We start from the raw sequence: 57671 nt of genomic DNA on the forward strand, positions 1-57671 counted from the left end.
CAGAGCACGGGGGCGGCGGGCTTGACGGCGAGGCTGTAGGTGCCTTCGGCGACGGTGGCGAAGGTGTACTTGCCCTTGGCGCTGGTGGTGGCGGCTCCCAGCGGGGTGCCGTTCAGCTCGACCGTCGCGCCGGCGAGCGGCTTGCCGGTGACGTCCAGGACGGTGCCGGTGACCTTGTGGGAGGGCACCGGGGCCAGGGCGATGTCCTGGGTGCGGGTCTGCTGCTCGGCGAGGGTGACGTCCTCGGCCGAGCCGGCCGCGTAGCCGTAGCCGGTGAAGGCGAAGGTGTAGGTGCCGGCGGGCAGCGGCAGGCGGTAGGTGCCGTCGGTCGTGGTGGTGACGGTGCGCACGGTGCCGGCGGTGTCGGTGGCCTGGACGGTGATGTTGTTCAGGGCCTTGCCGGTCGCCTTGTCGGTGACGGTGCCGGTCACGGTCGCCGCGGTGTGCGGGGCCTTGTCGACGGAGGCGAGGATGTCGAGCTTGCCCTCACCCCAGACGTTGTTCATCCCGGCGGTGCCGCCGCAGTGGGTGTCGTCGACGTCACGCGCGCCCTCGTTGAGGAGCTTGCGGGTCTCCTCGATGTTGCCGATCAGCGAGGGGGCAGCCGACCAGAGGAGCGCGACCGCGCCCGCGACGTGCGGGGTGGCCATCGAGGTGCCGCTGATGGTGTTGTAGGACGAGCCGGGCCAGGCGGACGGGACCAGGACACCGGGGGCGGAGATGTTCGGCTTGGCGCCGCCGTCGATCGGCGAGGGGCCGAAGCCGGAGAAGTCGGCGATCTTGCCCGCGGCGTCGTAGGCACCGACACCGTAGGAGGCGACCTGCGAGCCCGGCGGGTGGGTCGTCGAGCAGGTCACGCCGTCACCGTCGTTGCCGGCCGCGAACGCCTCGAAGATCCCGGCGGAGTTCCACGCCTCGACGATGTCCTTGTAGAAGGTGTTGTCGTCGCCGCCCCAGGAGTTGTTCACGATGTTCGGCGCCAGGTCCGGGCGCGGGTTCTGCCCGTTGTGGTCGGTGGGTGCGAGGATCCACTGGCCGGCCGAGAGCAGGGCGGTGTCGTCGCACTGGTCGGTGCCGCAGCCCTTGGCCGCTATCCACTTCGCGTTCGGCGCGACACCGATCCCGCTCTTCCCGACCATGGTGCCCATGGTGTGGGTGCCGTGACCGTTGTTGTCACAGGGGGCGGTGGTGGTGCACACCCCGGTCGGGTCGTAGAAGTTGTAGTCGTGCGAGAAGGTGCCGTCACCGTTGTTGCCGCGGTAGTTCGCGACGAGGTCCGGGTGGTCGTACTGCACACCGGAGTCGACGTTGGCGATGACGATGCCCTCGCCGCGGTCCTCGTACTGGTCCCAGACCTGGTCGGCCTTGATGTCGGAGACACCCCAGGCCGGGGCGTCGGTGCCGTCCGCGGACGAGTCCGTGCCCGCGCCCAGGGCGGCGGCGCGCGATGTGGTGACCTTCTTGTCGGACGTCTCGATGTCGTCGAGCTTGAAGGTCCGCTCCTTGACGATCGAGGCCACGTCCGAGCGCTTGGCCAGCTCGTCGACGAGGGCCTGACCGCCGGTGACCTTGACCGTGTTGGCGATCCAGTAGTCCTGGTGGCCGACCTTCTTCTTGTCCAGGAAGGTCTTCAGGGACTTCTGGCTCTTGTCGGCCTTGGCGCGCAGCTCCTTGTAGGCGGCGTTCGCCTTCTTGGCGTGGGTCTTCTGCTTCTTGGCCTCGGACAGGTTCGCCTTGTCCTTCAGGACGACGAAGAAGGACGCCTCGCCGCCCTTGTCCACGGCGTTCAGCAGGGTGGAATCGATCTTCGGTGACGGGGCGCTGTCAGCGGCGGCCACAGCGGGCATGGCGCCGGTCAGCAGAACGGCCGAGGTCAGCGCGGCCGTCGCCCACGCCGCAGATCTGCGCCGGGGGGATCGGGGCAGGTGCATCAGGGTGCTCCTCCAGGAACGGTACGGGAGAGCACGAACGCTACGGAGAGGGCGTTACTGAGCCATTACCGGCCACCAGCAGGAGCGGAATTCGGCTCGCCGGGGACGGCGATTCCCGGGCAATTCCATTGATCGCCCCGGCGTTTCCGGGACGAGTCAGGCATCGGCGGGGACCGCCGGAAGACCGACAGGTCGGCGGGTCGGACACACCCAGGACACGCCCGTAAGGCAACCTGTGATGCGGTTTGTCCATTTTCTGATGCTTCACGGAAGGCGGCCGCTCGTGCCCAGCACCCTGAATGCCGACACCGTAGGCCCGGTGGATGTCTCCGTGGTTGCCTTCGAGGGCAACCACTTCAACGGGGAGATCGTCCCGGCGCTCCGAGAACTCCAGCAGAAGGGGACGGTGCGGATCCTCGACCTGGCGTTCGTCTCCAAGGCGGAGGACGGCGCCGTCACCGTCGTCGAGATCACCGACGAGGAGGTCGCGGAGACCCTGCAGCAGGTGACGGACGAGCAGTTCGACCTGCTGAGCGACGAGGACCTGAAGTCGGTGTCCGAGTCCCTCACCCCCCGCTCCTCGGCACTCGTCGTGGCCTGGGAGAACACCTGGGCCCGCCGGCTCGCGGCAGCGGTGCGGGACTCCGAGGGCGAGGTGGTGATGCTCGAACGCATCCCCCGGGAGACCGTCATCGAAGCCATCGCCGCCCTCGACGGCAACTGACCCACCAGACGAAGGAGACGGGCAATCATGATTCAGCGCTTCGGACGGCCTGGCCTGCTGGGCACCATCGCCCGCACCGCGGTGATCTCGGGAACCGCGACCGCGGTCTCCAACCGGGTGCAGCGGCACGACATGCAGCGCCAGATGGAGACCGAGCAGCAGTACGCCGCGCCCCCGCCGGCACCCGCGCCGCCGCAGGCAGCCGCACCGGCGGCCGGTACCGACCGGGTCGCGCAGCTCACCCAGCTCGCCGAGCTGAAGGCGCAAGGGGTGCTCAGCGAGGAGGAGTTCGCCACCGAGAAGGCCCGCATCCTCAACTCCTGAGACGGAGGCCCGGCGCCCGGCGGTCCGTGCCGCCACCCCCGGGCCACCCGGCCCGGACCGCTCCTGACGCGCTCCGGCCGTGGCGCCCCACCTCGTGAAACGCCACTCGCCCTACGCGACCCGTTGACAGGGCGGGCCCGCGCTGGCTTCATGAGCACGTCCGTGGAAGCGCTCCCACGCCCGTCGCGCCGGACGTCGCTGCGGGCTGCCGACGCTTCCGCGCGGGCCGGTGTCACCCCGCACCGGCCCCGCCGCACGGCACCCGCACGAGCCGCACACCCGCACCGTTCAGCACCCGCACGAGCCGCACTTCCGCACGAGCCGCACCACCGCCCCGCCGGTCCGGTCCGTCAGGTCATCCGCCGGTCCGGCACGACCCATGGGCTCCACCCGCCGCCCGCCGCACCGAAGGACGATCCGTTGCGACTGCCCACCCTTCCCCGCGCGTTCCGCAGATCCATATCCCGCCACTCCCCGCCGGTCACCACCGCCCGCTCCCGCTTGGGGGTCACCCTCGCCGGCGTGGCCGCGCTGCTGGGCGCCGGACTCACCCCCCTGGCCGTCTCCCCCGCCCAGGCCGCCCCGGCGTTCGCCTACGGCGAGGCCCTGCAGAAGTCGCTCTTCTTCTACGAGGCGCAGCGCTCGGGCAAGCTGCCCGAGGACAACCGTGTCTCCTGGCGCGGTGACTCCGGCATGGACGACGGCAAGGACGTGGGGCTCGATCTGACCGGCGGCTGGTACGACGCCGGCGACCATGTGAAGTTCGGTCTGCCGATGGCCTACAGCGCCACGGTCCTGGCCTGGGGCGGTATCGAGCAGAAGGCCGCCTACGCCGCGTCCGGTCAGCTGGCGCACCTGAAGGACAACCTGCGCTTCGTCAACGACTACTTCGTCAAGGCCCACCCCTCCGCCAACGTGCTCTACGGGCAGGTCGGCAACGGCGGCGACGACCACAAGTGGTGGGGCCCCGCCGAGGTGATGTCCATGGCCCGGCCCGCGTACAAGATCGACGCCTCCTGCCCCGGCACCGACCTCGCCGGGCAGACGGCCGCCGCGATGGCGTCCTCCTCGATGCTGTTCGCCGACGACGATCCGGCGTACGCGGCGAAACTGCTCAACCATGCGAAGCAGCTGTACTCCTTCGCCGACACCTACCGCGGCAAGTACAGCGACTGCATCACCGACGCCAAGTCGTACTACAACTCCTGGAGCGGCTACCAGGACGAGCTGGTGTGGGGCGCGATCTGGCTCTACAAGGCCACCGGTGACGCCTCCTACCTGGCCAAGGCCGAGACGTACTACGACGGGCTGTCGACCGAGCCGCAGACCTCCACCCGCTCCTACCGGTGGACGCTCTCCTGGGACGACACCTCGTACGGCTCGTACGTGATGCTGGCCAAACTCACCGGGAAGCAGCGGTACATCGACGACTCCAACCGCTGGCTCGACTGGTGGACGACCGGGGTGAACGGCGCCAAGGTGGCGTACTCGCCCGGCGGGCAGGCCGTGCTGGACTCCTGGGGATCGCTGCGTTACGCCGCCAACACCGCCTTCGCCGCGCTCTCCTACAGCGACTGGCTGACGGGCGACGCGACCCGCAAGGCCCGATACCACGACTTCGCGGTGCGCCAGATCAACTACGCCCTCGGGGACAACCCGCGCAAGGCCAGCTACGTCGTCGGCTTCGGCGCCACCCCGCCGACCAAGCCGCACCACCGGACCGCGCACGGTTCGTGGACCGACCAGATGACCAACCCCGTCGAGACCCGCCACGTCCTGTACGGCGCCCTCGTCGGCGGTCCGGGCGCGGCGGACGACTCCTACACCGACGACCGGCAGAACTACACCAACAACGAGGTCGCCACCGACTACAACGCCGCCTTCACCGGCGCCCTCGCCCGGCTGTACGCGGAATACGGCGGCGCCCCGCTCGCCTCGTTCCCCAAGGCCGAGACACCGGACGGTCCGGAGGTGCTGGCCCAGGCGTCGGTGAACGCGACCGGGCCAGGCTTCACCGAGATCAAGGCGTACCTGGTCAACAAGTCGGCCTGGCCGGCCCGGCCGCTGAAGAACGCCTCGCTGCGCTACTACTTCACTCTGGAGCCGGGGGTCTCCCCCGCCGGCATCACGGTGACCACCAACTACAACCAGTGCGGCACCGCCTCCGGGGCGAAGCAGTACGAGGGCGATGTCTACTACGTCAGCGTGGACTGCTCCAACACCGTGATCGCCCCGTCCGGACAGTCGGCGTACCGCAAGGAGGTGCAGTTCCGGATCACCTCCCCGGGCGCGTGGGACCCGTCGAACGACTGGTCCTACGCGGGCCTTCCGACGACTCCGGGCTCCACCCCGGTGGACGCGCCGAAGCTGGTGCTCCTGAACGGAACGTCACAGCAATGGGGTGAGCTGCCGGACGGCGACCCGGTTGAGCCCTCCCCGACCCCGACACCGACACCGACACCCACCCCGACACCCACGCCCACGCCGACCCCGACCCCGACGCCCACGCCGACCGAGACGCCGTCCGCCGGTGCCGCCTGCTCGGTGACCTACAAGGTGGGCTCGTCCTGGGGCAGCGGTTTCACCGCCGACGTGACCGTCAGGAACACCGGCAGCACGCCCGTGGACGGCTGGCGCCTGAACTGGACCTTCGGCGGTGCCGAGAAGGTGACCAGCGCCTGGAACGCCACCGCCACCCAGGCCGGAGCGGTGGTGACCGCCACCAACGCAGGCCACAACGGGAAGGTGGCGCCGGGCGGTTCGGCCTCGTTCGGCTTCCAGGGGACGGGGACACCGGGATCCGCGCCCACCGGATTCGCCCTGAACGGGGTCAGCTGCTCCTGAACCACGGACACAGAGCGGGGCGCTGGCCGTGTCGTCGCGGCCTCCGCCCCGCGCGGTCCCACGGCACGCGGTCACAGAGCACGCGGTCCCACGGCACGCGGTCCCACGGCACGCGGTCTCAGGGCATGCGGTGCACCGAGACCGCGTAGTCCCCGCCCGTGAAGGGGCTCCGCTCCCAGGTCGCGTACCGTGCCTCCGGGAGGAGGCCGGCCGCCCGGCAGTGCTCTTCGTAGGCGTCGAGGGTGTAGCCACGGTCCAGCGAGAACCCGGCGACGAGGTGCCCGCCCGGGCGGACATGACGCGCCACGCCGGCCACCAGATCCGCTTCGGTTCCGGGCGGGGTGAACAGGGGGACGTTCCCGGCCATCACCACCACGTCGAAGGTCTCCCCCAGGTCCAGCCGCACGAGATCGCACCGGTGCCACGGGATCTGCGGCGCGAGACGCCGGGCGGTGGCGAGCATCGAGTCGTCGACGTCCACCCCGGTCACGGCGATCCCGTGCCGTGCCAGCTCGACGGCCACCCGTCCGGTCCCGCATCCCGCGTCGAGGACCGTCGCGGGTCCGAGGGAGCGGACGAGGTCCGCTTCCCCGTGCACGTCCCCTCCCTCGCCCGCGATCCGGTCGAACCGCCGCTGGTACTCCTCACCGTTCCACTTCATGGGGCCACGGTGCCACAGGCGGCTGACGGACAACCCGAGGGTCTCCGCCGGCCCGACCGTTCACCCGGTGCACCGGGACCGCGCCGCACTCCACTCGCTCGCGGCGACGGGCACTACAGGGGGCCGGGCCCGTCCTGGTCCGGCCTCGTCGCGGCCGACGCCGCCGGGAGCGGGCAAGTGCCGGTCGAAAACCAGGTCGACGCGGATCAGTGCGTACCCGATCATGTGCCCATGCCCCTGAGAGAGACCCTTGCCCGAGTCGATGCAGACCTGGCCGCCGGCCGGGTTCCCGTCGCACGCCAGCGTCTGCGCGGTCTCGTCTCCTCCTTCCCGTACGACCTGGCGCTCCGCCGGCGTCTGGCCGAGGTGTACCGGCTCCACGGCGAGGCCGCCGAGGCCGGACGCTGGATGTTCCTCGACGAGAGCCGCGACGCCGACGAGACCGCCGCCTTCGAGGCGCGGTACGGGTCTCCTGCTCGTCGGATGAACGCCCTCGCCTGGCACGGCCCCGAGGCGAGGGCTGCCACCGCCTTCGCGCAGGGGCAGCTGGTCGCCCTGCGGACCGCCTGCGCCGAGGAGCTGGGGCACCCCGTCGACTGGGGCGACCCCGCCTCCTACCGGGACGGCTCGGAGGAGAAGTACGAGATGCCCTCCGGGCCGTGGACGGTGGGCGGTGTTACGGCGGGCGTCGGCTGCCTGGTGGGTGCCGCCGCGTTCCTCGCGATCTGGGTGAACGGAGTCGTTGCCCTCTTCCGCTGACCCGGGTCGCCCGGACGGTGGGGAGCACCGCCCGCACTTCGCCGGGACCGTCCGGCCGGGACGTGTTCCACTTTCACCCGTACACGACGCGGGCAGCTGAAGCGGAGGACGTCCCATGGCCAACTCACCCTCCGGCGAGACCCTCACCGAGCGGATCGTGCGCGTCCTGGAGACGTTCGGCACGGACCGCACCGTGCAGTCGGCGGCGGAGATCGGGCGGCGGGCGCGGCTGCCGTCGTCCACCGCGCACCGGATGGTGGCCGACCTGGTGGAGTGCGGGCTGCTGGAGCGGGACGAGGAGCAGCGGGTGCGGCTGGGCCTGCGGTTGTGGGAGCTGGCCCTGCGGGGCTCGCACGCGCTCCGTCTGCGGCAGGCGGCGCTGCCGTTCATGGAGCGCGTGCAGGCCAGGGTCCGTGAACACACCCAGCTCGCGGTGGTGGAGAACGGCGAGACGCTCTTCGTGGAGCGCCTGTCGCATCCGAAGGCGGGTGCGAACATCACCCGGGTCGCCGGGCGCCTGCCCCTGCACGCCTCGTCGGCCGGGCTCGTACTGCTGGCCCACGGCACCGAGGAGCTCAGGGAGCGTGTGCTCGCCGGGCCTCTGGAAGCCGTGTCGCCCGAGACCGTGACCGACCCCGCACGGTTGCGGCGGGACCTGGCCCGCGTCCTGCGCGACGGCTTCGTCGTGTCGCCCGGCTCGGTCGAGGCGGTCTCCACGGGCGTGGCCGTGCCGGTGCGGGACCGGCCGGCCGGCCGGGTGATCGCCGCCCTGTCCGTCGTGCTGCCCCGCGACATCCTGCCCGGTCAGGCGATCGGGGAACTCCGCGCCGCCGCGTCCGGTATCTCCGCCGCCTACGCCGCGGGGCGGCCGTAGCGACGGCGGACAGCGCGGGCGGCACCCGAGCGGATTCCCGTTCAACGGGAAGAGGTCTCGTCGGGTGGGCTGTCACGGCGCCAGACTCCGTGGCGTTCCCGCTTCTTGCGTCCAGCTCCGCCAGAGGAGACGTCATGCCCGCACGCACCCGCGTCGCCGTCGTCGGCGCAGGCCCCGCCGGTCTGCTGCTGTCCCACCTGCTCGACCGGTACGGCATCGAATCGGTCGTGGTCGACTCCCGTTCCCGTGAAGAGATCGAGACGACGATCCGGGCGGGCATCCTCGAACAGGGGACGGTGGAGATCCTCGACGGGACGGGTGCGTCGCGGCGGGTTCTCGCCGACGGCCACAGGCACGAGGGGATCGAACTCCGCTTCGCCGGGGAGGGACACCGCATCGACTTCGCCGGGACCGTGGGCCGGGCGGTGTGGCTGTACCCGCAGCACGAGGTGCTGAAGGACCTGATCGCCGCACGGCTCGCCGCCGGTCAGGATCTCCGCTTCGGGGTGACGGCCACGCGCGTGGAGGACGCCGGCACCGACCGCCCCCGGGTGGTCGGCAAGGACGCCGAGGGCAACGCGGTCGAGATCGACGCGGACGTGGTGGTCGGCGCCGACGGCTCTCGCGGTGTCGTCCGTGAGGCGGTGACGGGGGCGCACGGCGGCTTCTTCAGGGAGTACCCGTTCGCCTGGTTCGGCATCCTCTGCGAGGCCCCGCCCAGCTCGCAGGAGCTGATCTACAGCAACTCCCCCGACGGGTTCGCCCTGATCAGCCAACGGAGCCCCGAGATCCAGCGCATGTACTTCCAGTGCGCCCCGGACACCGACCCGGAGGCGGCGACGGACGAGCAGCTGTGGGAGACCCTCCAGGCCCGGGTGCCCGGTACCACCCTCCGCGAGGGCCGCATCTTCCAGCGGGACGTACTGCGCTTCCGCAGTTTCGTCGCACGTGAGATGCGGCGGGGCCGGGTCGTCCTGGTCGGCGACGCCGCGCACACCGTTCCGCCGACGGGCGCGAAGGGCATGAACCTGGCGGTCGCCGATGTGGTGCTGCTCGCCGAGGCTCTGCGGGCGCTGCTGCTCGACCGGGACGAGCGGCTGTTCGACGCCTTCCCGGAGACCGCCCGGCAGCGGATCTGGCAGGCCCAGCACTTCTCCTGGTGGATGACGAGCATGCTGCACCTCGAACCCGGTGCGAGCGACTTCGACCGGATGCGACGGCTCGGCGAACTGCGTTCGGTCGTCGGGTCGCCCGCCGGCCGCGCGTACCTCGCCGAGGGCTACACCGGCCTCCCTCTGCCCCCGCTCGGTTGAACCGCCCGCACCCCCTGGCGCGGGTGCCGGCCCACCGGCGCCGGACGGGCCGCCGCGTGGGCGGGCACGCCCGTCGCCGGGCCGCGTCGTGCGGCCCGTCGCCGGTCACCGGCCCTGAGCGCCGTGTCAGGCACCCGCATCGGACACCGGTGTCACTCGCGGGCCATCATCGCCATGGCCTCACGCTCCAGGTCGATGTACGGCTCGCCGCTGACGTCGACGGCGACGCGCCGCAGGGTGGCTCCGCCGAAGGCCCAGGGCGAGGTGCCGGGGTAGTCGTCGGTGACGGGTTCACCGCCGTCCCGGCCGACGTTGAGGCCCTCACCGGCCAGGGTGAACTTGCCGGGCTGGGTCCTGATGCGCCCCTCGCCGACCTTCTCCTCCCCGTGGTAGAGGCTGAGGATGCCGGTGGCGACACCGGGGGACTCCTCGCCGTCCTTCTCGAAGGAGGCGGCGAGCACCAGCCGGCCGTCGGCAGGCAGGTCCGTGCCGGAGCTCACCGACTGCCGTTCGCTGCCGAGGAAGTTGTAGACGTAGTGGAGCCGGTTGTCGCGTACGTAGAGCGCGTGCCCGCCGAACCGGCCGCCGTGTGCGAAGAGCACTCCCGACGCCTCGGTGCCCTCGAAGTCGACCAGTGCGCCGATCGAGTAGGAGCGGTTGCGGATGTTGACCGCGACGGACTCCGGCACCTCGGAGGCGCCGGGCCGGTAGACGTACCGGTTGCGGGCCGGGGTGAGCTGCGGACGGAACGTCGACAGGATCTCCATGGGTGAGCGGTCGTCGAGCGGGAAGGCCTGGTTGGCGCCCGCCTCGTGGTACCAGAGGGCGATCAGTTCGTTGAGCTTCTGCGGCTCCTGCTCGGCCAGGTCGTGCATCTCGGCCCGGTCCGCCTCGGCGTGGTAGAGCTCCCAGGTGTCCTGGGCGAAGTTGCTCCAGCCGCTCACCGCCGGGTGGGTGGTGACGGCCTTCCAGCCCTGGTGCCAGATGCCGCGGGTGCCGAGCATGGAGTAGAACTGCGTGCTCTTGGCCGTGGGGATGTTCGCGGCGTCGAAGCTGTAGCGCATGCTGACGCCCTGGAGGGGGATCTGGGTACGGCCCTTGACCGTGTCCGGGAGTTCGAGGCCGAGGCAGTCGAGGACGGTGGGCACGATGTCGACGGCGTGGTGGTACTGGTCGCGGACCTCGCCGCGCGCCTTGACGCCCGCGGGCCAGGAGACGACGCAGGGGTCGCAGGTGCCGCCGTTGAAGGAGTAGCGCTTCCACATCTTGAACGGGGTGTTGAAGGCCATGGCCCAGCCGTTCGGGTAGTGGCCGTAGGTGTTGATGCCGCCGAGCTCGTCGATCATGGCCAGGTTCTCCTGGAGGTCGTCCGCGACCCCGTTGAAGAACTTGTTCTCGTTGACCGATCCGTTGGGTCCGCCCTCACCGCTGGCCCCGTTGTCGGAGACCACCACGATGATGGTGTTGTCCAGCTGCTCGATCTCCTCCAGGTAGTCCAGGAGGCGTCCGATCTGCTCGTCGCAGTGGGAGAGGAAACCCGCGTAGGTCTCCGCCATCCGCGCGAACAGCCGGCGCTCGTCCGCGTTCAGCTGGTCCCAGGGACGCGTGTAGTCCACGTCGGGGAACTGCTCGCCGTCCGGTCCGGTCCTCGTGTCGGGTGTGCCGATCGGGTTGACGGGCGGGAGCTGGGTGTCCTTCGGGACCAGGCCCAGTTCCTTCTGCCGGGCCAGGGTCTGTTCGCGCATCGCCTCGTAACCGGCGTCGAACCTGCCCCGGTAGCGTTCGATCCACTCCTTGGGCGCCTGGTGCGGGGCGTGGGCGCAGCCGGGCGCGTAGTAGAGGAAGACGGGCCGTTCGGGGGCGATGGCCTTGACGTCGTCGATGTACCTGATGGCCTTGTCGGTGATGTCGACGCTGAAGTGGTAGCCCTCCTCGGGGGTGGCGGGAGGCTGGACCGGGTGGTTGTCGTGGACGAGGTCCGGGTACCACTGGTTGGTCTCGGCGCCGAGGAAGCCGTAGAACCGCTCGAAGCCGCGGCCGGTCGGCCAGTTGCGCTTGGTGGAGGCGAGGTTCATCTCGTCCTCGGGGCACAGGTGCCACTTGCCGACGAGAGAGGTGCTCCAGCCCTTGTCGACGAGGAGTTCGGCGAGGGTGGCGCACTCCTGGGGGATGTGCCCGTTGCTGTTGGGGAACCCGATGGCCGCCTCACTGATGCAGGCCATGCCGTTGGTGGTGTGGTTGCGGCCGGTGAGCAGCGCCGACCGGGTCGGGGAGCACAGCGCGGTGGTGTGCCACTGGCTGTAGCGCAGGCCCTTCGCCGCGATGCGGTCGATGTTCGGTGTCTCGATCGGGCCGCCGTAGCAGCTCATGGCGCCGAAGCCGACGTCGTCGAGGACGATGTACACCACGTTGGGCGACCCTTCGGGCGCCTTCGGCTGCTGAAAGGGGGACCAGTCCGGGACGGAGTCCCGGACGTCGAGGTTCACCACACCTCGGAACGCGTCAGCCATGCGTATCGCCTTCCATGTCGAGCGCACGGCTCGTACGTGCGCCGCTGCCGACGGACCAGCCCAGCGTCCCCGGACCGCGGGAGGACGGCAGACCGTGGAGGCCGAACGGGCCAACGGCGTACTCCGTCCGGTGGCCCGGTGTCCGCGCCGGGCACGCGGGCGGGGCGGTCAGGTGGATCCCGCGTCGTCGGCGAAGAGGCGCGACCAGTCGTCGCGGACGCTGACGGTCAGCCAGCCGCGCCCCGGTGCCTCCTCCAGGGCCCGCTCCGCTCCGGTGGTGTAGGCGGGATCGTTGCGTCCTTCGTCGTCGTGGAGGATCAGGACGCCCAGTCCCGGCCGCTCCGCCGTGGCGTGGTCGAGCATCTCGATGTCACCGTTGCTGTTGCCGAAGGCCAGCACGGGCCGTCTGCCCAGCCGGCTCCAGATGCGGACGGGTTTCGCCGGGCCGTCGTCGAGGTACGGGGCTCCCTCGCCGTAGACCACGGTGCGCCGGCTGCCGGACCAGACCGTGTCGGCGGTCGACCCGATGATCTGGTCGGGGCGTACGCCGTACATCGACCGGCTGATGACCCTCATGAAGTCCCGCCCGCCTCCCGAGGCGATCACGGTGGTGAAGCCCTTGTCGCGCAGCAGCTCCAGGAGCTCGGTCATGGGCAGGTACGCGCACGCGGTGTACGGCCTGCGGAGCCCGGGGTGCTCCGCGGTGCGGAAGAACTCCTCGACCAGTCCGGCGAGCTCGCCGGTGCTCAGCCCCCGCTGGGCCGCGACTACCGCCTCGGCGAGCTCCGGGATCCTCGCGTCGTCCCCCGCGTAGTGCGCGGCGATCACCGAGCCGACCCATCGGGGGTCGTCCGCGACCGCGGAGGCGTACGGTTCCCTCCCGGCCAGGGAGGCGTCGGCGGCCACCATCTCCTTCCACCGCCGGAGGAGGAAGTGGAGCTGCACCGGCATGGGTTTCTCCGGCCAGAGCGTGCCGTCGTTGTCGAAGACGGCGATCCGGTCCTCGGGGGCGAGGAAGTCCTCCCCGGGGGTCGTCACCCCGTCGACGAAACGCAGGAGCGAGGAGCGGACCTCTCCGTCGTTCCAGGACGGCAGCGGATCAGAATCGTTCATAAGGGGCAAATTAACAGCCCTGCGGCTGCCTCGATCCGTGGACCGCAGCCCCGGGCCGGCACACCTCAGGCCTCGCCGTCACGGTCGCGTTCCTGCGCCAGCAGTGCGTCGAGGTCGGTGAGCCTGTCCAGTCCGCGTACGGCCCTGGTCATCCGGGCGTTGTGCTCGAAACGGTCACGATGGCGGTGCAGCAGGGCCCAGTAGCCGGCGGTGAACGGGCAGGCGTCCTCTCCCACGCGTACAAACGGCTTGTACCGGCAGGGGCCGCACAGGTCGCTCATCCGGTCGATGTAGGCGCCGCCCGAGGTGTAGGGCTTGGTGGTCATGCGCCCGCCGTCCGCGTACTGGGACATGCCGACCACGTTGGGGACCATCACCCAGTCGTACCCGTCGACGAAGCTGCGGTGGAACCAGTCGGTGACGGCCCGTGGCTCCCAGCCTCGCTGGAGGGCGAAGCTGCCGAGGACCATCAGCCGGGGGATGTGGTGGGTCCAGCCGGTCGCCCTGACCTGTTCCAGCACCTGGGAGAGGCAGTTGGCGTCGGTGCCGTCCGGCGACAGCCCGGTGAACCAGCCGGGCAGCGGTGCGTGGTGGCGCAGGGCGTTGCCGTCGCGGTAGCGGTCGCCGAAGTACCAGTAGACGTGCCAGACGAACTCGCGCCATCCGGCGACCTGGCGTACGAAGCCCTCGGCGCTGTTGAGCGGGGCGTCGCCCGACCGCCACCGGGCCTCGGCCCGTTCGACGCACTCGGCCGGGTCCAGGAGGCCGAGATTGAGCGACGAGGAGAGCAGGCTGTGGCTCATCGTCGGGTCGCCGGCGAGCATCGCGTCCTCGTGGGGGCCGAAGGTGGCGAGCCGGTGCTCCATGAAGCGGCGGAGGGCGGCGAGCGCCTCGCGACGGGTGGCGGGGAAGCGGCGGGGCGCGTCCTCACCGACGAACTCGACCTCCCCGTCCCGCTCCCACCGGTCGAGGTCCGCTCTGACCTCGGCGTCGATGTCGCTCTCCCGGGGGCGGTAGGGAGCCGGCACGCCGAGTTCCGAGTCACCGCGCGGTGGCGGTCGACGGTTGTCGTGGTCCAGGTTCCACTGCCCGCCCACGGGCCGGTCGCCCTCCATCAGCAGGTCGTGCCCGCGCCGGACCCACCGGTAGAAGTCCTCCTGCCTCAGGTGCTTCGTCCCCCGGGTGTCCGCCCACTCTCGGAACTCCTCGTGCGTCACGAGGAAGCCGCCCGCGGGCAGGACGCGCACCGAGGGCAGCGCGCTCACGAAGGCGTACGCGGCGTGCGAGGTGGGGTGGCGTACGGTCACCGGGCCGTCCCCCACCGCCTCGCGCAGTCCCTCGCGGTAGGTGCCGGCCTTCACGTACCGCACCCGGTCGCCGAGCTCGGCGGCGCGGTGGCGCATCGCGGACAGCACGAGGTGGGCCTTGGCCCGGTGGAACCGCCGTCGCCGCAGGACGCTCCGGGCCTCGATCATCAGCAGTGGGGCGTCCCGGTGGGGGCCGCCCCTCGCGGGGTCCAGGAAGTGGGGGCCCAGCTGGTCGCCGAACAGCCAGTGGGGGGTGCCGGACTCTTCCTCTGCCATGGCGGGTGCTCCCTCGACGGTCCGTCGCCGGGTGACGCGGGTGCCGCGGCCCGTACCCCGGCGATCCAAGCGCACCGGAGGGCGAGCCGCGCCCCGCACACGCCGGGTACGCCCCCGGTCCGGCCGTTCGGGGTGCGTCGGGCGGTCACAGGCCCAGGTCCCGGCCGACGATCTCCTTCATGATCTCGGTGGTCCCCCCGTAGATGGTGGTGATGCGTGAGTCGAGGTAGTCCTGGGCTATGCGGTACTCGGTCATGTAGCCGTACGCGCCGTGGAGTTGCACGCAGCGGCCTACGATCTCGACATAGCGCTCGGTGGCCCAGAACTTCGCGGCGGCGGCGTCCACGGCGGTGAGCTCGCCCCGGGAGTGACGGGCCAGCAGGTCGTCGAGGTAGGCGCGGCCCACCCGGGCCGTGGTGACCATCTCGGCGAGCTCGAAGCGGGTGTTCTGGAAGGAGCCGATCGGCCGGCCGAACGCCTCACGTCCCTTGACGTACTCCAGGGTGCGTTCGAGTACGCCCTCCATGGAGGCGACGGCGTTGGCGGCGATGGAGATCCGCTCCTGCGGGAGGTTGTGCATCAGGGCCTTGAAGCCGTCGCCCTCCCGGCCGAGGAGGTTGGAGACCGGTACGCGGACGTCCTGGAAGAAGAGTTCGCTGGTGTCCTGGGCGTGCAGGCCCACCTTCTCCAGGTTGCGCCCCCTGGTGAAGCCGGGGCGGTCGGCCTCGACGACCAGCAGGCTGAGCCCGGTGTGGCGGTCGGGGCCGGTGCGTACGGCGGTGACGACGAGGTCGGCGTTCTGCCCGTTGGAGATGAAGACCTTGCTGCCGTTGACCACGTATTCGTCGCCGTCGCGGACCGCGGTGGTGGCGATCCCGGCCAGGTCGCTTCCGGTCCCGGGCTCGGTCATCGCCACCGCGACGACGAGTTCCCCAGCCGCGATGCCGGGCAGCCAGCGGGCCTTCTGCCCGGCATCGGTCAGGCCGGTGAAGTAGGGGACGACGATGTCGTTGGACAGGGTGACCGAGGCCAGGCCGTCGGAGGCTGGGTGCCGGGAGAACTCCTCGCCGATGACCGCGTTGAAGCGGTAGTCGGCGACTCCGCCGCCCCCGTACTCCTCGGGGATGTTGAAGCCGAGGATCCCGGCCCGGGCGGCCTCCTCGAAGAGTTCCCGGTCGACCTTCCCCTCGGCACGCCACCGCTCGGCGTGCGGGGCGGCGTGCTTGTCGGCGAAGGCGCGGGCCGTCTCCCGCAGCATCTCGTGCTCGTCCTCGTAGAGCGAGCGCTCGGCGGAGATCACATCGGCCATCGGAAACTCCTGTTCCAGATCACGATCGGGGGGGGGAGGAAGTGAGGTTCGGGGGCGGCTCAGGTACCGGGCAGGAGGACCGGCTTCAGCACACGGCCGGCGCGCTGGTCGGTCACCGCCCGGTCGAAGTCGGCCAGCGGGTAGGTCGTCACCAGCCGTTCGAGGGGCAGGAGGCCGCGCCGGTGGCGCCGTACCAGCTCGGGGATGAGCGCCGACGGTTCGGCGTCGCCCTCCACGCAGCCGTGTATCCGCAGTCCGCGCAGCATCAGGGACCGCACGTCGACGGTCACGTCCGGCGGCCCCAGCCCGACCAGGGCCAGCACGCCGCACGGCTGGAGCAGCCCGAGCGCGCGGGTGACGGACTCGGGCCGGCCGGTGGTGTCCAGTGCGTGCGTGACCGCGGGAATCGCCTCGTCCAGGGAGGCGACGACCGTGGCGCCGCAGCGGGCCATCAGCTCACGGCGTTCCGCCACGGGCTCCGCCACCAGCACCTCGACGTCCTCGGAGAGCGCGGTCAGTGCCGCGGCGGCGCCCACTCCCCCGGCACCGATGACGAGCACCCGGTCACCGGGCCGGGGGCGCAGCACGTTGAGCACCGCGCCCGCGCCGGTCAGGAACCCACAGCCCAGGGGCGCCGCGACCTCCGGCGGTACGTCTCCGACGGGCACGCAGGACCGGGCGTCGGTCAGCGCGGCCGTGGCGAACGACGACTGCCCGAAGAAGGCCCCGAAGACCGGCTCCTCGCGGACGCGCAGGGTGGGAGAACGGTCCAGTCGCCGGCCCGAGCCGTTGAGCGCCGCCGACCAGGCGCAGTATCCGGGAAGACCCCTTCGGCACTGGGCGCATCCGCCGCACGAGGCGAAGGAGATCACGACCCTGTCCCCCACGGTGGTGCCGTCGACGGCCGAACCCACTCGTTCGACGATGCCGCAGCCCTCGTGGCCGAGGACGGCGGGCCGCTCGCGGAGCCTCTTCCGGGTGACGAGGTCGGTGTGGCACACACCGACCGCCTCGATCCGCACGATGACCTCGTCGGGCCGGGGGGTGTCCAGCTCGGCCTCGACGATCTCGCTGGGCGCGGACCCCCGGGTCAGGAGCGCGGAGATCCTCATTCCCGCTCCAGGCCGAAGTAGAAGAGGTGGCCGCTCGCCGAGGACGTCGCCGCCTTGCCGTTCATCACACCCATGAGGGTGGAGTCGTCGACCCGCTTGAAGTGGTCGAGCACCGCCATGCCGTCGTACACCATCGTGGCGGTCACCTGCCCGCGGAACTCGACGTTCCAGAGGCTGGCGCCGCCCCGCCCCGACGTCGTGTCGGAGTAGAGGGCGCCGTCCTCGCCCCGGCAGATCAGCGGCTGCACGTCGTCCTGGGTGGTGAACCGCTTGCCGTGCCACCGGCTGCGGGCGAGCACACGCTCCACGGGGTGACCGGTCGGGAAGGCGAAGCCGCGCCAGGAGCCGCGTAGTGACGAGGCGTCGACGGTGTCGAGGTCCGCCCACAGGGCGTCCAGCTCCGCCGGGTCGAGCGGGCCCTCCGCGGCCCGCAGCGCCTGCCACCGCTCCCGTACCGTGGGCCTGTCGTCGCTCATCGCACACGCAGCCGGCGCATCAGGGCCATCTGGCCGTTGGTCCGGCGCACGAAGTCCTGCACCGACTGCTTCGGGGCCGGGCCGAGCGGCATGAGGCGCTGGACCGCGACCGTCTGGCTCTCGGTGTACTTGCGGATGCCCTCGGCTCCGTGGCGGCGGCCGAGACCGCTGTCGCCCATGCCGCCCATGCCGGCCTCGACGCTGCCGGCGGCGGCCGCGGCGCCGTCGTTGACGTTCACCGATCCGGCGCGGATCAGCCCGGCCATCCGGGCCGCCTCGCGGGTGTCGCGCGACCAGATCGAGGCCGACAGGCCGTAGCTGCCCTGGTTCGCCATCCTCAGGGCCTCGTCGTCGGTGGCGAAGGAATACAGCGAGACGACGGGGCCGAACGTCTCCTTCCCGCAGACGTCCATGTCCGGGGTGACCCCTTCGAGGACCGTCGGATCGTAGAACAACGGGCCGATGTCGGGACGCGCGCGGCCACCGGTGAGCACGGTCGCCCCCTTGGACACCGCGTCGTCGACGTGGGCCCGGACGGTCTCCAGTTGCGCGGGCGAGACGAGCGAACCGACGTCCGCGGAGTAGTCGAAGGTCCTTCCCAGGACCAGCGCCTGCGTGGCCCTCAACAGCTCTTCACGGAAGGCCTCGTAGACCTTCTCGTGCACGTGGACGCGTTCGATGTGGATGCACATCTGCCCGGTGTTGGCGAAGGCGGCCACCACCGTGCCGGCGGCCGCCGCGGCGATGTCGGCGTCCGCGCGGACGATGAGCGGGTTCTTCCCGCCGAGCTCCAGGGAGGAGCCGGTCAGCCGCCCGGCGGCACGCTCGGCCACGACGCGCCCGGTGGCGGTGGAGCCGGTGAAGCAGACGAAGTCGACGGCGTCCACCACCGCGGACCCCACCACGGCCCCGTCTCCGGCCACGACCTGCCACAGGTCGACCGGCAGACCGGCCTCGTGGAGCAGGGCCCGGGTCCAGAGCATGGTCAGCGCGGCCTGCGGGTCCGCCTTGGAGACGACGGCGTTCCCCGCGAGCAGCGCGGGGAGCACGTCACCGACCCCGAGGTAGAGGGGGTAGTTCCAGGGCGAGATGACACCCACCACCCCCTTGGGGCGGCGCACCTCCTCGACCTTCGTCAGGCCGGGGATCATCCCGCGTACCCGGCGGGTGCCCAGATAGCGGCGGGCGCGCCTGGCGTAGTGGCGTGCGACGGCGGCGACCTGCGCCACCTCCTGCCATGCGTGGTAGCGCGCCTTGCCGGTCTCCCACTGGATCAGGTCGAGCACCTGGTCCTGCCGTTCGAGCAGCAGGTCGTGGAAGGCGAGGACGATCTCGGCGCGGCGGGCGAGCGGCGTCCGCGACCACTCGTGCTGGGCGGCGCGGGCGACGCCGGCCGCCGAATCGACGTCCGCCGGGTCACAGGCGGGGACGGGGGCGATCGGCGACAGGTCGTAGGGGGCCAGCGCGGTCACCGGATCGGCGGCCCCCCTCCCCTGCCGGGCCTCGTCGTGGTGCACCCACGCGCACCACCGCCCGATCAGCTCGTCGGTCACCCAGGAGGGTCGTGCGCCTGACGCCGCCGAGGGCGCGGCGGGCGCTTCGGTCTGGTCCTGCTCCGTGTTCATGGAACTCCTCAAAGCGCCGGACGGATACGGGTCGGGAGAGTGGCCGAACGGCTGCCGCGTGTGCCCGCTCCGCCGGCGATCCGGGAGCCGAGAGCTCGGCGACACCGGGGACAGCAGTGAATTCCGGGCCTTGCGGGACAGCCCCGTGCAGAGGTCTTGCCCACGATCGAACGCCTCGTTATGTTAATCAGAAATCACATCCGAGGGCAACCTTGTGACCTGGCCGAAATCCGCACCTCAGGCCCACTCCAAGGGTGTCCATGCCCGTATGGAAGGCAGCCAAGTAAATGGAGAATCCCACCAGAAGGCGTGCCCTGTCGATCGGTGCCGTGCTGGGCCTCGCGACTGCGACGAGCGCGCCCCAAGCCTGGTCCTGGTCGTCCACGGGCTCGGTCGCCGGAACCGACACGGTCACCGATCCGTTCACGGTCTGGGACCCGACGGCGGACGAGGTGGCCGCTCGCCTCCTCGCCGACGGCGCGGCCCCGGCGGTCAACAAGGCATGGGAGTCCTGGGTCGACAACAAGGACCCCTTGCCCTCCGGCATGCCGGGGTACCTGACCGACTACCTCACCGAGGCCAACAAGCTGCCCTCATGGGCCGATCCGGCGCTGCTCGCGGCGTCCGAGAAGCTCTACAAGAGGCTCCAGGGCTACCTGTTCGTGTCGGAGAGCCTCGGCAGCGGCATGCTCAGCACCGTGATCCCCCGCGAGGCGCGCGCGGTCTACTGGTCCGCCGGCGGCGCCGACATGAAGGCCCGCGCGGCCAAGACGTTCACGTTCGGCTACGACCTGCACAGCGCGAGCGCCTGGCAGCCCACCGGGCACTTCGTCGTCTCCGCCAACAAGACACGCCTGGTGCACTCGGTGGTCCGCAACCTGCTGCCGAAGTCGAAGCAGTTCATGGCGACCTCCGACCAGCCCAAGCCGATCAGCAACGGCGACATCCTGGTCACGTTCCACTCCGTGGCCACCGTCGCCTACAACAACATGGCCAAGTGGGGCATCAGGCAGACGGCGGCGGAGAAGGCCGCCGACCTGCACGCCTGGAAGGTGGCCCTCCATCTCCTCGGCGTCCACGAGCAGTTCATCCCCGCCACCTGGGCCGACGCGCAGGCGCAGGCCGACCAGATGCTCTGGCCGGTCGTCGCCCCCACCGCCGAGGGCACCGACCTGGCCAAGACCCTGCTCGGGTACATCGAGGATCCCACCCTGGGCCTGACCACCGGATTCCTCAACGAGATGGTCCGCTTCCTCATCAGCGACAAGTACGCCGACTGGCTCGGCCTGGGAAGGGACCTGGTGTCACGGGCCCTGATCAGGGCCGCCTGGCCGACGTACGTCAGGTTCAGGGAAGGGCTGTCGCCCATCGTGCCGGACGGCCTCTACCTGTTCGACCAGTTCGTGCGGGGCATCGCGATGCTGTTCCTCAACAACGGCAGTTCCGCGACGCAGACCCCGATCACCCTGCCCACCGCGAACCGGCCCGGCGCCTGAGCCGGCGACCCGTACGGCGCCCCGCGACCGCACGGCCGGGCCGCGGGGCGCACCCGGGCGGCCGGACGCGGTCGCCACCGCTACCGCAGACCCAGGGCGCTCACGACCAGGGCGGCGACCTCGCCCCGGTTCTCCGGCGTGTCCTCCCAGTGCAGCCGGCGGCCGGCCTCGACCACGACACCGAACCCGGCGTGCACCAGGACGCGCGCCTGGCGCGGGTCCAGCTCGGGCCGCACCAGCGACAACTGCTGCTCCCAGACGGCGATGTGTTCACGCTGGGCACGGATCAGCGGCTGCCGCAGGTCGTCGCGGAGGCCGACCACTTCGGCCTCCGCGACGCCGGTCAGCTCGGTGTGCTCGAAGCTGTAGGCGACGTACGTGGCGGCCAGCACCTCCAGCGCCTCGCGCGGGTCGGTCACCTCCGCGAGGCTGCGGTCCACCGCCTGGGCGAGCAGCCCCGCGGCCTGCAGGCACGCCTCCACGAGGATGTCCACCTTGTTGGGGTAGTGACGGTAGATCGCGGACGGCGCGAGCCCCACCGCCTCCGCGATCTGGCCGTTGGTGACCTTGACGAACCCGTCGCGCGCGAACAGCGGGACCGCCGCGGCCAGGATCTCCGCGCGCCGGGTGCGCGGGACCGGCTGGGCGGGCAGTTCCACGCGGGGCGCCCCGTCGTGGGCCGCCGCGGGGTCGGCCCCGGCCACACCGAGGGCCGACGCCACCAGTACGTTCTCGACCCGGCGCTGGGCGATGGAGACGTGATGCATCGAGATGGAGCCGATCGCACCGAGGGCCGCGGCCGCACGCAGCTCGGCCCCCGGCGTCGCGTACTCGCGCACCAGCGCCTCGGTCACCCTCGCGACGACACGCGCGAACTTCGCCCTCAGGAGCCGCCGGTCAGCGTGTTCGAGGTACCGGGCCTCCCACCGGTAGAGGCCGCCGGCCGCCCGGTGGGTCACCGCGACGCGGGTGACCGCGCCGAGGACCCGCTCGGGATCCGCCGTGTCCGGCAGTTCGTCCAGCACCGCGACCAGCCGGTCCACCAGGACGTTGGCGCACTCGGCGAAGAGGGCGTACTTGTTGGGGAAGTGCCGGTACAGGGCCGCCGCGCTGATGCCCACACCGGCGGCGATCTCCTCCATCGGCGCCGCGTGGTAGCCGCGCTCGCTGAACACCCGGCCGGCCGCCTCGATGATGAGCTGCCTGCGGTTGCGCGGCCGGGTGGCCGCGATCGGATCGATGCTCACCGGCGGGCGGGGGTGCACGGGGACTGGGCCATGCGCACAAGTCAATCACAGGGCCGCCGGGGCCCGGAAACCACCGGACACTCGTGGCACCCCCCGTGACACCCACCTCGCACCCATGTGATTCTCCATTAACAAAGTGCTTCTCCGGAGCCCTCCCGCCGGGCACAATGGCACACACCCACCCCCTCCCCCACCGTCCCGAACGCGAGGAGCGGCATGCCCACGTCCACGGCCCCCGCCTGGTCCTTCCGTAACCACTGGATGGCGCACGCCGCCACCCACGCGGCGATGCGCCCCGACAGGCCGGCGCTGCGGTACCTCGGAGCCACCACCACCTGGTCACAGCTGTCCGAGCGGTCTCTGAGGCTGGCCGCCGCACTGGCCGGCAAGGGCGTACGGGAAGGCGACCGGGTGGCCGTGCTCACCCTGAACCATCCGTGGTTCGTGGAGAGCGTGTTCGCCGCGAACAGCCTGGGAGCCATGGCGGTGCCGCTCAGCTTCCGCCTCACGGCGCCCGAGCTCGGCGGCATCCTGTCCGACTGCACCCCCTCGGCCGTCGTCGTCGACGCACAGCTGCTGCCGCTGTTCCTGGCTGTGCCGCCCATCGCCTCCGTCACCACGGTGATCGTCATCGGCGGGCCGGAGCCGGCGGAAGGGCACGACAGGTACGAGGACCTGCTGGCCGCGCACGAACCGATGGAACTGCCGGACATCGGCGAGGAGTCCACCGCGCTGATCATGTACACCTCGGGCACCACCGGCAGGCCGAAGGGGGTGATGCTCTCCCACCGCAACATGCAGCTGCAGGCGGTCACCTGCATCCGGGCGATGGACATCTTCGACGACTCCGACGTCGGCTTCCTCACCGCGCCGTTCTTCCACATCGCGGGACTCGGCTCGATCGTCGCGAACATCCTGGTCGGCAGCACCGTGGTGATCCACCCTCTGGGCGCCTTCGACCCGAAGGCGGTACTGGACGCCTACGAACGCGAGGGCGCCACCGTCGTCTTCAACGTGCCGCAGCAATGGGACCTGCTCTGCGCGCAGCCGGACATCGACAAGCGCGACCTCAGGCTGCGGGTCATCAGCTGGGGCGCCGCGCCGGCGAGCGACGCGACGCTCCGCGCCATGGGCGAGGCGTTCCCCGGGGCGCTCAACGTGGCGGTGTTCGGCCAGACCGAGACCTCGCCGATCACCTGCGTCCTGCGCGGCGCCGACTCCCTGCGCAAGCTCGGCTCCGTCGGCCGGCCCATCCCGACCATCCAGTACCGCGTGGTGGACGCCGGCATGAACGACGTACCGGCCGGCGAGGTCGGCGAGATCGTGTACCGCGGCCCCACCGTGACCCAGGGGTACTGGAACAAGCCCGAGGAGACCGCGGACGCCTTCGAGGGCGGCTGGTTCCACTCCGGCGACCTCGTCCGGCAGGACGACGAGGGCTTCGTCTGGGTCGTCGACCGCAAGAAGGACATGATCATCAGCGGTGGCGAGAACATCTACTGCGCCGAACTGGAGAACGTCATCGCCGAGCACCCCTCGGTGGTCGAGGTCGCGGTGATCGGCAGGGCGGACGAACGCTGGGGGCAGGTGCCGGTCGCCTACGTCACCCTCGCACCGGAGGCCGGGCTGTCGCTCGGGGAGCTGACGGGCTTCCTCGGCGGCCGGCTCGCCTCCTTCAAGATGCCCAAGGACCTGGTGGCGGTCGCGGGGCTTCCGCGCAACGCGGGCGGGAAGGTCGTGAAGGGCGAGCTGCGCGACCTCCCCTCCGCCTCGGGGTGACGCGACCGGCCGGGCGGGCGGCAACCTGTGTGTCCGAACACGGGTGGTGCGGCGCGGGGCCCGCACCGCACCACCCGTACCCGGCGGCTCGGCCTGCCGGCCTCCGGCGGCGTCAGTCCCTCCTCCGGTACGCGGCATCGAGTGCCTCCAGCGCCGCGTCGACGTCCGTCCGGCCGCCGAGCAGGGCCTCGATCTGCTCGAAGTGCGTCTGCTGGACGCGGGAGTTCGGCCAGTGCTGGTCCATGAAGGAGACCGTGCTCCCGTCCTTCTGCCGCGAGGCGACCTCCTTGACGGCCGGGTCCACCGTGAAGGACTCGTTGGGGAGGGCCGGCAGGGTCGCGCCGGTGCGGTTGTAGAGGTTCTGCCCCGCCTCCGAGCCGAGGAAGTCGATGAAGGCGAAGGCGGCCTTCCGGCGGGGGGTACCGGCCCGGACCCCGTAGGCCGCCGAGACGGCTCCGGGCATCCGGGTCTCGGCGGCCTCATCGGTGGCCGGCAGGGCCGTCATCCGCAGTTCGACGGCAGGGTCGGCGGCACGCAGCGCCGGGAGCGCGCTCGCGATCTGGACGGTCCCCAGCGCCTGCCCGCCGACCACCTGGTCGAGGGACTCCTCGTACGTCGTGTCGAGCGAGCCGCTGCCGAAGCAGCCTCGCTCTTCCATCTCCAGGTACTTCCGCAGAGCCGCCTTCCAGCCGGAGTCCGCGAAGGTCCTCCCGAGGAACTCCATCTTCATGTCGAAGTCCGGCTCGTGGGCGTAGACGGTCGTCGCCACCAGTGCGTAGGTGATGAGCTGGCGGACCCATGCGGTCTCGTTGCCCAGCGCGAGGAGGACCTTGCCGTGCTCCCGGGCGGTGTCGCAGAGACCGAGCAGTTCGGTCCAGGTGCGAGGGGGTGTGCCGCCGACCGCTTCGAGCGTCCGCTCCGACCAGACCGCCCCGATGGCGCTGAAGGACACGGGTACGACGAAGGAACCGCCGGACTCCCCGACGACGGACCGGATCTCCTCCGGGATCCGGAGGGTGAAGTGGCGCAGGCTGAGGTTCTCGAGGAGGTCGTCGTGCTCGAGTGCCGCGACGGATGCCGGGTTGCCGTTGCCGGGCCAGACCGTGAAGACGTCCGGGCCTTCGCCGGCCCTGAGTCGGTCGGGCAGTTCCTTCTGCAGCGTGCCGATGTCGGCGAACGTCGTCTTCACGCGTATGTCCGGGTGCAGGCGCCGGAACTCCGCGACCACCGAGCCCATCGCGGACCGGTCGGTGGCGGACGCCGTGACGGAGAGCTCGGTGACTTCGCCGCCCGGGGAGCCGGACACACCGCATCCGGCGGTCGTGGCGGCGGCGAGCACGAGAGCGAGGGACAGGCCGAGCGGACGCGAGGTACGGGACACGGGTGGACTCCGGACGGGAGGGCGGGAGGGCGGGGCCGGGGAAGGCGGGCCTGGGGAGTCGGCCCGCGGTGACCGTCGCGGCGGTGGCTCGCACGGCTCCGGGCCGTGGCCGGCCGGGAGCCGTGCGAGCCGCCGGGGGACGGAGCGCCCGGCGTCAGCCGAGGGTGAGGGTGCGCCGGGTGGTCACGTCGCGGGACGAGCGTGCCGTCGCGAACGTGTACGTGCCGCGGACGAGGGTCAGGGCTCCCGCATTCCAGGTGGAGAGGTCCTGGACGGGGATCGTCAGGGTGAGCCTCCGGGTGCCCGCCGCGGGGAGGGTGACCTTGCGGAAGGCGACCAGGCGGCGCGGCTCGGCGGCGGCCGCGGCGGGCAGGGTCGCGTACACCTGCACGACCTCGGTGCCCTGACGCCGGCCGGTGTTGGTGACGGTGACGGTGAGCGTGACGGTCCCGGCGGCCGGGTCGTAGGCGGCTTCCGGCGACCCGTGGGTGAAGGTCGTGTAGGAGAGGCCGTGGCCGAAGGGGAAGCGGGGCGCCTGGCCCTTCGAGTCGTAGAAGCGGTAGCCGACCGCGATGCCCTCGTCGTAGGAGACGGTGGCGTTCGTGCCCGGGTAGGTGGCGGGGCTGGTGCCGGGCCCCTGCCCGGCGTCGGCGGGGAAGGTGACCGGGAGCCGGCCCGACGGGTCGCTGTCACCGAACAGGACGGCTGCCAGGGCCGTACCCGCGCCCCGGCCCGCGTACCAGGCCTGCACCACGGCCTCCACGTCGTTCAGCCACGGGGTGGCGACCGGGCCGTCGGTGTTGAGGACGACCACGGTGCGCGGGTTGGCGGCGGCCACGGCCGTGATCAGCTGGTCCTGGTCACCGGGCAGTCCGTACGACGCGTGGTCCATGCCCTCGCCCGCGACCCGGTTCACGAAGACCACGGCGGCGTCGGCCGCCCGGGCCGCCGCCACCGCGGCCGGGATCAGGGACTCGGGCTGCCAGCCCAGGGTCAGGCCGCAGGTGCCTGTCTCCGCGGCGGCGTTGTCGTAGGTCAGTTCCACGGTGACCGCACGGCCCGCGGTCAGCTCGGCGGTTCCCTGGAGCGGGTAGTCGTACGGGCCGAGGAAGAAGCGGGCCATCTGGCGGGTGCCGGCGACGACGGTCCTGCCGTCGATCTTCAGGGTGGCCGTCCCCGAAGGCAGCAGGGAGAAGCGGTGGAGGCCGGTGGCGGTCGGAGTGAGCGTGCCGGTCCACTTCGCCGACCACACCTGCGGCAGGCCCTCCACGGGCGCGGCCGTGAAGTCGACGGTCGCGTCGGTGCGGGTCGCGACCGGTGTCCCGGCGCCGCCCGAACCGGCGTAGTAGGTCCCCGTGAGGCCCGCCGCCCCGGCCGGGGTGCGCAGGACCGCCCCGGGGACGGTGGCGAGCGGCAGGTCGCCCCTGGTGCCCTGGGCGTGGGTGACCTTGACGGAGCTGCCCGCGCGGGACCGGATCGCTTCCAGGGGCGTGGTCCAGGTGCCCGGGTCGACGTAGGTGGATCCGGACACCCCGGTGAAGGTGTCGGCGCCCGCGGGCCCGATGACGGCGAGCGACTTCACCGACCCGGTCAGCGGGAGCGCGGACGCCCGGTTGGCGAGCAGCACGGTCGACGCCACGGCGGCCTCGTGGGCGAGGTCCTTGTGGGCCTGCGTGCTGACATCGGCGGCCGGGGCGGGAACGGGATGGTCGAAGAGGCCGTTGGCGAACATGGTGACGAGGATGCGCCGGGCGGCGTCGTCGAGCCGGGCGGCCGGTATCGCACCGCCGGTGAGGGAGCCCGCGGGGATCTGCACACCGCCGGGCCCGAGTCCGGCGAGGTCCATGCCGGCCTTGGCGGCGGCGACCTGGTCGTCGCCCGCCCAGAAGTCGGGCACGGTGTAACCCTGAAGGCCCATCCCCTGCTTCAGGTCGGCGAAGAGGCCGGTGTGCCTGGTGGCGAAGGTTCCGTTGATCTTCGGGTACGCCATCATCACCGAGGTGGTGGGAGCGGCGGCGATCACCCGGCGGAACGGCGCCTGGTAGTACTCGTGCAGGGCGCGGTCGGAGACCTTGGTGTCGGTGAAGAAGCGGTTGACCTCCTGGGTGTACCCGGCGAAGTGCTTGAGCGTGGCGACCATGTGCTGGGACTGGACGGCCACGGCGAGGGCCGCGCCCAGCCGGCCGGCGAGCACCGGGTCCTCGCCCATCGCCTCGGCCTGGCGCCCGAAGTGCCAGGTCCGCGTCATGTCGATCGTCGGGCCGAGGGTGTTGTTGTAGCCCTTGGCCCGGCCTTCCTCGCCGACCGCCCCGCCGATCCGTCCGGCCAGCTCCTCGTCGAAGGTGGCCGCCTGTGCCACGGGCACAGGGAAGGCCGTGACGCCCTTCTCCCCGCGCAGCCCGGCCGAGGCGTCGACCATGGCCAGGGCCGGGATCCCGAGGTGCGCCACGGCGGGGAAGTCGCAGCGTACGAGGGCCTCCTTCTCGGCGGACGTCATCCGGGCGAGCAGTTCGGCGGCCCGGTCCTGCACTGCGGACGCCGGTGCTGCGGCGGCGGGCCCGGTCATGGCGGGGGCCATGCTCGCCGCGAGGGCGGTAAAGGCTGCGGCGGAAAGGAACTTTCGTCTGTTCACTGCGGCTCTCCGGACTGACAGGGCGGATGCGCGACACTCCGCCGCGGGACAAGGAGTTACGGGACCGGCCGAGGGGTCAGGTCACGGCCGGCCCCGGTTCACGGGGCGCTCTCGTCGAACTGCCGGGCGGTGGCGACACACGCCGCGGCGCCCGGGATTTTCTCGCCTCCCTCCATCGGGAATTCACCGCATCCCACGGGGGATCCCGATGTGGGGCACATTCACCATCAAAGGCTTCCGGGCCCAACACGTGTAAATTTAGAGCCAATTGAGACTTGAGGTCAACCCTCAGGGGGAATTTGTCAAAATACCCAGCCGACCAGCAAGGATGACTCTCGCGCATTGGAGTTCGGATTGAAATGGAAATTGAATCCGAGCAGGTCGGGCCAATGCCATCCGTTTCCCGAATGCCATTCATCCACGGAACGAATGGCATTCCCGCGCATCGCCGGCCGATCCGGGCCTCCGGTCATGCGCTTCTGTTTCCGTCAGAGCTCCCGCGCCTTCATTCCTGACGTGTCCAGCACGTGTTCACCCGGGCCGAGCGGGACCGGCGCGCAGCCGGGGAGCCCGGCCGTGGCCGAGCAGCCCTCCGGGACGGTGATCCGAGCCGTCATGCCGGTCGCGGTGAGCTCCCAGGAGAGCGCAGCGGTCCCGTAGGGCGTGTCGTGGCGGGTACGGGCCCAGGTGATCCCGCCCCCCGGACGGGGCCGGAAGGCGAGCTCGCGGTAGCCCGGGGCGGTGGCGGTGATGCCGCCGACCACCCGGTGCAGCCAGTCGGCGACGGCGCCGAGGGCGTAGTGGTTGAAGGAGGTCATGCCGCCCGGGTTCAGGGTGCCGTCCGGGCGGAGGCTGTCCCAGCGCTCCCAGATCGTGGTCGCGCCCATGGTCACGGTGTAGAGCCAGGAGGGGCATTCCGTCTGGAGCAACAGGCGGTAGGCCACGTCGAGATGACCGTGATCGGTGAGTGCGTCGCAGATGAGGGGCGTGCCCACGAAGCCCGTGGAGATTCTCGCGTCATCGGCGAGGACGATCTCGGCGAGACGATCGGCGGCGGGTCCGCGCTGCTCCGGGACGAGCAGCCCGAAGGCCAGTGCGACCGCGTACGCCGTCGCGCTGTCACTGGTGAGGCGGGCGGTGGGCAACACGTACCGGCGGCGGAAGGCGTCCGCCACCTCGTCGGCGAGCGAGGAGTACCGCGCCGCATCCGCCTTGTACCCCAATTCCGCTGCCGCCAGGGCGAGATGCCGAGCGGAGTGGGCGAAGTAGGCGGTGGCGACGAGGTAGCGGTCGGTCCGGCCGGCGGCGGGGTCGTCCGGCGGGGCGGCCGGGTCGAGCCAGTCCCCCAGCTGGACACCGGTGTCCCACAGGCGGTCCGGGCCCGCCAGGCGTTCGACCAGGTCGACCCATGCCTTGGCCATGGGGTGGTGGCGGCGCAGGAGTTCACGGTCGCCGAAGCGCTGGAAGAGCGTCCAGGGGGTGAGGGTGGCGACGTCTCCCCAGGCGGCCCCGGGGTGGATCGGCGTCCACATGGGCTCGCCGGGGATGACCGGGACGTACCAGGGGATCGTCCCGTCCGGAAGCTGCTCCAGGCCGACGTCGGTGAGCCAGGAGTCGAGCAGGCCGGCGCAGTCGTGGAGGAAGCCCGCGGTGGGGGCGAAGACCTGGATGTCGCCGGTCCAGCCGAGGCGTTCGTCGCGCTGGGGGCAGTCGGTGGGCAGGTCGACGAAGTTGCCGCGCATGCTCCACACGACGTTCTCGTGGAGGCGGTTGACCAGGGGGTCGCTGCACTCGAACCAGCCGGTGCGGCGCATGTCGGTGTGGTGGACGCGTGCGGTCACCAGGCCGGGTGTCAGCTCTCCGGGCCAGCCGCTGATCTCGGCATACCGGAAGCCGTGCAGGGTGAAGCGCGGTTCCCAGGTGAACGGGCCCCGGCCGGCGAGGACGAGGGTGTCGACGGAGTGGGCCTCGCGCAGCGGCCGGGTGGCGAGTTCACCGTCCTCGAGGACCTCGGCGTGCCGCAGCGTGACGGTGGTTCCGGCCGGGCCGTCGACGGTGACGCGGAGCCGCCCGACGAGGTTCTGGCCGAAGTCGAGCAGGTGACGGCCGTCGTCGGTACGGGTGATGGTGACGGGCGCGATCTCCTCGGTGCAGCGGACGGGCGGGCCCATGGGGGCGACGAGGGTGCCGGGGTCGCGGGAACCGGTGCGCACGGGGGTCCACTCGCCCGTGGCCGCGCCGGCGGGGGTGGCCCACGCGGGGTCGTGCAGACGGACGTCGAAGGTCTCGCCCTCGTACAGGCCGCTGCTGAGGATCGGGCCGGGTGCCGCTCTCCAGGTCCCGTCGGTGGCCACCACGGTGGCGGTGCCGTCGTCGTACTCCACCTCCAGCTGGGCGATGAGCGACTGGTCGGTGCCGTAGATGTTGCGGGTGCCGCCGTCGAAGCCGTACCTGCCGCGGTACCAGCCGTCGCCGAGCCAGGCGCCGATGGTGTTCGCGCCCTCGGTGAGGTGCGCGGTGACGTCGTGGGTGCGGTAGCGCAGACGTTCCCGGTAGACGGTCCAGCCCGGCGCCAGGGCCTCGTCGCCGACCCGCTCGCCGTTGATCTCCACCTCGTACAGGCCGTGGGCCGTGACGTGGAGGCGGGCGCGCGCGACGGCCCGGCGCAGCCGGAAGTCCTTGCGGACCCGGGCGGGGCGGCGTTCGGCTCCCGGGTCCTCGTCCCATGCGGCGCCGACGGGGACGGCCTGCCAGTCGGCCGGGTCGAGGAGCCCGGCCTCGACGGACCGCGGAGCGCTCCAGCCCGAGGGCGCGGAGGCACCCGGCGACCAGACGCGTACGCGCACGTGGACGTGTTCCCGGGAGGTGAGGGGGGCGTGCGGCCAGGGCACGAGCACCTGCTCGGCGCTGTCGATCCGTCCGGTGCGGTGCGTGCCGCCGGTCCGGCCGAGTTCCAGCTCGTACGCCGCCTGCCGGCCGGTGCCGGCCGGCAGGGTCCAGCTGAGGCGGGGGGAGGCGACCCCGATGCCGAGTCCGTCCGGAAGGTGTTCGAAGGTGACCGGGGAAGGCCGAGGGGGGAGCAAGGGGGTGACCTTTCTTCACGTGCGGTCACGTGGTTCGTTCGTGTGGGCACGTCGTCGTTCGCGTGGGCACGTGTGTCGTCCACGTGGTCACGTCGTCGTTCGCGTGGGCACGCGGGGCGGAGGGCTGCGGACGGGTGAGCCGCACGGGGCGGCTCACCCGGGCAGGGCTGGATCAGCCCTTGACCGCTCCCGAGGTGAGCCCCTTCATGACCTTCTGGTTGAGGAAGAGGTAGATCAGGAGGGTGCCGAAGACGTTGATGCAGATGGCGGCGAAGAGCGGGCCGTACCGGGTGGCCCCGAAGTCGCCGGTGAAGTTGAGCAGACCGACCTGGATGGTGCGCAGGTCCTGGTCGTTGGTGAAGGTCAGCGCGACGAGCAGGTCGTTCCAGATGAAGAAGAACTGCACCAGGCCGACGGTCAGCAGGGCGTTGCGGACCAGGGGCACGCTGATGGTCCAGAAGGCGCGCAGGATGCCGGCGCCGTCGACGGTGGCCGCCTCGAACAGCTCCCGGGGGACACCGCGGTAGTAGGTGGCCATCATGAAGACGGTCAGGGGCAGTCCGGTGCCCGTGTACGTGAGGATCAGCGGCCACAGGGTGCCGGAGAGCCCGGTCTGGAAGTACACGGTGAACAGGGGCAGCAGGATCATCTGCGGCGGGACCATCATGCCCGCCAGGAAGACCAGCAGGGTGAGGCTTCGGCCCTTCCACACCATGATCTGCAGGGCGAACCCCGCCGCCGTGCCCAGCAGGAGCATCAGCGCCAGCGCGGGGAGGACGGCGAGCAGGCTGTTCTGCACGTAGAGCCCGATGTGGCCGGTGGTCCAGGCATCGGTGTAGTTGCCCCACTCCCAGGTGGTGGGCAGACTCCAGGTGGAGTTGTTCAGGTAGTCGTCGTTCGACTTCAACGACGTCAGGAACATCCAGATCAGCGGATAGACCTCGACGACCAGCAGCAGGGCGACGACGGCCTTCACCCAGAGGCGCCTGCCCCTGCGAGGGCGTGGCCGCCGGGCCGGCGGGCGGGCCGCGTGGGGGCCGGTGGAGGTCTTCGCGGGGGTGTCGATGGTGGCCATGGTTCTCAGCCCTCCGTGAGGTCGCGCCGCGAGACGCGGTAGACGACCAGGCTCACCAGCAGGCACACCACGGTCAGCAGCAACGCGACGGTGCTCCCGTAGCCGTAGTCGCTGTAGGTGAACGACGTCTGGAACATGTACAGGGTCAGCGGCGTGGTGCCCGTACCGGGACCGCCGTTGGTCAGCGCGACGACCGAGTCGAAGACCTTCAGCGTGCCGTTGATGCTGAAGATCAGCGAGGACATCAGGACGGGCAGGGAGAGCGGCAGCACGATGTGGCGGATGAGCCTCGGGCCCGTCGCCCCGTCCAGCCGCGCCGACTCCAGGACCTCGTCGGGTATGTCAACCAGGCCGGCGAAGAGCAGCACGGCGTAGAAGCCCATGGAACGCCAGACGTCCATGGTGACGAGGACCCAGAAGGCGCTGCCCGCGCTGCCGAAGAAGTCGACGGAGTCGATGCCCACCGCGTTGAGGAGGGAGTTGACGGGTCCGGTCTGGGGTGCGACCTGGAAGAACTTCTGGAAGAGCAGGCCCACGGCGACGGTGGGCAGCACCACGGGGAAGAACACCAGGGTGCGGATCAGAGCGGACGCGCGCTTCAGGAAGAAGACGTAGAGCAGCGCCAGGAGGTATCCGGCGACGACCTGGCCGGCGGTGACGGCCACGGCGTACTTGAGCGTGAACCAGAGGGCGTCGTGGACGGCCGGGTCGTCGAGGAGGCGGGAGAAGTTGGCGACGCCGTTGCCGGTGAAGCCGTCGATCGTGTTGCCCTTGGTGAAGGAGTACCCGAGTGACCACACCATCGGGACCAGCATGATCAGGGAGTAGACGAGCAGGGCGGGACCGAGCAGGATCGCGATGGCCCTGCGGTCACCGAGTACGCGGTGCATGGGTGGTGTCCACTTTCGTCGGAGGGACGGGGGCGGCCCGCCCGCGGCGGGGAGAGGAGCGTGCGGGCCGCCCCCGGCCGGTCACTGGGCGGCCAGGGCGTCCTGGACGGTCTGCATGAACTGCTCCGGGCTGGTGCTCCCGCTGACGAGGCCGGCCGCGTTCTGCTGGCTGACGGTGGTGGCCTTGGTGCTGAACAGGGCCTCGAACCACAGCACGTTCTGCTTGGAGGCGCTGATGGTGTCGCGCACCTGGGTGGTGACCGCGTTGGCGTCCTTCACCTCGGTGTTCACCTTGAAGCCGGTGATGGAGCCGTGGTCCTTCAGCGCGGTGGAGCCGTAGTTCTTCGCGATGCAGGAGACCCAGTCACCGGTCTTCTTGTCGAAGGACTTCGCTCCGAGGGTGATGCCCAGACCGACGTTGGACGGGTACTGGTCGGCCGAGCCCTTGCCGCCGGAGACGGCGGGGAAGGGCATGAAGCCGACGTTCTCGGCGCCGACCTTGTTCTGCTTCGCGTCCGAGATGTTCGCCAGTGCCCAGCTGCCCATGTAGAACATGGCGGCCTTGCCGGCCAGGAACTGGTTCATCGCCGTGTCGTAGTCGATGGAGCCGACGCCCTTGCCGAAGTACCCCTTCTTTCCGAGCGCGGCGATCTCCTCGGCGGCCTTCACGTACTCCGGGTCGGTCAGCTTCGCCTTGCCGTCGGCGACCTTCTGGAGCGCGTCCGGGCCGAGGCTGCGGTACAGGTAGCCGCTGATCAGCCGGGTCAGCGGCCAGCCCTGCTGGCCGGAGGCGGAGAACGGCTGGACGCCCCCGGCCTCCAGCTTCGCCGAGGCCGAGACGAGTTCGTCCCAGGTGGCGGGGGTCTTCAGGCCGTTCTCCTGGAAGAGCTTCTTGTTGTAGAAGATCCCCTCGATGTTGTACTCGTACGGAAGGACCTCCAGCTTGCCGCCGTAGAGCGCCTTGATGGTCGAGACGGCGGCCGGCTCCAACTGGTCGAGGGCACCCAGCTTCTTGAGCTCCGCCTCGAGGTCGGCGACCTTGCCGGACTTGGCGAGCTGCTGGGTGAGGGCGGGCGCGTTGCCGGCGGCGAACTGGACCGGCAGCGCGTCCTGACCGGCCAGCAGCTGGAGTTTCTGGTCCAGGCTCGCCTGCGGAACGGTCTCCACCTTCAGCGGCAGGGCGTCCTGGGCCGTCTTGCAGGCGCCCTCGGACAGCGTGGTGAGCGCGGTCTTCACGGTGGTGTTCTCCGTGACGCTCAGGTAGCTGAACTCCTTGGGCGCGGACGAGGACCCCCCGCCGCTGCCGCCGCAGGCGGTGGCGAGCAGGGCGAGTGACGCGGTTCCGGCGGTGAGCAGGGTGAGCCGCGCACGTGGGGCGCGGGCGGTGCGAGGAGGCACGAAAACTCCCAGGAATCATGGCGGGAAGGCGAGATGCGGGATGCGGGGAGGGGCGCGGGGCGATCGGCGGGCCCGAGAGCGCGGCAGGTCGGCGACAGCGGCCAGGGTGTGTATAACGTTCTCCGCACCGGGTGGGCAACACCATGCACCTCCCTCGGGCCACCGTCAAGACACAGCGGGGTAACACCGTGTTGACAAGGGGATTGCCAGACGACTGTCCAGGAGTAACGTGTAGATCGTTGCACCTACACCCACACCATCGGGGACGAGGACTATGGACGGGGCTGCGGCCAAGCCGAACAAACGCGTGACCATCACCGATGTCGCCCGGCACGCCGGGGTGTCCACGGCGGCGGTCTCCAAGGTGATGCGGAACGCGTACGGGGTGAGCCCCTCCATGCGCGAGAAGGTCCAGGCGTCCATCGCCGACCTCGGATACCGGCCGCACGCGGCGGCGAGGGGGATGCGCGGCCGGACGTACACCATCGGCGTGCTGCTGGACAACGTCCGCAACGCCTTCTTCGCCGACATCCTCGACGGTATCCGCGACGAGCTCCGCGAGACCGAGTACACGGTGCTGATCGGAGCGGCCGGCTTCGGGCCGGAGGAGCAGGCCAGGACGATCCGCTCCATGGTGGACCGTCAGATGGACGGGCTGATCCTGATCGCGCCGGGCACCCCGCGCGCCGAGGTACTGGCGACCGCCGCCGCGACTCCGACCGTGGTCATCGGACATCACGACGCCTCCGACAGCTACGACTCGGTCGTCGACGCCGACGACCTCGGCGCCGCCCTGGTGGTGGACCATCTCGTCTCCCTGGGACATCGGGACATCGCGCTGGTCTCCGCCCCCGGCGCCAGGGCCAACAAGTGGAAGCGCACGCCCGAGGCGGTGCTGAGCGAGGGCTATCTGGGGGCGATGGAACGGCACGGGCTGACGGACCTGGCCCGCGTCCACCACACCGCCTACTCCGACGACGGCGGTTTCAAGGCCGGCATGACGCTGCTGACGGCCGAACGTCCGCCCACCGCCGTGATGACCGGCGCGGACGTCGCCGCGCTGGGTGTCTTCCGCGCCGCGCACGAACTCGGCCTGAGCATTCCCAGGGACCTGTCTCTGGTCGGCTACAACAACACCGCACTGGCCGCCCTGGCGCCCGTCCAGCTGACCAGCGTGGACCAGGCGGGCCACACCATGGGATCGGCAGCCGCACGGATGCTGGTCGAACGCGTCGAGAACCGGAGGGACAGGGCGATCCAGACCACGATGACCCCGAGGCTCGTGGTCCGCTCCACCACCGCGGCGCCTCCCGGAGGCCGAGGGGCGTCCCGGTAGACGAGGGCGGCTGAGGCGCGCCCCGCCCGGGACCGGCGGACTCGTACGAGCATGAACCCCGACCGGGGCGCCTGCCCACCCCCTGCGCGATTCACGTCACGGATGTCCGCATCCGTCAGCCGGATGGCTCCGGCACCCGGCGGCGGCCGCTCACTCCCCGGGCACGTCGGGCATCCGCCTGCCGACGCGGGCCGCCGTCTCCCGCAGCCAGATGTGGGCCGCGTCGTGGGTGTGCACCGGATGCCACCACATGGCCTCCCTCAGCGGTACCGCCTCGTACGGCGGCTCCACCACCCGCACGTCGGCGAGCGGCGTCATCAGCCGGGCGAGCCTGGCCTGGATGAGGGCGATGCGGCGGGTGCCCGCCACCAGCAGCGGGATGCTCTGGAAGCTGTCCACCGAGACCTCGACCCGGGGTTCGATGCCGAGCATCCCGAGCTGGCGGACCGCGGGGGCGTCATAGGTGCGCTGGTAGGTGACCCAGGGCAGCCGGGCCAGGTCCTGCCGGGTGAGCTGCCCGTCGACGCCCGGATGGTCTTCGGCGACGAGGAAGACCCAGCGGTCCCCGTACAGATCGGTGGCCGGGAAGTCGCTGATCACACCGTGCGGCATCAGCAGCCCGTCCGACGTGCTCAGCAGCGTGTCGGTGGCGTCCACCACCGTGGTCGGGGTCTGCGCGAAACGCAGGCGGATGCCCGGCGCCTCCTCGTGCACCGCACGGGCCAGTTCGGCACCGAAGACGGCGACGGCGTAGTCGGACGCGATCAGCTTGAACTCACGGCGCTCGCGGGCCGGATCGAAGTCCGCCTGGCTGGCGAAGAGGCGTTCGAGCATGTCGTAGGCGGTGGAGGTGCGGTCGAGGAGGACCTGGCCGAGCGCGGTCAGTTCGTAGTGGCCGCCGACGCGGGCGAGGAGTTCGTCGTCGAAGTGCCGGCGCAGACGGGAGAGGGCGGCGCTCATCGCGGGCTGGCTGAGCCCGATCCGCTGCCCGGCCCGGGTGACGTTGCGTTCCTCCAGCAGGGCACGCAGGGCGACGACGAGATTGAGGTCCAGACGACTCAGATTCACGGGCTTGTCCCTAGCTGTGCGGCACTGACCAGCGAGAATCCATGAGATGGATGCATGTCATCCACAGAATCGATTTCCCTGATCACGGGTGGGGGGTCCAGATTAGTCACATCGCAATCAGGAGGACATGTCCGTGAAACCTGAAGCCACGTCCGCGCTCTTCGCCGGACCCTTCGCCCTCGCCACCCTCTCCCTCCCGGGTGAGCCCGCCTTCCCCGCCCTGGTCACAGCCGAGGGAAAGGTGATCGACCTCCGAACCGCCTTCTCCCGGGCGGAGTTGACCGTACGAGACCTGCTCGACGCCTGGGACACGGCGCTCCCGCGCCTCACCTCGCTCGCCGCGGACGGGACGGCCGCGACGGAACCGCTGGCGGACTTCCGGGTGCACGCGCCTCTCGAACCCCGCCAGGTGTTCCAGTCCGGCGCCAACTACCGGCAGCACGTCATCGACCTGCATGTCGCGCACCGGGCGCCGGGGGACGACCGGCCGGAGGAGGAGCGGCGGGCGGAGGCCGCGGAGATCATGGACCGGCGGGCCGCGGACGACCTGCCGTACGTCTTCATCGGCCTGCCCAGCGCGATCACCGGCCCCTACGACGAGGTCGTACTGCCCGCCTGGGCGAAGAAGCCGGACTGGGAGCTGGAACTGGCCGCGGTGATCGGGCGCCCAGCCCACCAGGTGTCCGTCGAGGACGCCCTCGGCCATGTGGCCGGATACACCATCGCCAACGACCTGACCGACCGGGCGACCGTGTTCCGACGGGACATGCCGCAGATCGGCACGGACTGGCTCCGCAGCAAGAACGCGCCGGGCTTCACCCCGCTCGGCCCGTGGATCGTGCCCGCCGCGTCGGTCCCGGACACGACCGACCTGCGCCTCACGCTGAGGCTCAACGGCGAGACCATGCAGGACGAGTCCACCAAGGACATGATCTTCGGCGTCGCCCGCATGGTCTCCTACGCCTCGCAGACCGCCCGCCTGCTCCCCGGTGACCTGGTCCTCACGGGCTCCCCCGCCGGCAACGGCATGCACTGGGGCCGGCTGCTGCGCGACGGCGACGTCATGGACGCCTCGATCACGGGGCTCGGCTCCCAGCGCACCACCTGCGCCGCCGAGGTGACGCCGTGACCCCGGACCGCACCGACCCCGAGGGCTCGATAGCCCGGACCGCGAAGGCGCACTCCAACTGGGGCCGCTGGGGCGACGACGACGTGCTCGGCACACTGAACTTCCTCGACGAGGCGAAGCGCCGCGAGGGTGCCGCGCTGATCCGGCGGGGCGTCAGCTTCTCCCTCTCCCAGCGCTTCGACATCGACGGTCCGCAGAAGGGCTGGCGCCGGCGCACCAATCCGGTCCACACGATGCTGGACACCGGGACCGACGCCGCCCTCGGCAACCAGGGGCTGCCGCACGGGATCGGCGGCGCCGACGACGTCATCGCGATGCCGCTGCAGTGCTCCACCCAGTGGGACGGCCTCGGCCACATCTTCGACCACGGCAAGGCCTGGAACGGCCGCCCCGCCGAGCAGGTCGTGACCTCCGACGGCGACCTGGTCACCGGCATCGAGCACATGGCCCCGCACGTCGCGGGCCGCGGTGTGCTGCTCGACGTGGGACGCGCGATCGGCACGGACGGCGAACTGCCCGACGGTTTCGCCGTCACCGAGGAGCACCTCACCGCCACCACACAGGCGCAGGGCGTCGCCGTCGGCCGCGGGGACATCGTGCTGGTGCGCACCGGGCAGTTGGCCCGGGTCCGCCGGGACGGCTGGGGTGACTACGCCGGCGGTCCCGCGCCGGGGCTGTCATTCACCACGGCCGGCTGGCTGCACGGCAGCGAGATCGCCGCGATCGCCACCGACACCTGGGGGTTCGAGGTGCGGCCCAACGAGTTCGACCAGGCCTTCCAGCCGCTGCACCAGGTGGCCATCCCCCATCTCGGCCTGCTCATCGGTGAGATGTGGGACCTCGACGCCCTCGCCGAGGACTGCGCGTCCGACGGCGTGTACGACTTCTGGCTCACCGCCGCACCCCTGCCCATCACCGGAGCGGTCGGCTCCCCCGTCAACCCGATCGCCGTCAAGTAGACAGCGGAACAAGGGAGTTCCCATGACTGAAGACCGCACGGTCCTCGTCGTCGGCGGCGGCGCCGCCGGCAACGCCGCGACCGTCCTGCTGCGCCGGGCCGGCTTCGGCGTCGACCTCGTCGAGGCCAAGGACGACTGGAACGCCACCGCGGGCTCGGGCATCACCGTGCAGGGCAATGCCCTGCGTGTGCTGCGCGAACTCGGCGTGTGGGACGAGGTGAAAGCCTCCGGCTACGGATTCGGCTCGGTCGGCATCACCGCGCCGGACGGCACCGTCCTGCACGTCCAGGACGACCTGCGCACCGGCGGCGACGACCTCCCGGCCACGGTCGGCATGCAGCGCCCGCGGCTCCAGCAGATCCTCATCGGGGCGGTGCGCGCCAGTGGTGCGACCGTGCGTCTCGGTACCACCGCCGAGATACTCGGCCAGGACGCCGACGGCGTCATAGTACGGTTCTCCGACGGCACCGAGCGCCGCTACGACCTGGTGATAGCCGCCGACGGCATGGGGTCGGCCACGCGTGCCGCGATCGGCATCACCGCCAAGCCCGAGCCGACCGGCATGGCCATCTGGCGGGTCGAGGCGCCACGTCCCGCAGCGGTGACCCGCACCGATCTCGCGTACGGCGGACCGGCGTTCATCGCGGGCTACTGCCCCACCAGCGAGACGACCCTGTACGCGTACGCCGTCGAGGCCAACCGCGACCGCGCCGCCATCGCGCCCTCGTCGTACGCGGACGAGATGCGCGGCCTCACCCGGCACTACGGCGGCTTCTGGCCGGAGATCACCGAGCACATCACCGACCCGGCGAAGGTCAACTACACCTGGTTCGACCGGATGCTCGTCGAAGGCTCCTGGCACCGCGGGCGTGTCGTCCTCGTCGGCGACGCCGCCCACTGCTGCCCTCCCACCCTGGCCCAGGGCGCCGCGCTGTCCCTCGAGGACGCCTGGGTGCTGGCACAGCTGCTGGCCGGCTCCGACACCTGGGACGACGCCCTGTTCCAGGCGTACCACGAGCGGCGCGTGGCCCGGGTCCGTCCCGTGGTGGAGGCGTCCGTGCAGATCGGTCAGTGGCAGCTCGACGGAGTCCGCGACGCGGACGTCCCCGGCCTGATGGGCCGCACCATGGCGATGCTGAGGGAGCTGCCGTGACCACGCCCCGGAGCGCCACCGTCGATGTGCACGCCCACATCCTGCTGCCCGGCATCGAGGCCCTGGTGGAGGGGCAGCCCGGGCTCGCCGAGGCACGGGCGCTGGACGCCCGCCGCAACGGCCCGGACGCCCTCGCGGTCAGCGGTCCCATGGTCCGTGAGCGCTTCGCCCGCCTGACCGACGTAGGCGTACGCCTCGCCGCGATGGACGCCCAGGGTGTGGACGTACAGCTGGTCAGCCCCTCCCCCTCGCACTACCACTACTGGGCGGACGAGCAGACGGCGGGGAAGGTGTTCCGGCTCGCGCACGAGGAGACGGCGGCCCACTGCGCGGCAGCCCCGGACCGGCTGCGCGGGCTCGGTCTCGTGCCCCTCCAGCACCCGGAACTCGCGGTCGAGGCGCTGGACCACGCGCTCGCCCACGGCCTGCTCGGTGTGGAGCTCTCCAGCCACGCCCCGGGCAGGGAACTCTCCGACCCGGCCTACGAGCCCCTGTGGGCCCGGGCGGAGGAGACCGGCGCCCTGCTGTTCCTGCACCCCTTCGGCTGCACCCTCGACGAGCGGCTGGACCGGTGGTACCTCTCCAACACGGTCGGCCAGCCCACCGAGAACGCCGTCGCCCTCTCGCACCTGATCTTCTCCGGGGTGCTCGACCGGCACCCCGGTCTGAAGCTGATCGCCGCGCACGGCGGAGGCTATCTGCCCACCCACATCGGCCGCTCCGACCACGCCTGGTCGGCCCGGTCCGACGCGGGCGCCGGCTGCGCCCACCTGCCCAGCAGCTACCTGGGACGGCTGTACTTCGACTCGCTGGTGCACGACCCGCGTGTGCTGCGGGAACTGGTGCGCGTCGCCGGGGCCGACCGCGTGCTGCTCGGTTCCGACTTCCCCTTCGACATGGGCACCGAGGACCCGGTGGGCGCACTGCGCGCCGCCGGTCTGCCCGAATCCGAATTCCACGCCGTACGAGGCGGCAACGCCGCCGCCCTGATCGGGAAGGACTGACACCGCCATGCGCCTGCTCACCCATCTGAGGCACGTCGATCTCGCCGTGCCCGACTACGACAAGCAGCTCGACTTCTACTCCGGTGTCTGGGGGCTCACCAAGGTCGCCGAGGACTCCGGCATCTCCTTCCTCGCCGCCGAGGGCTCCCCGGAGCAGTACGTCGTCCGGCTCCGCAAGGCGGACGAGAAGCGGCTCGACCTCGTGTCCTACGGCGCCGCGGACCATGCCGGCGTCGACACCCTCGCCGAGCGCCTTCTCGCGGGGGGCGTACAGCTGATCTCGCAGCCGGGGAAGGTCGACACCCCCGGCGGCGGCTACGGCTTCCGCTTCTTCGACGTGGACGGCCGCACCATCGAGGTGTCCGCCGACGTCGAGGTCCGGCAGCACCGCAGGATCGAGGAGAAGGAGGCCATCCCGGTCAAGCTCTCCCACGTCGTCCTCAACTCCCCCGATCTGAACCGCACCCGGGAGTGGTACGAGCGGCACCTCGGCTTCGCCCTCTCCGACACGCTCAGCTCGCCCCACATGGGGGAGGTCATGCACTTCATGCGCATCAGCAACCAGCACCACTCGATGGCCATCGCCCAGGGACCGCACACCGCCCTGCACCACGTCTCCTTCGAGATGCGCGGCATCGACGAGTACATGCGCGGCTCCGGGCGGGTCATGCGCGCCGGGTTCAAGAAGATCTGGGGCCCTGGACGGCACATGGCGGGGGACAACACCTTCACCTACTTCCTCGACCCGCACGGCAACACCGTGGAGTACACGACGGAGCTGGAGTGCCTGGACGAGGACACCTGGCACCCGCACGTCTACGACTTCTCGAAGCCCGAGGTCACCGACCAGTGGGGGACGGCCAACGCGATGAACGAACTCGTCGCCAAGGAGTCGTTCAACGACGTCGACCGCGGCGTGTTCGTCGCGCCGCCGGTCTGATCCGGTCCGGCCCCCGCCAGCTCCGGGGGCGTGGCGGCCCTGTCAACTGCCCTGACGTTCCACCCCACGCCCCCGGCTCCCTCCTTCCGTCCGGAGCCGCCCCATGCGTTTCGCCGCCTATGAACACCAGCACCGCCGCCGGGTCGCGGTCGTGGAGGACGACGGCACCCTCCTCCCGCTGCCCGGGGTCACCGACCTCACCGCCCTGATCAGGGAGACCGGAGGACTGCCCGGCCTCCTGGAGGCCGGAGCGGCCGCTCTCGACGTGCCGCCCGGACCGTATGTCTCCCAGGTGCGGCTGCTGCCCCCGCTCCAGCCCGCCTCCGTACGGGACTTCGTCACCTTCGAGGAGCACGTCGAGGGGGTCCGCCGCGCTGTTGAGGGGACCGCCGGCGTTCCCGATCAGTGGTACGCGGCCCCGACCTTCTACTTCACCAACCCGCACGCGGTCTACGGCCCGGACGACGGCGTCCCCGTGCCCCCGGGATCGTCGGTGCTCGACTTCGAGCTGGAGGTGGGTGCCGTGATCGGCCGGGAGGGCCGCGATCTGACCCCGGAGCAGGCCCGTGACCACATCGTCGGTTACACGGTCTTCAACGACTGGTCCGCCCGTGACCTCCAGGGTGCGGAGATGAAGGTCGGTCTCGGCCCGTGCAAGGGCAAGGACACCGCAACCACCCTGGGGCCCTACCTGGTGACCGCCGACGAACTGGAGCCGCACCGCGACGCCGACGGCTTCCTGCGCCTCGCCATGACGGCGGAGGTCAACGGGCAGGTGGTCGGGGAGGACCTGCTGTCCAACATGAGCTGGACCTTCGAGGAGATGACCGCCTACGCCTCGCGCGGCACCCGCGTGGTCCCCGGTGACGTGCTCGGTTCGGGCACCTGCGGCAACGGCGGCTGCCTCGCCGAACTGTGGGGCAGGCGCGGCGATCAGACCCCGCCGCCCCTGGTCCCGGGCGACACGGTCGCCCTCACCGTCGAGGGACTCGGCACCCTCACCAGCACCGTGGTCCCCGGTGTGGAGCCCGTTCCGCTGCCGTCCGGGCGGCGTCGCACCCGGGAGCGGCCGTGAACGACCCGCACCCCATGAGGCTGATCGGCAAGGTCGTCGTCGTCACCGGCGCCGCCCGCGGCCAGGGCGCCGCCGAGGCCGCGCACCTCACCCGTGAGGGCGCCAGGGTGATCGCCACGGACGTCGTGGAGACACCCGGCTGCCGGCGCCTCGACGTCACCAGCGAGGAGGACTGGGCGGAACTGGCCCGAGAACTGCGGGAGTCGTACGGTCAGGTGCACGGCCTGGTCAACAACGCGGGCGTCACCTGGCGGGCCCGTGTGGGCGACGCCAGGCCACACGACATGGCGCGCGTCCACGCGGTGAACGTCACCGGTCCGCTGCTCGGCATCCAGCATCTGGCACCGCTCATGCAGCCCGGCGCCTCCATCGTCAACGTCGGCTCCTCGGCGGCCCTCACGGGCCACTACCCGGTCGCCTACACCACCAGCAAGTGGGCGCTGCGGGGCCTGTCGAAGACCGCCGCACTCGAACTCGGGCCACGGGGCATCCGTGTGAACACGATCCACCCCGGTTACATCGAGACCGAGATGACGGCCTCGGCGGACCCCGCGTTCCGTGAGTCCAACATCCGTGAGACGCCGCTGGGCCGCACCGGGAGCGTCGACGAGGTGACGCCCCTGGTGGTCTTCCTGCTCTCGGGAGAGTCGTCGTTCATCACCGGGGCGGAGATCCCCGTCGACGGCGGTCTGACTTCGCACGGCGGCGTCAAGTCAGTCTCCGACGCCTTGATCTCGTCCGGCCGGAAGGACAGCAGCCCATGAACAAGGTCCGTGACAGCGCTGCGGAGGCGGTCGCCGACATCCCCGACGGGGCTTCGCTCGCCGTCGGCGGCTTCGGCCTCAGCGGTGTGCCGGAAGTACTGATCCGCGCCCTGCACGAGCGGGGAACCTCCGGCCTGAAGGTGGTGTCCAACAACTGCGGCGTCGACGGCCGCGGGCTCGGCCTCCTGCTCGCCGCCGGGCGGATCGCCCGGGTGACCGGCTCGTACGTCGGTGAGAACAAGGAGTTCGCACGGCAGTACCTCTCCGGCGAGCTGGAGGTGGAGCTGACCCCGCAGGGCACGCTCGCCGAGCGGTTGCGCGCGGGCGGTGCGGGAATCCCCGCCTTCTACACCCCGGCAGGCGTCGGCACCCAGGTCGCCACCGGTGGCCTGCCGTGGCGGTACACGCCCGGGGGCGGCTCCGTCGCCGTGGCGTCACCGCCCAAGGAGACCCGGGACTTCGGGGGCCGCCCGCACGTCCTGGAGCACGGCATCACCACCGACTTCGCCCTGGTCCGGGCCTGGCGCGGGGACCGGCACGGCAATCTCCTCTTCCGCCGGGCCGCCGCCAACTTCAACCCGTTGGCAGCGACGGCCGGGCGCGTCACCGTGGCCGAGGTCGAGGAGCTCGTCGAACCGGGCGAACTGCCTCCGGACGCGGTGCATCTGCCCGGGATCTACGTCCAGCGGGTCGTGGCGCTGACCGCCGGCGAGGCCGCCGACAAGCCGATCGAGCGCCTTTCGCTCTCCACGCCCCCGGCACCAGGGAAGGCAGGCAACTGATGGCATGGACCCGCGACCAGATGGCCGCCCGCGCCGCCGCCGAACTCACCGACGGCTCATACGTCAACCTGGGCATCGGTCTGCCCACTCTGATACCGGGCCGTCTCCCGCCCGGCGTCCATGTCGTCCTCCACTCCGAGAACGGCATCCTCGGCACCGGCCCCTACCCCACCGAGGCGGATGCCGACCCGGATCTGATCAACGCCGGCAAGGAGACGGTCACCGTCCTGCCCGGCGCCTCCTTCTTCGACTCGGCGCTCTCCTTCGGCATGATCCGCGGCGGGCACGTGGACACCGCGGTGCTCGGCGCCATGCAGGTCTCCGCCCGCGGTGACCTGGCCAACTGGATGATCCCCGGGAAGATGGTGAAGGGCATGGGCGGGGCCATGGACCTCGTGCACGGCGCCCGCCGCGTCATCGTGCTGATGGAGCACACGGCCAAGGACGGCAGCTCCAAGGTCCTCGATGAATGCACCCTCCCGCTCACCGGTGAACGCTGCGTGCAGCGGATCGTCACCGACCTCTGCGTCCTCGACGTCACGGAGGCAGGTCTCGCCCTCGTCGAGACGGCTCCGGGTGTCACCGTGGAGGACGTCCTGGCCAGCACCGAGGCCACGGTCCACGTGAGCGGCGACGCAGCCGTGTGCTGAGCCCGCGACCCGCAAGACCACCCCTTTCCACCGTGAACATCGCTGTTCAGCAGCACCGTTGACGCGGAGGGCCACCGCGCCCGGAATCGCCTGTACGTCATCGGTCGGCGTACCGACGACCCGGATCCGGTCGGGTCTCCGTCATCCCGGTGCCCTCACGCACAGACTCCTGGAGGCCGCATGCCTGTCACCACTCCCCTCCACATCGCCGTCGTCGGTGGCGGTATCGGCGGTCTGGCCGCCGCACTGGCGACGGCCCGTTCCGGTCACCGCGTCACCCTCGTGGAGCGCGCCGGGCGCTTCGGTGAGATCGGAGCCGGACTGCAACTCGCCCCGAACGCCTCGCTCGCCCTCGACGAGCTCGGCGTCCTGTCCGCCGTCCGGCACACCGCCGTCGCACCGCCTCGCCTGGTGATGATGGACGCCCTCACGGGCGACCAGGTCACCGCCCTCGATCTGCGGGGCACCGCCTACACCGAGCGCTTCAAGCACCCCTACCTGGTCACGCACCGCACGGACCTGCACTCCGCGCTGCTGTCCGCCTGCGAGGAACACCCCCGCGTCACGCTTCGCACCGGGCACACCGTCACCCGTGCCGAACAGGACGGCTCCGGCGTCCGTCTGCACTTCGCCGGCGGACAGCGCCCCCTGAGCGCGGACGCGGCCGTCGCCGCCGACGGCCTGCACTCCTCCCTGCGCCAGGCCCTGGTGGGCGACGGCGACCCCGTGTGTTCGCGCTACGTGGCATTCCGCGGCGCCATTCCGGCCGCGCGGATGACCGGCCGGATGTCCCGGATCGCCGCTTCGGACGCGGTGATGGTCTGGGCCGGACCGCGTATGCACCTGGTGCAGTACCCCCTGCGGCGGGGCGAGTTGTACAACCAGGTCGCCGTCTTCGAGAGCGACCACTACACGCCGGGCTCCGACGACTGGGGCACGGAGGCGGAGCTGGAGGAGCGCTTCGCCGGCACCTGCCAGGCCGTACGCGACGCACTTCCCCTGGTCTCGCGCGACCGGCGCTGGCCCCTGTACGACCGGGCGCCCATCGACAACTGGGTCCACGGCCGCATCGCCCTCCTCGGGGACGCCGCCCACCCGATGCTCCAGTACCTGGCCCAGGGGGCCTGCCAGGCCCTGGAGGACGCCGTCGCCCTGGGGCAGGCCCTCGCGGGCGCGAGCGATCCGGCGGATGCCTTGGCAGCGTACGCCGACAGACGTCGCGAGCGTGCGACGCGCATCCAGACCGACGCCCACCGCTTCGGCGAGATCTGCCATCTGGAGGGCATGGGCGCGACCTTCCGCAACATGGCCCTCTCCTCCCGCGGTCCGGAGGACTTCGACGACGTCGCCTGGGTGTGGACCCCCGCCCCGGCCCCCGTCGCCGCCCAGTGAACCGGCGGCTGACCCGGCCACTGAACCGACAGCGAAGGAGAACACCGTGACGGCCGACGACCCCGCCTACCAGGCCCTGGACCGGCTGGGCGCCGCCCCTCTGTGGCGCTTCTACGGCGACCTGTTCCCGGCACAGCCGAGGAGCCGAGCCGTACCGCACCGCTGGAGCTGGCGCGAACTCAGGCCCCATCTCCTCCACTTCGCCGGGACGCTCTCGCTGGACGAGGCCGAACGGCGGGTACTGATGCTGGTCAACCCTGGTCTCACCGACCCGCCGGCCACCGTCAACACCCTCTACGCCGGGCTCCAGATCATCCTGCCCGGCGAAACGGCTCAGGCCCACCGGCACACCTCCAACGCCTTCCGCTTCGTCCTGGAGGGCGACGGCGCCTGGACCACCGTGAACGGCGAGCGGGTCTTCATGTCGCCCGGCGATCTGCTGCTCACACCCGGCTGGCACTGGCACGACCACACCCACGAGGGCGACGCGCCGATGATCTGGCTCGACGCGCTCGACTACCCGCTGGTCAACGCGCTCGAAGCAGGCTTCTACGAGAAGTACCCCCAGCGCCTCCAGCCCGTCACCCGGCCCGACGACGCGGGCAGCAGGCAGTTCCTGCACGGCCGGCTGAACCCCGTCTGGCTCGACCAGGACGGCCCCAACTCGCCCGTCACGCGCTACACATGGGCGGAGACCCGGAAGGCCCTCGACTCCGTGGCGGACACCGCCGAGGGCAGTGACGTCGACGGGATCGTCCTGGAGTACACCAACCCCTGGACCGGCGGCCCCGTGATGCCGACGATCGGCTGCCGCGTCCAGCGCCTGCGCCCGGGTTTCCGGGGCGCGGGGCGCCGGCACACGGCATCGACCGTCTTCAGCGTCGTACGGGGCGAGGGCGCCACCGTCGTCGACGGCGTACGTCTGGAGTGGTCGGAGAAGGACACCTTCGCCGTCCCCGGGTGGGCTTCGTACCGGCACCTCAACTCCTCGTCGACGGACGACGCCGTGCTGTTCTCGTACAGCGACGAACCGGTCATGCGTTCCCTCGGCCTCTACCGCACGGAAAGCGCCGACCCCGGCGCCTGACTCTCCCCCACCGACACCCACAAGGAGGCCGTCATGCGACTGGCCCTGTTCGACAAGGGACGCCTCGGCGTCGTGGACGGCGACAGCGTCGTCGACGTGACCGACCAGCTCGCCGGGGGCGCGGCCGCCGGTGCGGCCGGAGCGCTCCACCAGTACATCGAGAACACGGCCGTCGGCCCGGCCGCGCGCTTCGACCTCGCGGACCGCCCCCGGATCCCGCTCTCCGAGGTGACGCTGGAGGCCCCTCTCCCGCGCCCCGGGAAGATCGTCGGCGCGCCGGTCAACTACCTCGACCACAAAGCCGAGATGGAGTACACGACGTCCGTCGCGGATCTCGGTGTCTTCCTCAAGGCGAACTCGTCGGTCATAGGCCCCGGCCATGACATCCTGCTGCCGTACAGCGACAGGCGCACCGACCAGGAGGGCGAGCTCGGCGTGGTCATCGGCCGCACCGCCCGCCATGTCGGCGCGGACGAGGCCCTGGACCACGTCTTCGGCTACACCTGCGTGCTGGACATCACCGTCCGCTCGGGTGAGGACCGTTCCACCCGCAAGTCGTTCGACACCTTCACACCGCTCGGCCCGTGGATCGTGACCGCTGACGAGATCCCCGACCCGGACGCCCTCGACCTGCGGTGCGACGTCGGCGGCACCACCCGGCAGCGCACCAGCACCGCGGACCTGATCTACGGAGTGCGCGAACTGATCGCCTACACCTCCTCCGTGATGACCCTGCACCCGGGCGATGTCATCGCGACCGGCACCCCGGCGGGTGTCGGACCGCTCAGCCACGGCGACCGTGTCGTCCTGGAGATCGCCAGGGTGGGGCGCCTGGAGGTGGGCGTCGACGGCTCCGAGGCCATCGCGTACGACGGGCGCCCCGGCCGCCGGGACGGCTGAGCGCACGGTCCGAAGGCGCCGGCGTCCCTGGACTCCTCGGCGTACGGCGGGCGCCCTCTCGGCGACGGCGCCCGGACGCGGCCGAGGACGGCCGTGGCGCTCGGGAGGGTGTCCCGGCTGCCCGTGGCGCCGCCGGAGTCGGTCAGATCCAGTTGTTGCGCATGGCGTACCAGCCCAGCTGCAGCCGGGAGGTGACCGACGCCAGGTCCATGAGCGCCCGCACCTTGCGCTGCACCGTGCGGGGGGAGGTCCCCAGCTGCTTCGCGGTGGCCGCGTCGGTGAGGCCGGAGACCATCAGCTGGAGGATCTGCCGGTCGACCGCGGTGAGCTCGGCGACCTCGCGCAGATACGGCCGGGCCTGCCGCCAGGCGGCGGCGAACAGCTCGGTCACCAGTACCGTCAGGGGCGGCCGCAGCAGCACGGCACGTTCCTGGTCGATCTGGACCATGGCGACCTCCCCGTCGGCCACGGCCAGCTTGAGCAGGGGGTGGTCCACCACCCGTACCTGCTCGCCGCGGGCCACCCGCTCCTCCAGGGCGGCCACGGCCGCGGGCTCCGCGAGGAAGTCGCGGTCGACGAGGAGCTGGTAGGTGACCTCGGGCGGAGCGCTGAGCCTGGGCGCCGGCGCCTCCCCCGAGGGGGGTACCGGTGGCGCCAGGGTGTGCGGGACCGGAGTGATGGTGTTGAGGCCGGTCAGGAACGCCTGGAACGTGCTCCGCGCACCGGTCTCCAGTTCCAGGATGCGCCGGGCCTGGGCCGGCGGGCCGTCGACGGTCTCCACCCGCACGGCACCGTCCTCCCCCGGCCGCCCGCGGACGAGTTCGGCCGCGGCGGACTCGGCGTGCCGCAACTCGTCCTCCAGCCGCGCGAACAGGCCCCGCAGCCGCGCCTCGGGGTCACCGGCTCCGGCGGGACCCCACGGCGGGCGGGGTCGCGAACTGTCCTTGGCGGCGTCCGCGGCGGCGGGTGACGGTCTTCCGAGATCGTGCATGGGTGTCAGCATCGCGCACGGCACATCCGTGCCCGAGCCGGGAAGGCGTCTGCCCGGCGGCCGCTGAACAGCCTGTTCACCGCGTCGGCAAAGGCCTCGCAGGCACTCTCCGGAACCCGCCGACCCCCGCTGGCGACATTACGACATGTCGTCTCCTCGCCACGGCTCGACGGCACCACGGCTCGACGGCTCGACGGCTCGACGGCTCGACGGCTCGACGGGCCCACGCTCCACGGCCGATGCGGGGAGAAGGGCGCGGTCGAAGCGGTGTCGTCACGGGAACCGCGCGCCGCCGGCCCGCCGGGGAGGGGACGGCCCTGGTCCCCGGCAGGCCGGTCCGGTCAGTTCACGTACACCTCGGCGCGGTCGATGCTCACGAACGAGGCCCCCGACTGCGAGTTGTGCTCACCGGTGACGCGTACGCGCAGGGTGTGCCGCCCGGCGGCCAGACGCGGGCTGAGGTACTGCGACGCCTCCCCCACCCGGATCGAGTTGTGCAGGTCGACCCGCTGCTCGGCCCCGCCGTCGACGCTGATCGCCGCGTAGCCGTTCCCGGTGTCCTTCACGGAGAGCAGGGCGATGCGTGTCCCGGTGAAGGTGAAGGTCGCGGTGGCGCCCGCCTGGTCGCTCCAGTGGTCGTCGCCCCAGAAGCACTGCGTGCCGCAGCCCGTACCGGAGTTCCACGCACCGGTGTAGGTGAGGGAGCCGGCGCCGCTGGAACGGCCGTCGTCGTTGATCCAGTAGTTGCCGGACCCGGGATCACCGGAGGGCAGGTCCTGGGTCGCGCCCATGGCGAGAGGACGGCCGAAGTCGGGGCTGCCGTCGGCCCGCCAGGTGAACTTCTGGGCGCGGGTGGTGCGGTTGGTGTAGGTGTTCACCGAGGTGGTCTTGGCGTGGTACACGATCCAGTCCTCCGTGCCGTCGGGGGACCGGAAGAACGCGTGGTGGCCCGGCCCGAACACACCGCGGTCGTCGGCGCGCGAGAAGACCGCTCCCTGGTGCTGGGTCCAGTTGCCCGGCACGAGCGGGTCAGCGGTGAGCGGCATCGACTTCATCCAGACCTGGTAGTCCGGCTTGCCGGTGTCGCAGGTGGAGTAGGTCATCCAGACCCGTCCGTTCCGGTAGAGGAACTCCGGGCCTTCCCGGACCTCCGGGCAGCCGCCGGCGCCGTCGATGGCGACGGCGCCACCGGAGACGGTGTACGGGTTCGACATGGGGGCGATGTTGAGCCCGTTGTGCTGGTACGGGTTGATCCCGCTGTACGCGAGGTACAGCCGGCCGTTCAGCTGCAGGATCCCGGCGTCGATCGCGAAGTCGTCCGCGTGGTTCGGCGGGGCGAGCTTGGCCTTGAAGTGGTACGGCCCGGCCGGGTCGTCCCGGTCGGACTCCAGGACGTACAGCCGGTGGTGGTCGTCGACGCCGTCGTCCGCCGTGTAGTAGAGGTACCAGCGGTCGCCGAAGCGGTAGAACTCCGGGGCCCAGATGTTGCGGTTGCGCGAGGGGTCGGAGTCCGTCCAGACGGTGATCGGGTCGGCGGTCGACAGGGTGCCCAGGGAGGGCGAGCGCCACATGCGGATGGAGCCGCCCTGCGTCGTCGTGAGGTAGTAGTTCCCCTGCCAGTGCGTCATGAAGGGGTCGGGGCCGGCGTTCAGGGGATTGCGGAAGGTGCCGGCCGCCGCGGCGGCGACGGCGGTGTGGGGGGCGGTAGGCGCGGGGGTCGCGGCTCCGGCCGGCTGGGAGACCGCAGTCAACTGCCCGGCGAGGAGCAGGACAAGGGCGAGAGCGGCTACGAGAGTGGTGCGTGCGCGGGTGGGTCTGGGGGGACTGGCAAGCACGGGAGTCCTTTCCGCGGCGCTTCACATCGATGTTTTACATCGATGTAACGACGGGGCGTCAGGCTAGGGACAGCCGGCTTCGGTGTCAACACGGCACGGGCCCCGGCCGGAGGGCTCACTCCGGCCGGACTTCGGCACGGAGAACTCGTTGGTTCCGGACCGGTCGGTGCGTAAGCGGTTCAGGAACCGACGTGGTCCGTCCTCCGGGCGTGGGCCCGTTGCCGGGGCGGGACGGCCTCAGCTCCGCTGGAAGAACTCCACCTCGGCCAGCGCCAGATGACGGCCCTCGGCCTGGCCGGCCGGTGAGCGCAGGACGAGGCGGACCGTGCGCACGTCGCTGATCTGGACGGGCACCGTCTGCGGGCCCGGCTTGTCGCTGAGGGAGAGCTCCCTGCTCTCCCTCCCGCCGTCCTCGGTCGTCACCTCCAGGTCCAGCCGGAGCGCGCGCGCCTGCCGTGCGTACTCCTGGGGCTTCGGGGACGCTCCGTTGGTGATGATCAGGTCGACCAGGCGGAAGGGCTTGCCGAAGGTGTACGTCACCGAGGCGCCCTCCGAAGGCGCGCCCCAGTAGCGGTTGCTCAGCCCGTCCGTGGTGTTCGCGGCGGGGTGCCGTGGGATCTCGGCACTGGCCTCGGTGTTCGCCGGGGTGATGGGCTTGGACTTGCCCAGCTTGTCCCGGGTGTCCTCGATCAGGGCCCGCCCGGCGGGGAGCAGGAGGAAGCCGCCCGCGCACAGGGCCAGTACGACGACCAGCACCACGACGAAGCGCAGCAGCCTGCCCGAACTCGCCCGCACCCGCCGCCGGAACGGCCACACCGTCCGCCACCAGGGCAGCGCTTCCGGCTTCGCCGCGGGGCTCAGCTCCGCCGCGCAACGCCGGCAGAACCGGCGCCCCGGCTGGTTGGGCGTCCCGCAGGCAGGGCAGGGCGTGCCCGTCCCCTCGTCCGGCGAGGCGGTGGGACGTACGACGGGACGGGGGGCCACCGGCTTCGCGGGGAGGACCGGCACCGGATCCTGGACGGGCGGGGCCTCGGGAGCGGGGGTACGGGGGCCCGGCGCCGCGGTCGGGCGTACGGGGGCGGGTTGGCGGGGGACGGGGGGCCGCGGGAGGGAGGGCTCACGCGGGCCGGTGGCCGCCGCCGTGGTGTCAGGCTCCGGGGAGCCGGCCGGAGCGGAGGCGGGCGAGGCGGGGCTGCCCGCGCCTCCCCCGTCCGGCGTCCGCGTACCGGACACGGGGCGCGGCTCCGGGGAGGGGGCGTCCGCGGAGGGGGCGTCTGCGGAGGGGGTGTCCCGCCGGGCACTCCGGGCTCGCTCACGGTCCGGCGCGGTGCCGGGACGCGCCGCCGGACCGGCTTCGCGCCGTTCCTCGCCGGACCGGCCCCGGCGGGTCAGCCGGGCGCGCAACGAGGAGGTGGAAGGGGCCGCCGTCGGCTCCGGCTCGCCGGAGGACGGCCGAGCCGGATCGCCCGGCGAAGGCTCCGCCGCCGCGTCCGGGGCCGGTCCCGCCGTAGTCTCCGCGGAAGGTCCCGCGGGTGCGCCCCCGGACGGTCCCGCCGTGCTCCGGGAAGGACCGGACCGGAGGGGTGCGCCCGGGGTGGTGGTCGCGGACGGCGCAGGCGTGCCCGGCGTGGTGGTCGCGGGCGCCGACGACGTGTCCGGAGTGGTGCCGGTCGCGGACGTCGCAGGCGTGCCCGGCGTGGTGCCGGTCGCGGACGTCGCAGGCGCGTCCGGCGTGGTGCCGGTCGCGGACGGCGCGGAGGCGGCCGGGGTGGTCGCGGTCGGCACCGGCGTGTCCGGGGCGGCGGCCGTGTCGGACCAGCCCAGGTACGCCCCGCAGTTGCCGCAGAAGTCGTCCCCGGCGCCGTTGGACGCCCCGCAGGCGGGACATGCGCGCATGACGTCACCTCCCTTCGTCTGTGGGCGGGCCGGAGAGGATCTCCACCCGGCACGCGATGTGCACCGGGCACATCGCCCGGACGATCTCGCGGACCCGCTCCGGGTCCACGGGTTCCGTTCCGTCCCCCGGCCACACCCGCACCAGCGCCTGCGCGGAGGGCTCCGGCGGCAGCTCGGCGCCGGGAGTGCCGGACCACACGGCTCCGCCGTCCTCGCTCACCCGCGCGTGGGCCCCCAGCGCGAGCTCCAGTGCGTCGACCAGGCCGCGCCCGGTGCCGCGCCAGCGGTGCAGCTCCATCGCTCTGACGACCGCCTCACGGCGCTGCTCCACCGGCCAGTCCGAATCGTCCGCGGCGCCCACCCAGGAGGCGAGCCATGCGACGAAGTCCGTGGGGGCGAGCCGGGGGTCGAGGTAGGCGGGGAGGTTGTCGAGGGTCGCGAACACCGGGGCCAGGACGGTGTCGAGGCCGGCGGTGAAGCGCTGCGCGAAGTCGTCGTCGGCGTACAGCGCGGGCAGTTGCCCGCCGATCGGATAGCGGCTCGGCAGCTCCGGGACGGCGGCCCTCACCGGCCCGCCCCCGCCGTGCCGGCGGTCTTCGGCGCGCTCATACCCGTGCCTCCGGTTCCATGGCCGTCACGACCACCTGGTGCTGGTACGAGAAGACAAGGGCACCGGCTCCGAGGTCGATCCGGTCCGCGGGGGAGCCCCGGCGGCCGGTGATCGGGTCGGCCGGGAACAGCCGGATCTCCTCGATCAGGGCGTTCCCGGTGGCGCGCTGCAGCACGCCGAACACCTCGCCGTACTGGACGGGCCGGCCGAACGGCCACCCTGTGCCCTCCGGGCCTCCGTGGAGCGGGTTGAGGTGCCGGAACAGGGCGCGGAGCGCCGCCTCCCGCACCCGGTCGGTGTCGCCGGGTGCCGCCATGAGCCTGGCCACCACGGTGACGCCCTGGTAGACCGGCGGTTCGACGACGAGACGGGTGCCGATCAGACGCCGTTCGTCGAGCGTCCGGGCGATCGTGCCGAGCACCTGGTCGGAGGGGATCAGCTGCTCCAGGCGGAGCCGGTCGTCGCCCTCGTCGGCGACCGCGTCGGGTACGACGAGGACCCGGACCGCCCCAGGGCCGCCCGCCGGCAGACAGCGGACACGGCGCACGGAGGGCGCGGCCTGGCGGCTGAGGATCTCGTAGTCCTCGGCGGTCACCGCCCGCTCCTGCATCCGCAGCGCCTCGGGCGCCCGCAGCTTGGCGTTGGCCAGGGTCTCGCCGGCGACCCCGCCGCGCGCCGCCTCCCGGTTGCCGACCCGGGCGACGTAGGGTACGGAGCTGCGCAGCACGGAGATCGCGCCGCGGGCGACATTGCCCGCGGGGCCGCCCCCGGTGCGGTAGCGGGCGACCCGTACGGAGGCGCCCTTGGGCGGTACGGCGCCGCGGTGCCGCAGTGAGCCGTCCGGTTCGCGCAGCGCGGGCGGGAAGTCGAACTCCCCGGTCGTGGCGTCCACACGGACGTGCCGGTCGGCCGGTCCTGAGCGGCCGAAGTGCTGGACGACGTCCCAGCGTTGCCACCCTTCGGGGGTGGATACCTCGACCACCGGCGGCTCCCCGTCGAGGAGGACCGGCGGGCGGCCGAGCCGGAAGGTCTGCCCGGCGACCCCTTCGGACGTACCGAGGTGGACGTCGGTGACGGTCTCGGCGTGTTCGACGGACATGGTGCCGCCGACGGTGAAGACGGTGGCCTCGCGCACCGTCGGGGACTCCGAGTAGAACGGCTGCCCCGGCTCCGCCTCGGTGACCCTGCAGCGCAGCCAGCCCGCCCGGGTTCCGCCGATCACGGACGCCGTGTGGCCTGCGGGCATGAACACCATGATCTCGCCGGGCCGGTTCAGTCCGCCGGTGGTGTCGGTTCCCGTCTCGCACAGCCGCCAGCCGCCGCCGTCCCATGCCTCCCAGACCAGCGGTGGCTGGCGGGGGTCCACGCCGACACCCTCGACGCGGCTGTCGAGCCGTACCGCGACGACACAGCGCGGGACCGCGGTGGGCAGTCCGAACAGCAGCGCGTCGCCCGGTTCCGGTGACGCCTGGAAGCAGGGCACGTCATGGCCGTCGGCGAGCATCCCGGTACGGTCGGTCTGCTCACCGGTTCGGGGCGCGGTGACGAGCCGGATCAACTCGCTCGGTATGACTCGGAGTTCGTCGACCGTGCCGAACACGACGGCCTCCTCGCTCTCACCGCCGGCGGTGGTGACCTCGGTGCCGGCGGGCAGGACCACCGTGTCGGGCTGCGGCGCGGACAGCCAGAAGTCGACCTCGGCCGTGGCCGCGGCCGGCGGGAAGAGCCGGATGTCCAGCAGGTCGAGGAAGGCGGTGTAGTTCTTGTCCGGTACGCGGTTCAGCCGGTAGAGCAGCTGGTCGACGAGATAGGCGAAGGTCTCGATCAGGGTGACGCCCGGGTCCGAGACGTTGTGGTCGGTCCACTCCGGTGCGCGCTGCTGGACGTACCGCTTGGCCTCGTCGACGAGCTGCTGGAAACGGCGGTCGTCCAGGTTGGGTGAGGGCAGGGCCATCAGGCGGCCCCCCGATCCCCGGCGGTGGACCCGCCTGCCGTGAAGCCGGTGCCTGCCGTGAAGCCGGTGCCTGCCGTGAACCCGGTGCCTGCCGTGAAGCCGGCGTCCGGCCCCGCACCGGCGCCCTCGTCGACCGGCCCGTCGGAGGGGATCGTGTAGAAGGGGAAGACCAGGTTGCGCCGGTCGTTGGTGGAGCGCAGCGTGTAGTGCACGTCGATGTAGAGGGTGCCCGCCTCCACCGCGTCGAAGGCGACCACCACCTCGTCCACGGCGATGCGCGGTTCCCAGCGCTCCAGTGCCTCGCGCACCTGCTGCGCGACTCGGCCGGCGGTGGCGCCGTCGCCCGGCGCGAAGACGTACTCGTGGATGCCGCAGCCGAACTCCGGCCGCATGGGGCGCTCCCCGGGCGCGGTCCCCAGGACCAGGCGGATCGCCTCCTCGATCTCCTTGTCCTTCTCGACCATCCCGATCCCGCCGGTCGGTCCCACCCTCAGGGGGAACGCCCAGCCTCTGCCGATGAACCGCTCGCTCATCACACTCCGCCGATCAGTACGTTCATGGCGCCGGTCAGCACCATCGCTCCGCACGCGCACTTGTCGCGCGCCCTGGCGGCCGGCAGGCCGCCGATGAGCACCGTGCCGCCCTTCAGGGCACCCACCGGGTCGGGAATGATCACGTTGGCCGGCCCGAGGGCCGCGTGCGGCGGGACCGGACAGACGCACAGACTGCCGACGACGGCTGCGGGAAGGCCGCCGATCAGGACTCGCGCCACCGCCGTGGCGGCGGCGGGCGGCGGGGTGGTGATCCGGCCGCCGTGGTTGGTGGGGTCGCCCGTACGGGCTGCGGCTGGCATGGGTACTCCTCGGTCGGTCGGGCTGCTGGTCGGGGGTCAGTTGATGCGGATGAGCTTGGCCTTGAGGACGCCGAGCAGACCGCCGTCGACGGTGACGCCCGAGACCCCGGTGACGTCCACCGAACGGCCGCCGATCTTCACCCCGACCCGGCCGTTGATGTCCACGTTCCGCCCCGAGACGCTCACGTCCCCCCTGCCCGCGTCCACGGTGATGCCCTTCCTGTCGAGCGTGACGGAGGTGAGGCGCTGCCGGCCCTTCCCGGCGTACACGGACAGCTCGATCCGGTCCCGGCGGTCGTCGAGGAACACCTCCAGGCGTTCGTCGGCGGAACGCAGCCGCACCCCGGAGGGCCCCGGGGCGCGGGCGTCGAGCAGTTCCACCCGGTGCCCCGAACGCGACACCAGGGAACGGCGGTTGACCCGCCCGCTGGTCCCGTCGACGAGGGGCACGTCGTGCGGGGAGGGCTTGTCCACTCCGTTGTAGAGTCCGCCGATGACGTACGGGCTGTCGAGCAGGCCCTGTTCGAAGCCGACGAGCACCTCGTCGTTGACCTCGGGGCTCACCATTCCTCCGCCGCCCTTGCCGCCCCACTGCACGGTGCGCACCCAGTTGGTGACGTAGGTGTCGTCCAGCCACGGGAACCTGAGCTTCACCGCGCCGCTCTCGGCGCCGCCCGGCTCACGGATGTCCGTCACCACCCCGATGGCCAGGCCCGGCATGCGCGGGCCGCGGCTCGGGGCGTTGGCACCGGTGACCAGTCCGGTGAGGGAACGGTCCGGGCTGGCGCTCACCCACACCGTGGTGCGGTAGCCGCCGTTCGGCTCCAGGACGTGCTGCACGGCCGTCGCGGTGTACCGGCCGGTGAACGCCTGCCCGACGTTGCCCAGCGCCACGGGCTTGCCGGCGCGGAGCCGCGGATTGCCCTCGGCCACCGCCTCCAGCTCTCCGAAGCCCGCGCTGACCCCGTCCGCGACCGCGTCGGCGACCGCCGTCGTCTCGGCCTGGGTGCGGTACGGGGTGTCGGTGACGGTCAGCTTCGACGACCTGCCGAACCGGGCGGCGAGCTCCGGGCTCAGCCCCGGCACGACGGTGTCACTCGTCACCGACGGCTTGCGGGCCACCAGGGGGCGCTTGGTGCTCACGTCCCAGCCGC

At 71.6% G+C, this 57671-nt stretch carries 45 protein-coding genes and 1 pseudogene (1 of these 46 running past the window's edge); 21 read left to right on the top strand and 25 right to left on the bottom strand.

Annotated elements, in window-relative coordinates; all coding sequences use genetic code 11:
- Nucleotides 1–1931: S8 family serine peptidase (locus ACFXOA_RS22975; RefSeq protein WP_385031595.1), on the bottom strand; the 1931-nt coding region annotated here is incomplete at its 3' end.
- Nucleotides 1932–2214: 283 nt separating this feature from the next.
- Here ACFXOA_RS22975 and ACFXOA_RS22980 point away from each other — a divergent pair.
- The 3 genes from ACFXOA_RS22980 to ACFXOA_RS22990 all read left to right on the top strand — a co-directional run bounded on the left by ACFXOA_RS22980 (nucleotide 2215) and on the right by ACFXOA_RS22990 (nucleotide 5823).
- A complete protein-coding gene (locus ACFXOA_RS22980; RefSeq protein WP_385031598.1) occupies nucleotides 2215–2655 on the top strand; it encodes a DUF6325 family protein in 441 nt (146 codons plus the stop codon).
- Between the two features lie 27 nt (nucleotides 2656–2682).
- On the top strand, nucleotides 2683–2979 hold the full coding sequence (locus ACFXOA_RS22985) for an SHOCT domain-containing protein (RefSeq protein WP_385031601.1): 297 nt from the start codon (nucleotides 2683–2685) through the stop codon (nucleotides 2977–2979).
- A gap of 420 nt (nucleotides 2980–3399) precedes the next feature.
- The gene (locus tag ACFXOA_RS22990; protein ID WP_385031605.1) at nucleotides 3400–5823 is read left to right on the top strand and encodes a glycoside hydrolase family 9 protein; all 2424 of its coding nucleotides are present in this window, start codon (nucleotides 3400–3402) and stop codon (nucleotides 5821–5823) included.
- 118 nt (nucleotides 5824–5941) lie between these two features.
- Here ACFXOA_RS22990 and ACFXOA_RS22995 read toward each other — a convergent pair whose 3' ends face one another.
- Nucleotides 5942–6484 (bottom strand): class I SAM-dependent DNA methyltransferase, encoded by a 543-nt coding sequence (locus ACFXOA_RS22995; protein WP_385031608.1) that lies wholly within the window; start codon nucleotides 6482–6484, stop codon nucleotides 5942–5944.
- Between the two features lie 231 nt (nucleotides 6485–6715).
- Here ACFXOA_RS22995 and ACFXOA_RS23000 point away from each other — a divergent pair, with 231 nt between their 5' ends.
- The 3 genes from ACFXOA_RS23000 (at nucleotide 6716) to ACFXOA_RS23010 (ending at nucleotide 9430) form a co-directional block, all read left to right on the top strand.
- A complete protein-coding gene (locus ACFXOA_RS23000) occupies nucleotides 6716–7243 on the top strand; it encodes a DUF6584 family protein (RefSeq protein WP_385031611.1) in 528 nt (175 codons plus the stop codon).
- A gap of 115 nt (nucleotides 7244–7358) precedes the next feature.
- Complete coding sequence (locus tag ACFXOA_RS23005; protein WP_385031614.1) at nucleotides 7359–8117, top strand: IclR family transcriptional regulator; 759 nt, start codon at nucleotides 7359–7361, stop codon at nucleotides 8115–8117.
- A 134-nt stretch (nucleotides 8118–8251) separates the two neighbouring features.
- Nucleotides 8252–9430 (top strand): 4-hydroxybenzoate 3-monooxygenase, encoded by a 1179-nt coding sequence (locus tag ACFXOA_RS23010; RefSeq protein WP_385031617.1) that lies wholly within the window; start codon nucleotides 8252–8254, stop codon nucleotides 9428–9430.
- A gap of 152 nt (nucleotides 9431–9582) precedes the next feature.
- Here ACFXOA_RS23010 and ACFXOA_RS23015 read toward each other — a convergent pair whose 3' ends face one another.
- The 7 genes from ACFXOA_RS23015 to ACFXOA_RS23045 all read right to left on the bottom strand — a co-directional run bounded on the left by ACFXOA_RS23015 (nucleotide 9583) and on the right by ACFXOA_RS23045 (nucleotide 19158).
- Nucleotides 9583–11940: an arylsulfatase gene (locus ACFXOA_RS23015; RefSeq protein ID WP_385031620.1), complete on the bottom strand. Its 2358-nt coding sequence runs from the start codon at nucleotides 11938–11940 to the stop codon at nucleotides 9583–9585.
- 168 nt (nucleotides 11941–12108) lie between these two features.
- Complete coding sequence (locus ACFXOA_RS23020; RefSeq protein WP_385031623.1) at nucleotides 12109–13053, bottom strand: HAD family hydrolase; 945 nt, start codon at nucleotides 13051–13053, stop codon at nucleotides 12109–12111.
- A 65-nt stretch (nucleotides 13054–13118) separates the two neighbouring features.
- Nucleotides 13119–14636, bottom strand: coding sequence for a cryptochrome/photolyase family protein (locus ACFXOA_RS23025; RefSeq protein ID WP_385031625.1), 1518 nt, complete (start codon nucleotides 14634–14636; stop codon nucleotides 13119–13121).
- A 145-nt stretch (nucleotides 14637–14781) separates the two neighbouring features.
- Entirely contained in the window at nucleotides 14782–15945 is a 1164-nt protein-coding gene (locus ACFXOA_RS23030) for an acyl-CoA dehydrogenase family protein (RefSeq protein WP_385031628.1), read from the bottom strand.
- 59 nt (nucleotides 15946–16004) lie between these two features.
- Entirely contained in the window at nucleotides 16005–17057 is a 1053-nt protein-coding gene (locus ACFXOA_RS23035; protein ID WP_385031631.1) for an alcohol dehydrogenase catalytic domain-containing protein, read from the bottom strand.
- The gene (locus ACFXOA_RS23040) at nucleotides 17054–17533 is read right to left on the bottom strand and encodes a DUF4334 domain-containing protein (RefSeq protein WP_385031634.1); all 480 of its coding nucleotides are present in this window, start codon (nucleotides 17531–17533) and stop codon (nucleotides 17054–17056) included. Before ACFXOA_RS23040 ends, ACFXOA_RS23035 begins: the two co-directional genes overlap by 4 nt.
- Nucleotides 17530–19158: a succinic semialdehyde dehydrogenase gene (locus tag ACFXOA_RS23045; protein ID WP_385031637.1), complete on the bottom strand. Its 1629-nt coding sequence runs from the start codon at nucleotides 19156–19158 to the stop codon at nucleotides 17530–17532. The genes ACFXOA_RS23040 and ACFXOA_RS23045 overlap by 4 nt, the downstream gene beginning before the upstream one ends.
- Before the next feature lie 287 nt (nucleotides 19159–19445).
- Between ACFXOA_RS23045 and ACFXOA_RS23050 the strand changes: the two genes are divergently transcribed.
- On the top strand, nucleotides 19446–20654 hold the full coding sequence (locus ACFXOA_RS23050; RefSeq protein WP_385031640.1) for an oxygenase MpaB family protein: 1209 nt from the start codon (nucleotides 19446–19448) through the stop codon (nucleotides 20652–20654).
- A gap of 80 nt (nucleotides 20655–20734) precedes the next feature.
- Here ACFXOA_RS23050 and ACFXOA_RS23055 read toward each other — a convergent pair whose 3' ends face one another.
- Nucleotides 20735–21901: a TetR/AcrR family transcriptional regulator gene (locus ACFXOA_RS23055; protein WP_385031643.1), complete on the bottom strand. Its 1167-nt coding sequence runs from the start codon at nucleotides 21899–21901 to the stop codon at nucleotides 20735–20737.
- 216 nt (nucleotides 21902–22117) lie between these two features.
- Here ACFXOA_RS23055 and ACFXOA_RS23060 point away from each other — a divergent pair, with 216 nt between their 5' ends.
- Nucleotides 22118–23680, top strand: a complete 1563-nt coding sequence (locus tag ACFXOA_RS23060) for an AMP-binding protein (RefSeq protein ID WP_385031646.1) — start codon at nucleotides 22118–22120, stop codon at nucleotides 23678–23680.
- Between the two features lie 112 nt (nucleotides 23681–23792).
- On the opposite strand, the gene ACFXOA_RS23065 is transcribed toward ACFXOA_RS23060, so the two are convergent.
- From ACFXOA_RS23065 to ACFXOA_RS23090, 6 genes are all read right to left on the bottom strand, one after another.
- Nucleotides 23793–25061, bottom strand: a complete 1269-nt coding sequence (locus ACFXOA_RS23065) for an ABC transporter substrate-binding protein (protein ID WP_385031649.1) — start codon at nucleotides 25059–25061, stop codon at nucleotides 23793–23795.
- Nucleotides 25062–25215: 154 nt separating this feature from the next.
- Nucleotides 25216–27693, bottom strand: a complete 2478-nt coding sequence (locus ACFXOA_RS23070; RefSeq protein WP_385031652.1) for a glycoside hydrolase family 3 C-terminal domain-containing protein — start codon at nucleotides 27691–27693, stop codon at nucleotides 25216–25218.
- 488 nt (nucleotides 27694–28181) lie between these two features.
- Nucleotides 28182–30776 (bottom strand): family 78 glycoside hydrolase catalytic domain, encoded by a 2595-nt coding sequence (locus ACFXOA_RS23075; RefSeq protein WP_385031655.1) that lies wholly within the window; start codon nucleotides 30774–30776, stop codon nucleotides 28182–28184.
- 172 nt (nucleotides 30777–30948) lie between these two features.
- Nucleotides 30949–31851, bottom strand: coding sequence for a carbohydrate ABC transporter permease (locus ACFXOA_RS23080; RefSeq protein WP_385031659.1), 903 nt, complete (start codon nucleotides 31849–31851; stop codon nucleotides 30949–30951).
- Between the two features lie 5 nt (nucleotides 31852–31856).
- Nucleotides 31857–32741 carry a carbohydrate ABC transporter permease gene (locus ACFXOA_RS23085; protein WP_385031662.1) on the bottom strand — a complete coding sequence of 295 codons (885 nt, stop codon included), beginning with the start codon at nucleotides 32739–32741 and terminating at the stop codon, nucleotides 31857–31859.
- 81 nt (nucleotides 32742–32822) lie between these two features.
- A complete protein-coding gene (locus tag ACFXOA_RS23090; protein WP_385031665.1) occupies nucleotides 32823–34139 on the bottom strand; it encodes an ABC transporter substrate-binding protein in 1317 nt (438 codons plus the stop codon).
- Between the two features lie 274 nt (nucleotides 34140–34413).
- On the opposite strand from ACFXOA_RS23090, the gene ACFXOA_RS23095 reads away from it, so the two are divergent.
- The gene (locus tag ACFXOA_RS23095; RefSeq protein WP_385031668.1) at nucleotides 34414–35475 is read left to right on the top strand and encodes a LacI family DNA-binding transcriptional regulator; all 1062 of its coding nucleotides are present in this window, start codon (nucleotides 34414–34416) and stop codon (nucleotides 35473–35475) included.
- Between the two features lie 150 nt (nucleotides 35476–35625).
- Here ACFXOA_RS23095 and ACFXOA_RS23100 read toward each other — a convergent pair whose 3' ends face one another.
- Nucleotides 35626–36543 carry a LysR family transcriptional regulator gene (locus tag ACFXOA_RS23100; protein WP_385031671.1) on the bottom strand — a complete coding sequence of 306 codons (918 nt, stop codon included), beginning with the start codon at nucleotides 36541–36543 and terminating at the stop codon, nucleotides 35626–35628.
- A gap of 127 nt (nucleotides 36544–36670) precedes the next feature.
- Here ACFXOA_RS23100 and ACFXOA_RS23105 point away from each other — a divergent pair, with 127 nt between their 5' ends.
- The 12 genes from ACFXOA_RS23105 to ACFXOA_RS23160 all read left to right on the top strand — a co-directional run bounded on the left by ACFXOA_RS23105 (nucleotide 36671) and on the right by ACFXOA_RS23160 (nucleotide 48378).
- A complete protein-coding gene (locus ACFXOA_RS23105) occupies nucleotides 36671–37672 on the top strand; it encodes a fumarylacetoacetate hydrolase family protein (protein ID WP_385031674.1) in 1002 nt (333 codons plus the stop codon).
- On the top strand, nucleotides 37669–38631 hold the full coding sequence (locus tag ACFXOA_RS23110; RefSeq protein ID WP_385031676.1) for a cyclase family protein: 963 nt from the start codon (nucleotides 37669–37671) through the stop codon (nucleotides 38629–38631). The genes ACFXOA_RS23105 and ACFXOA_RS23110 overlap by 4 nt, the downstream gene beginning before the upstream one ends.
- 22 nt (nucleotides 38632–38653) lie before the next feature.
- Nucleotides 38654–39784: an FAD-dependent oxidoreductase gene (locus ACFXOA_RS23115; RefSeq protein ID WP_385031679.1), complete on the top strand. Its 1131-nt coding sequence runs from the start codon at nucleotides 38654–38656 to the stop codon at nucleotides 39782–39784.
- The gene (locus tag ACFXOA_RS23120; protein WP_385031682.1) at nucleotides 39781–40788 is read left to right on the top strand and encodes an amidohydrolase family protein; all 1008 of its coding nucleotides are present in this window, start codon (nucleotides 39781–39783) and stop codon (nucleotides 40786–40788) included. The genes ACFXOA_RS23115 and ACFXOA_RS23120 overlap by 4 nt, the downstream gene beginning before the upstream one ends.
- A gap of 7 nt (nucleotides 40789–40795) precedes the next feature.
- Complete coding sequence (locus ACFXOA_RS23125; protein ID WP_385031685.1) at nucleotides 40796–41728, top strand: VOC family protein; 933 nt, start codon at nucleotides 40796–40798, stop codon at nucleotides 41726–41728.
- Between the two features lie 103 nt (nucleotides 41729–41831).
- Nucleotides 41832–42803, top strand: coding sequence for a fumarylacetoacetate hydrolase family protein (locus ACFXOA_RS23130; protein ID WP_385031688.1), 972 nt, complete (start codon nucleotides 41832–41834; stop codon nucleotides 42801–42803).
- A gap of 14 nt (nucleotides 42804–42817) precedes the next feature.
- A complete protein-coding gene (locus ACFXOA_RS23135; protein WP_385031804.1) occupies nucleotides 42818–43567 on the top strand; it encodes an SDR family NAD(P)-dependent oxidoreductase in 750 nt (249 codons plus the stop codon).
- A complete protein-coding gene (locus tag ACFXOA_RS23140; RefSeq protein ID WP_385031691.1) occupies nucleotides 43564–44349 on the top strand; it encodes a CoA transferase subunit A in 786 nt (261 codons plus the stop codon). The genes ACFXOA_RS23135 and ACFXOA_RS23140 overlap by 4 nt, the downstream gene beginning before the upstream one ends.
- A complete protein-coding gene (locus tag ACFXOA_RS23145; protein ID WP_385031694.1) occupies nucleotides 44349–44999 on the top strand; it encodes a CoA transferase subunit B in 651 nt (216 codons plus the stop codon). The genes ACFXOA_RS23140 and ACFXOA_RS23145 overlap by 1 nt, the downstream gene beginning before the upstream one ends.
- A 180-nt stretch (nucleotides 45000–45179) precedes the next feature.
- The gene (locus ACFXOA_RS23150) at nucleotides 45180–46391 is read left to right on the top strand and encodes an FAD-dependent monooxygenase (RefSeq protein ID WP_385031697.1); all 1212 of its coding nucleotides are present in this window, start codon (nucleotides 45180–45182) and stop codon (nucleotides 46389–46391) included.
- A 46-nt stretch (nucleotides 46392–46437) separates the two neighbouring features.
- Entirely contained in the window at nucleotides 46438–47478 is a 1041-nt protein-coding gene (locus ACFXOA_RS23155) for a cupin domain-containing protein (RefSeq protein WP_385031699.1), read from the top strand.
- Nucleotides 47479–47511: 33 nt separating this feature from the next.
- Nucleotides 47512–48378 (top strand): fumarylacetoacetate hydrolase family protein, encoded by an 867-nt coding sequence (locus tag ACFXOA_RS23160; protein ID WP_385031702.1) that lies wholly within the window; start codon nucleotides 47512–47514, stop codon nucleotides 48376–48378.
- Between the two features lie 142 nt (nucleotides 48379–48520).
- Here the strand turns inward: ACFXOA_RS23160 and ACFXOA_RS23165 are convergent, their stop codons facing one another.
- From ACFXOA_RS23165 to ACFXOA_RS23200, 8 genes and pseudogenes are all read right to left on the bottom strand, one after another.
- On the bottom strand, nucleotides 48521–49369 hold the full coding sequence (locus ACFXOA_RS23165) for a LuxR C-terminal-related transcriptional regulator (protein ID WP_385031705.1): 849 nt from the start codon (nucleotides 49367–49369) through the stop codon (nucleotides 48521–48523).
- Between the two features lie 341 nt (nucleotides 49370–49710).
- The gene (locus tag ACFXOA_RS23170; RefSeq protein WP_385031708.1) at nucleotides 49711–51204 is read right to left on the bottom strand and encodes a glycoside hydrolase family 43 protein; all 1494 of its coding nucleotides are present in this window, start codon (nucleotides 51202–51204) and stop codon (nucleotides 49711–49713) included.
- Nucleotides 51205–51441: 237 nt separating this feature from the next.
- Nucleotides 51442–52212: an NADase-type glycan-binding domain-containing protein gene (locus ACFXOA_RS23175; protein ID WP_385031711.1), complete on the bottom strand. Its 771-nt coding sequence runs from the start codon at nucleotides 52210–52212 to the stop codon at nucleotides 51442–51444.
- An 892-nt stretch (nucleotides 52213–53104) separates the two neighbouring features.
- Nucleotides 53105–53668 carry a phage tail protein gene (locus ACFXOA_RS23180; RefSeq protein ID WP_385031714.1) on the bottom strand — a complete coding sequence of 188 codons (564 nt, stop codon included), beginning with the start codon at nucleotides 53666–53668 and terminating at the stop codon, nucleotides 53105–53107.
- A gap of 37 nt (nucleotides 53669–53705) precedes the next feature.
- Nucleotides 53706–55664 carry a putative baseplate assembly protein gene (locus ACFXOA_RS23185; RefSeq protein ID WP_385031717.1) on the bottom strand — a complete coding sequence of 653 codons (1959 nt, stop codon included), beginning with the start codon at nucleotides 55662–55664 and terminating at the stop codon, nucleotides 53706–53708.
- 119 nt (nucleotides 55665–55783) lie between these two features.
- Nucleotides 55784–56197: pseudogene (locus tag ACFXOA_RS23190) on the bottom strand (GPW/gp25 family protein); the annotation flags it as partial.
- Nucleotides 56197–56517: a PAAR domain-containing protein gene (locus tag ACFXOA_RS23195; protein WP_385031720.1), complete on the bottom strand. Its 321-nt coding sequence runs from the start codon at nucleotides 56515–56517 to the stop codon at nucleotides 56197–56199. The gene ACFXOA_RS23195 and the pseudogene ACFXOA_RS23190, both read right to left, overlap by 1 nt.
- Before the next feature lie 36 nt (nucleotides 56518–56553).
- A protein-coding gene (locus tag ACFXOA_RS23200) for a VgrG-related protein (RefSeq protein WP_385031723.1) crosses the window boundary here: on the bottom strand, nucleotides 56554–57671 show its 3' portion. 709 nt of this gene lie beyond the right edge of the window; 1118 of the gene's 1827 nt are visible here — the last part of the coding sequence; the start codon falls outside the window, past its right edge; it ends in the stop codon at nucleotides 56554–56556.

It is taken from the genome of Streptomyces sp. NPDC059166 (assembly GCF_042755185.1).
In the GTDB taxonomy this organism is placed as follows: Bacteria; Actinomycetota; Actinomycetes; order Streptomycetales; family Streptomycetaceae; genus Streptomyces.

What these genes read in the sequence shown, in the direction of transcription:
- ACFXOA_RS23030 (WP_385031628.1), bottom strand. Translation starts at nt 15,945, where the DNA reads ATGGCCGATGTGATCTCCGCCGAGCGCTCGCTCTACGAGGACGAGCAC.
- ACFXOA_RS23115 (WP_385031679.1), top strand. Translation starts at nt 38,654, where the DNA reads ATGACTGAAGACCGCACGGTCCTCGTCGTCGGCGGCGGCGCCGCCGGC.
- ACFXOA_RS23130 (WP_385031688.1), top strand. Translation starts at nt 41,832, where the DNA reads ATGCGTTTCGCCGCCTATGAACACCAGCACCGCCGCCGGGTCGCGGTC.
- ACFXOA_RS23145 (WP_385031694.1), top strand. Translation starts at nt 44,349, where the DNA reads ATGGCATGGACCCGCGACCAGATGGCCGCCCGCGCCGCCGCCGAACTC.
- ACFXOA_RS23035 (WP_385031631.1), bottom strand. Translation starts at nt 17,057, where the DNA reads ATGAGGATCTCCGCGCTCCTGACCCGGGGGTCCGCGCCCAGCGAGATC.
- ACFXOA_RS23140 (WP_385031691.1), top strand. Translation starts at nt 43,564, where the DNA reads ATGAACAAGGTCCGTGACAGCGCTGCGGAGGCGGTCGCCGACATCCCC.
- ACFXOA_RS23165 (WP_385031705.1), bottom strand. Translation starts at nt 49,369, where the DNA reads ATGCACGATCTCGGAAGACCGTCACCCGCCGCCGCGGACGCCGCCAAG.
- ACFXOA_RS23160 (WP_385031702.1), top strand. Translation starts at nt 47,512, where the DNA reads ATGCGACTGGCCCTGTTCGACAAGGGACGCCTCGGCGTCGTGGACGGC.
- ACFXOA_RS23000 (WP_385031611.1), top strand. Translation starts at nt 6,716, where the DNA reads ATGCCCCTGAGAGAGACCCTTGCCCGAGTCGATGCAGACCTGGCCGCC.
- ACFXOA_RS23085 (WP_385031662.1), bottom strand. Translation starts at nt 32,741, where the DNA reads ATGCACCGCGTACTCGGTGACCGCAGGGCCATCGCGATCCTGCTCGGT.
- ACFXOA_RS23005 (WP_385031614.1), top strand. Translation starts at nt 7,359, where the DNA reads ATGGCCAACTCACCCTCCGGCGAGACCCTCACCGAGCGGATCGTGCGC.
- ACFXOA_RS23040 (WP_385031634.1), bottom strand. Translation starts at nt 17,533, where the DNA reads ATGAGCGACGACAGGCCCACGGTACGGGAGCGGTGGCAGGCGCTGCGG.
- ACFXOA_RS23020 (WP_385031623.1), bottom strand. Translation starts at nt 13,053, where the DNA reads ATGAACGATTCTGATCCGCTGCCGTCCTGGAACGACGGAGAGGTCCGC.
- ACFXOA_RS23185 (WP_385031717.1), bottom strand. Translation starts at nt 55,664, where the DNA reads ATGGCCCTGCCCTCACCCAACCTGGACGACCGCCGTTTCCAGCAGCTC.
- ACFXOA_RS23195 (WP_385031720.1), bottom strand. Translation starts at nt 56,517, where the DNA reads ATGCCAGCCGCAGCCCGTACGGGCGACCCCACCAACCACGGCGGCCGG.
- ACFXOA_RS23015 (WP_385031620.1), bottom strand. Translation starts at nt 11,940, where the DNA reads ATGGCTGACGCGTTCCGAGGTGTGGTGAACCTCGACGTCCGGGACTCC.
- ACFXOA_RS23125 (WP_385031685.1), top strand. Translation starts at nt 40,796, where the DNA reads ATGCGCCTGCTCACCCATCTGAGGCACGTCGATCTCGCCGTGCCCGAC.
- ACFXOA_RS23135 (WP_385031804.1), top strand. Translation starts at nt 42,818, where the DNA reads ATGAGGCTGATCGGCAAGGTCGTCGTCGTCACCGGCGCCGCCCGCGGC.
- ACFXOA_RS23095 (WP_385031668.1), top strand. Translation starts at nt 34,414, where the DNA reads ATGGACGGGGCTGCGGCCAAGCCGAACAAACGCGTGACCATCACCGAT.
- ACFXOA_RS23010 (WP_385031617.1), top strand. Translation starts at nt 8,252, where the DNA reads ATGCCCGCACGCACCCGCGTCGCCGTCGTCGGCGCAGGCCCCGCCGGT.
- ACFXOA_RS22995 (WP_385031608.1), bottom strand. Translation starts at nt 6,484, where the DNA reads ATGAAGTGGAACGGTGAGGAGTACCAGCGGCGGTTCGACCGGATCGCG.
- ACFXOA_RS23105 (WP_385031674.1), top strand. Translation starts at nt 36,671, where the DNA reads ATGTCCGTGAAACCTGAAGCCACGTCCGCGCTCTTCGCCGGACCCTTC.
- ACFXOA_RS23150 (WP_385031697.1), top strand. Translation starts at nt 45,180, where the DNA reads ATGCCTGTCACCACTCCCCTCCACATCGCCGTCGTCGGTGGCGGTATC.
- ACFXOA_RS23045 (WP_385031637.1), bottom strand. Translation starts at nt 19,158, where the DNA reads ATGAACACGGAGCAGGACCAGACCGAAGCGCCCGCCGCGCCCTCGGCG.
- ACFXOA_RS23060 (WP_385031646.1), top strand. Translation starts at nt 22,118, where the DNA reads ATGCCCACGTCCACGGCCCCCGCCTGGTCCTTCCGTAACCACTGGATG.
- ACFXOA_RS23025 (WP_385031625.1), bottom strand. Translation starts at nt 14,636, where the DNA reads ATGGCAGAGGAAGAGTCCGGCACCCCCCACTGGCTGTTCGGCGACCAG.
- ACFXOA_RS23050 (WP_385031640.1), top strand. Translation starts at nt 19,446, where the DNA reads ATGGAGAATCCCACCAGAAGGCGTGCCCTGTCGATCGGTGCCGTGCTG.
- ACFXOA_RS23080 (WP_385031659.1), bottom strand. Translation starts at nt 31,851, where the DNA reads ATGGCCACCATCGACACCCCCGCGAAGACCTCCACCGGCCCCCACGCG.
- ACFXOA_RS22985 (WP_385031601.1), top strand. Translation starts at nt 2,683, where the DNA reads ATGATTCAGCGCTTCGGACGGCCTGGCCTGCTGGGCACCATCGCCCGC.